Origin of the sequence: Granulicatella sp. 572.rep1_STHE, from assembly GCF_001073445.1 — a bacterium.
GTDB classification, from domain to species: Bacteria; Bacillota; Bacilli; order Lactobacillales; family Aerococcaceae; genus Granulicatella; species Granulicatella adiacens.
This window is the reverse complement of record NZ_JVBO01000008.1, coordinates 57,672-115,342: the sequence shown is the minus strand read 5'-3', so window position 1 is coordinate 115,342 and position 57,671 is coordinate 57,672. Positions and strand designations below refer to the sequence as shown.

The window sequence follows — 57,671 nt, the reverse complement described above, 5'->3', positions numbered from 1 at the left end:
AGCCTTTTTGATTGTTCCATTTCTCTAGACTCTGTTTCAAAACATTATATTGATTTTTAATATATTCTTCTTTTGTTCCGTTGACACTTGTTAGATTCTTGGACTTCGCGTAGTCATAGAAGTTGCCCATAGCCGCTTCAATCGAGGTAGTATATTCATATACCGCTGAATTCCCTGTAATCGTCAGTGTCGGTTTTACGTCCTTGAAGGCATCCGAATAAATGAGTCGGCGTGGAATTTCTTCCTTATCCTGAAAATCTAGGTATCCTAAGCCGCGTTCAAGTGTACTTCTGAAATCGATTTGTTCCCATTTTCCTTCAAGAGGATTAGAAGAAGCAGCTGTTGATGTAGTAGTTGTTGTAGCAGTTTGATTTCCACAGCCGGCAAGCATTAAAAGAGAGCAGCCAGCAATCAATAATGGTTTTAAATATTGTTTAATCATGGTCGCGTCTCCTTTCTATTTCTTTTCTGCACTCGGTACGCGTTTGAAGTTCAGTTCGAAATGAACAGGAAGATTATCCTTCGTCTTCATATCGGCGTAGATTGTCAAGATACCGTCTTTTACTTCATAGTTGTATGTTACTGAATCAAATCTGTGATCTTTATCCGCTGTCGTTAGAGGGAAGGAGTCAAGAATGATGATCCCTTCGTCAAAAGTGACAGTTTTTGCGTTTTCATCAATAGTCCCTGTAGCCTCGTAGCTATAAGTTCCAGTCGATGTATCCATTGATGCTTTATATTTCTTGAAGTTTTTCACGAAATCTACTTGTCCATTAATATAGCGGCTGACAAATGCATCCTCTGTCATTTCTTTTTTATCCCTTGAAATTTCGTAGAATGCTTTTGCAAATTTTTTCGAATCGTAATGATAGCTTAGTTTTGCAGTTGTGCCATCAACGGATAATTTCATCTTGAAGTCTTTAAAAGCTTCAATGAATTTCGCAAAAGTATAGCTTTTCATTCCTCGTGGGAAAAACGCTTTTTGCAATGAATCAAGCTCGTAAACGGATTCCCATTCACCAGCTAAATTATTTGGATCTTTTTGTTCTTGTTGCGATTTTTGTGCGTTATTAGCATTTGAATCTGAAGCTTGGTTCTGTCCACATCCAGCAATCACAAAAACTGTGATAAGAGAGAAGAGCCCAAGAAACAGTTTCTTAGTTTGTCTAATCATCGTTAGACCTCCTTCGAAAAGATAGTTGTATTATGTTTATATCATACTTCTAATATTTTTGTTTTGCAATGCTTTTCACGAAAATTACTACCTTCCCACGTAACTTCACCGATTATTCAAAGTGAGAAGCGCAACCTCTTCTTTAAAAAAAGGGACAAATAGTTGAGATTCTCAAGGCCTTTTATGTGCAAAAAGACTTTTTCATATCTATTAAAATACGAAGGTCCTTTGGGGTATAGTCATGATAGCCGCGAAGAACAAGGAAGATGAATTAGAGCGGGTTAAAGTTTCCAACTTTTACCCGCTCTTTGAAGCTTGCTAGGGTTGAGACCTTAGGCTCAACCCGGTGTAGCAGTTATCATGACTATACTGAACCAAAGGTTCCGAAGTATTTTAATAGAGCTTAAGCTCTTATTTTTTTTGCACAAAAAACCCCTTGAGAAATTCTCAAAGGGCAGTGGAATGACTAATTGCTAGTTGTGTCAGACACTTTTTTGAATTTTGTTGTGATAAGGGTATTTACATTATTTTTGCCGTCGCGTTGCTCGATTGTCAACGTTAAAATATCTCCATCAATAGAGTATTTATAAGTCGTTTCTTTATTGACAGGTCCAATGGACATGATCGCAAGCTGCACAATATTGATAGCTTCTGGGAAGACAATCGTTTGATTTGCTGTATCTAATTTACCATTTTTCAAAACAGAATGAATTGTGTTATTATCTTTATCAAATTCATAAGTTGTATTTGGGTAGTCTTTAGCAGCTCCTTGTAGAGTAGTCGATAATCTAATAAATTGATTTTTAATATATTCGTCTTTCGTTTGAGTTACTTTAGACGCATCTTTTTGTTTTAAGTAATCGTAGAACATTCCAAAACCTTCTGTTAAAGATACAGTGTAGTCGAATTCAACAGATGTACCTGTAATGTTCAACGTTGGTTTCAAATCTTTCAATGCCTCAGGATAGATCAGTTTGATAGCCGAATCATCATTGTTGAAATCTTTATAGGCTAAGCTTTGTTCAAGAGCTGGTCGGAAGTCGATAGCTTGCCATTTTCCTTCAATTGGAACTGGGTCTTTTTGAGTAGTGCTTCCTTTACGTTTGAAGTGCAGTTCATAGTGAACAGGAAGATTATCTTTTTTCGCTTTTCCGTCAATCGTTAAGTAAAGCATGTCATCTTTTAATTCGTAGTGATATGTGTTTTGCGAAGCGCGATTTTCGCCGAATGAGAAGAAGAATGAGTTCGTTACTGAAATTCCTTCATCAAATGTCATTGTTTTGGCATCTTGATCAATAGAACCTGTTGCTTCGTAACTAAATACGCCTGTATCTATATTCATGCTAACTTTGTATTTCTTAAAGTCGCCTGCAAATCCTTCATGAGAGTCATATATGAGTTTTTTGAACTCATCTTCAGTCTTACCTCTAGCGTCTGTTGTGAAAGTGTAGAAAGCTTTAATAAAGTTATCAATGTTATAATCGTATTTAATCGTTGCTGTATTGTTTTCAATCTTCATGTCCATTTTGAAGTCTTGAACAGATTCAAATAAACGAGCAAAGTTGATTGCCTTGAGGGTATAGGCTCCGATTGATTCCGTAAAAGCATCGGGAATATCGACTAATTCCCAATCACCGTCAATCGTTTCTACTTTTGGCGCTTCTGTTTGAGCGGCATTTTGAGAGTTGCTTGGAGAACAAGAAGCCAGTACAAAGACTGAGAATAGAGCAACTAGTGTTAAAAATAATTTCTTATAATGTCTAAACATCTTTAGACCTCCTTAATAGAGTAATTCTAATATAATTAAATTATAACGATTACCATTTTTACTTGCAATGGTTTTCACGAATTTTACAAGCTTGCCCCGTAATTTCACCGATTATTCAAAATGAGAAGAGGAATAGTTTTATTTGACCGGTTCACTAAACGATAGAGACTCTAAAGGACTTTTTAGTGTAAAATTGCTTTCAGCTTCTATAAAAATACGAAGGAGCTTCGGGGTATAGGAATGGGAGTAAGACAGAAGAAACAGTGTTTTTCTGTTTCTTCGTAGTCTTACCCCCGCAAGGACAAATAGGATTGACCAAACTACTTGATAGTGAAGGTCAATCCATTTGTCTACTGCGTCTACATTGTTTAAGTTAACAATATGAAAATTGCAAGCTTGCTAGGGTTGAGACCTAAGGCTCAACCCGGTGTAGCAGTTATCATAACTATTACGACCCAAAGGTTCTATAGTATTTTAATAGTGCACTTAATAAATCAGTTTTGAACTTTCTTAAATTTCAATTCGTAGTAAATATTATAGATTTTGCTAGAATCAGGCTTTTCAAAAGTAATTGTCAAGACATCACCGTCTAATGAGTAGTGATAAGTTGTTTCTAAATACGCTTGTGATGCTTCTGAAAAAATGACGAAATCTGCAATAGCCATTGGATTTGGGAAAGTGATGGTTTTATTATTTGTATCCACCTTTCCGTTTGGTACCACAGTATGGACACTGTAATTTGCCTCATCAATTTCAATTTTAGAATTCAAACTTACCGATAAATCTGTTTTAAGTCGATTAAAGTAGAAGTTGATGTATTTTTCTCTTGAATCTTTATTTTCTGTCTTAGTGGTTTGATAATAATAGTTGTAATCGGCATTATAGGCGTCTGTTAGATGAACCAAAACGTCATAAGTAGCGCTATTCCCTGAAATCGTTAAGGTTGGTTTTAAATCCTTTAACGCATTCACGTAAATTAATTGGAAAGCTTTTTTATTTTTTTTATTCACACGATAGAAGAGCCCCCGTAATAAGGCTTCTCTAGTATTCATCAGTTCCCATTTTCCGTCTAAAGAAACTGTCTGTTTAGAAGTTGGTTCTGTCGTATTGTTTTCTGAACCAGAGACACGTTCGAATTTTAATTCAACATGAGCCGGTAGTTGTGTTTCTTTTTCGGTTCCGTCCATAGAGATAATTAGTAGATTATCTTTTAAATCGTATTTATATGTGACTGGATCATATGCCTCCGTAAATGTCACCGGGAAGTACATAATGAAGTTTAAAGGTTCTTCGAAGTTCAGGGTTTTATCTTTAGAATTGACGGTCCCTGGAGCGTAGAAAGTAAAGGCACCCGTTGCTGTATCAGTTGCGACTTTGTTTGTCTTGTAAGGGTCTGCTAATTCTTTAATTTTTGGAAATAGTTTTTCCTTAAAAGCTTCAAGTGATATATCTTGTTTAGAGATTTTATAATAGTCCTCTGCAAAACGATTTAAGTCAGTAGAGTAGCTAACTTCCACATTTTCGCCATTAACCTTCAAGCGCATGTCTAAGTCGTCAAAAGTCGTTAATAACTTTCCAAATGTATCAACATTCAATTTGTATATAGAATAAACAGACTGCATTGAATTATGAATGTCTGTTAATTTCCATTCGCCCTCAATATCTGTTGTTATTTTCGTTTCTTCTGTTTTAGCAGCTGCCGAACTATCGGAGTTATTTGAGCCTTGAGAGCACCCTGCAATAACGAATACTGAAAAGATTGATAGCAGAGCGAACAAGTATTTCTTGCCAAGTCTACCCATTGTGAACCTCCTAAAAAGAGTCTTGTATATGCCTTTATCATACGTTTATTGCTATAAGTTTGCAACGGTTTTCACGAAAATTACAACCTTGCTTCGTCATCCCATTATTATTTAACAGGTGAAAAGGAAAGTTTTTCAGCACAGATGGAGCAGAATTTGAGATTCTTAAAAAGGATTGTGTAAGGAAGAATTTTTTTAAGTCTATTAAAATACGAAGAACCTTTTGGTAATAAGAATGATAACCGCGACAAACAAGCAATGTGAATTAGAGCGGGTTAAAGTTTTTAACTTTTACCCGCTCTTTGAAGCTTGCTAGGGTTGAGACCTAAGGCTCAACCCGGTGTAGCAGTTATCATAACTATTACGAACCAAAGGTTCTAAAGTATTTTAATAGTGCACTTAATAAATTATTTTTGCACTTTCTTAAATTTCATCGGATAAACCAAACGAATTCCATTTTCTTTAAAGACCTTTTCAGCGTACATCGTAAGAATATCGCCGTTGACCTCATAGTGATACGTAATTGGGACTTCTTTTGAAGAAATATAAAGTGGAAGAATACCAAATAGATTTGGAACATCCGGGAAGACAATCGTTTTTGCGTTTGTGTCTAAAACGCCACCTTCTTGTTTCCCTTTATAGATATAAGTTTCGTCGTTGTAAGTACCAGATAAGTCTTCCGATTTTTTAATATTTTTTTGAGCATTTGCAGCAAGAACTCTAGCAGCTTCAGCCTTGTCCTTAGCGATATCTTTATGTGCTTCAGCAAAGAACTCGAAGTATTTATTCATATCAGCCGTGTACGTAAGAGTCACCTTTGTTCCTTCGATTGTTAACGTAGGAGAGACATCTTCGAAAGCCTCTGTTACTTTCAATCGGGTATATGCGTCCTTGTAAGTATATAAAAATGTACGTTCTATTGTATCTCTAAAGTCGATTGCTTGCCATTCACCTTCAAGAGCGACTGGTTCAGGGGCTTCTGTTGTTGTTTCAGCAGTCGTTTGTCCTGGCTTTTGTTCAGCACATCCTGCAACGAATAGAAGAGTAAGAAGCGACATTGTCCATAGCGAAATTTTTTTCATCATTTTCATCATTCATCACTCCTTCTATTTGTTCTCTTCTGTGTAGTTGAAACGAAGACGCATCACAAGTTTCAAACCTTTATCGTTTTTGCCCTCAGCAGAAAGGGTCATTTGTTTTCCCTCCACTGTATAGTTATACGTCATAGCCTCCAGTGGGTTAGAAGTAGGTCCTAAGATGATTCTACTTAGGAATGTTGGAGTTTCTGGGAAAGTAATCGTGTGATTGTCCGGATTAATAGTTCCTGTTAGCGTATAGTCATAAGCGTAGTTTGCTTCGTCGACTGTGATTTTGGTATGTTGAAGAGTCGCTACATAGGCTTTTAAATCTTCTGTTTTCTTTTGGACATATGTTTTGAAATCAGGTGTCGTAAGGTTTTGTCCTTTATATTGATCTTCGTAAATTCTGAGATAGTCAAAACGATACTTCAATTCAACCGTGTTGTCTTTAATCGTCATCGTCATATTGACATTATCTAAGTCATCCAACATAAGTGCTGCTGCGCGGGATTCGACATTAGTAGCAAGGAATACCTTTTGCAACGTCAATTGTTGTTCTGTCCATTGCCATGTTCCTTGTGGATTCTTTGTAAGATCAACAGGTTCTTTTTGTGGTTGGCATCCAGCAATCAAAAGAAAGCTAAGAAACGCTAAAAATCCTAAAAGTAGTTTCTTTGTTTTATAAAACATGAATTTTCCTCCTAAACGATGTTACTTTTATTTTATCATTATTAAGAATAAATAAAAAGTGAAGGTTTGAACGAGTGAGTGTTTAGAATTTTTGGGAGTTGATTTCTTTAAAACGAAGGACATATTAGGGAAGCCGGTTAGAATAGAAAGGAAAGAAAAAATAAGGTTGGCAAGGATTGCCAACCTTATGTAGATTTTACTCAACTTTATAAAAGAATTCTCTTGGATCACCACTTGAACCTTGTCCTGCCCAAATACGATTGACAGTTTGGTCTGATGGATCTTCTTTTGGAACCATTGTAAATTTTGTTCCAGCAGGTAGGAAGATGATTGAATAGCCACTAGTATTCGTGTTAACAGCAACGGTTAAATATCCTCGGTCCATCTTTGGTTTTCCTAATTTTTCAGTGGTACTCACAAGACCGTTTTTATCGAAGGTTAAGGTTTGACCTTTTCCGTTTTTCCAGATTCCAGCGATACTTGAATAATCACCGTTTTGAATGGCGTCAAGATCCATAGAAGTGGATGTTGATTTGGAAGAAGCAGTGTTTTTCGTTAAAGCATTCCATGTTAAGTTTTGTAAATTGAATTCTTTCGGGTATTTCTTCACATCTTCTAGATTATTTGTTTTAGAGACTTCTTCAAGCTCTTTCCCTTCTTTATTTAATTTAAATAAAATAAATTCTTGATTAATCGGAGTGCTCAATAATAGTGAGCGGTCTTCTCGAAGGGTGAGAGTCGTACGTTCATTTCCAATACCTTCCATTTGATTTGAAACATTGGTTAGTTTTGTAAGCGACCCTCCAGTATTCGAATAAATATCTAGTAAAGTGTATCCATTGCGGCTGTCTTTTAGTGCGATCAGAAGTTCATCCGTTCCGTCTTGATTCAAATCGGAAAAGGCATATGAAATTCCTTTAAACTTTGGTTCAACGTCGCCTTTAGGAACGGCTTGAAGAGCGGAACGATTGATTGTCGTTCCATCTGGTTCTCCTCCTGCTAGGACTTTTGCGTAAGCTTGAAGAACTTCATCAAAAGAGTGCAACGTTAAGCTGGATTCCTTAGGAGCAGTGGTTGTTTGAGAAGCAGTCGTTGTTTCTAGGGTAGTCGTTTCTGAAGTTGTTGTTTCTTTACTAGTATCTGGAGTCGTTTGGCATGCGCCTAAAACGAAAGAACAAGATAATAGAGTGAAAATGAGTTTTCTATTTTTCATAATCGTTCTCCTTAATGAAAGAATAAATCTGTTTTCATTATACAGAAGAAGAGAGTAGAAGTCTAAAAAAATTTAGGAAGAAGATAGGCAAACGGAGCAAAACACACAAAAAGCTCCTTGGAAGAATCCAAAGGAGCTTTCATTTTTATGGAACAAACGATTGAGTTTAACGTCCAAACCAAACGCTCATATCCACTAGACCCAAGCCTTTTACATACTCCGTAGAAGAGTATTGCCATCCCCAGCTTGGTTGGCTGTATGGAAGTTGGTATCTAAGTTGTGGAGTATAAGCCGCCACCCAGTCGACATATTTTAAGATATCCGGATGATTCAAGCGATTTTGTAAGAGATATTGATAACTGTAAATACGTACGTTCGTGTAGCCAGCTTTTGCCATCGTATTTTGATAAGCTTTCCAGATTTTCACCCATGTAGCGGTATCTGTTGGGGCCACTTTAGAACCATTTTCATAACGCCAATCTTCAATATCGTAATAGATTGGGTAGGTCGGTTTGATATTGTATCTTTTGATGAGTTCTAATGTGAGATTAGCATCTTTGACACCATCTTCGTCGTTAGAAGCGTATGTGTAAAGGTAAATGCCGTATGGAACACCTAAACGATTTAGTTCACGAATATTATTGGCGAGATGTTTATCTTCAGCACCTGTATATCCGATACGAACAATCACCGCATCGATGCCATTTTCTTTGATGATGCTTTCCCAGTTGGAGATGTGACCTTGGTGTTCACTCACGTCCATGACTTTCTTTGTATGCTCGTCCCCAAGACGTTGAGAGGCACCATTATAGAAATAACGTTTGCCATTCTTTTCGACCCAGCCGATGTCGACCGCTTTTTTACTGAGGACATTTCCGTTATCGTCAAAGACATATTCATAATGATCGATGATATGTTTTCCTGTTGCCATTTTACCATTATCGAAGACGTAGTACTTGCCATCAATCCATTGTTGACGGGCTACTTTCCCATTAGAGAGGAAGTAGTACCAGTACTGGCCAACTTTCACCCATTTATTTTTTGCGTAGCGACCATCAGATTCAAGATAGTAGGAAGAACCGTATTTTTGGTCGTAAATCATTTGGTTTTTCGCAATTTTTCCATCCGCTTTGAGATAGTAATCGCCAACCCATTCTCTTTGAGCCATTTGGCCGTCGTTTTTGAAGAAGTACCATTCTTGATTTAACTCAAGCCATTTATTACGGACATATAGACCGCCTTCTTGAATGTAGAACCAATTATTATAGCCTTTATCGAAAATCCATTCTTTATCAGCCATCGTACCGTCGTCTTTAACGTAGTAAGAACCAACCCATTTATTCTTATCCATTTCTCCCGCTTTTTGGAAGTGATACCATTTCCCGTTTAGTTGCATCCACTTATCTGCGGCGTATTTCCCGTTTTCTTCAAGATAGTAGGTCGCTTTATAGTTGGAGTCGTAAATGAACTCGGACTTAGCCATATAACCGCCTGACTTCAAGTAGAAGGCGCCTTTCCATTCATTTCGGGCATAAGTACCACCAGGTTTGATATAGAACCAGCTATTGTAGGTTGTATCAAATACCCATTCATCATCGGCCATTTCACCGCTAGCTTTATGATAGTAGTTCCAGTTAAATTCATTGGCGTACATGGTGCCATCTTGATGGAACATATACCATTTTCCATTGATTTGTTTCCAAGCGTTTTGAACGGCTTTCCCGTCTTCTTGGGCGTAGTACCATTTTTGATTGAACGTCACCCAACGATTTGTAACGAGTGCGCCATTATCGCCCATCAGGTAGCCATTTACAAGAGTATTCTTCTGCATTCTACCTGCACGGTCGAAGTAGTACCATTTGCCATCGAATTGTTTCCAAGCATCTTTGAGATATTTTCCAGATTCAGTAACGTAGTAGCGTTCTCCTTGAATTGTCATCCATTGATTCGTTCCCATGACCCCTTCGTGATCAAAGGCGTACCCATCAAAGGTTGTATTTTTAAGCATTTTTCCTTCTTCATCGAAGTAATACCATTTTTGGTCAACCTGCTTCCATTGTCGGGTGATGGGCACCTTATTGATATGGTAATAAGTAACGCCATCTCTTGTTACAAAGCCCGTATAAGTGGACTTTTCAACTTCTTTCGATTGTGTTTCTTCATTAGATACTTCACGTTTTCTACGAGTACGAACCTGTTCGGTAGTCGTGGTTGTTGTTGTCTCTTCTTGTGTAGTAGGGGCGACAGTAGTTACTTCGCTTGTCGTCACTTCTGATGGTTTCTCGTCTGTGGTTGTTTGTGCGAAGACTGCTTGCGTTGATAGCATCATCATTGCACTAGTAATAAACGTCAGTCTTGTATATTTTTTCATTTTTTCCTCCCTTTTTTCATGTGATACCATTTCAATATAACAAATGAGAGTGGAAGGTTCAAATAAACCTAAGCGCTTCCTTGCAATCTTAATAATTAGTTTTTTATCGTTTGTAAAAAGGGAAGTGGAAAACAAAAAGCCTCACCCAATGGATGAGACTTTTGATGAAATTGATACATTATTTAGCAGTTTTGTAGAAGTTTTGAATGCCGCTGACAATTCCAGCAACAAGCTTATCTTGATAAGCACTATCACTGATTTTCTTGCTTTCAGGGCCATCTATATAGCCAAGTTCTAATAACACAGCGGGTTTTGCAGTTTCACGAAGCACAGCAAAACTTGCACCACGGATGCCACGGTCATTAGCCCCTGATTTTTCAATAATCGAAGCGTGGAGATTCTCTGCCAGACGTTTACTTTCACTCATACGAAGGGGATTGTCATGGGCTTCCTTATTAATACGAGGTGGAAGATCTTCATCGGCTTCATAAATATAAGTTTCAACACCGCTGCGACTTTGTCCACGAACACTAGAAGCGTTGAAGTGGATACTAATAAAGAAGTCCGCATCGGTTTTATTCGCCATTTGAGAACGTTCTGTTACGAAGTCGACAAATTCATCTTTATCCCTAGAAGTAAGAACCGTATACCCAAGTCTTTCTAATTCGCTACGTAGTTTACGATAGATTTGCAGATTCAAGTCTTTTTCACGAAGTCCATTATAGACTGCGCCAGGATCTTTCCCGCCGTGCCCTGGATCAAGGAAGATAACATTTTTGTATTGTCCGTAATTCACAGCTTCAGGAACTTCAGCGACCCAAAGACCATCCGCTTGGAAAACATGCTTTTTACCATCGATAGTGAAGAGGTTACGAACATAAGAGCCACCTTCTTGTAAGTAGAACCATCCGCCATAAGAGCCGTCGTAAATCCATTCTTTTTCGGCCATTGAACCGTCTTCTTTTACATAGTAAGCGCCAACCCATTTATTCTTGTCCATTTCACCAGCTTTTTGGAAATGATACCATTTGTTTTGAAGGTGAAGCCAACGATTGCTAGCGTATTTACCACTGTCCTCAAGGTAATAAGTTGCTTTGTAGGAAGGATCATAAATGAATTCAGACTTCGCCATGTATCCACCTGATTTTAAGTAGTAGGCATCTTTCCATTCATTTCGAGCGTAAATACCTCCTGGTTTGATATAGAACCAGCTGTTGTAATACGAATCGAAAATCCATTCATTATCTGCCATTTCACCGCTAGCCTTGTGATAATAATTCCAGTTGAATTCATTCGCATACATCGTGCCATCTGAATGGAACATATACCATTTCCCATCGATTTGCTTCCAAGCGTTGCGAACGGCTTTACCTCCGGAAGTAGTGTAATACCATTTTTGTTGGAGGTAAACCCAGCCATCATTCGCGAGCATTCCTTCATTATCCACCAAATATCCGTCTGGTGTGAGGCCGTTTCTGACCATTTTTCCATCCGCACCAAAGTAGAAGTAACGATTTTCTGCCCATTTCCAAGTGGAAGTAACCGGTTTGTCCTTCTCATGATAGTAAATGTTGCCATCAGCTCTCAAAATACCCGTATAAGGTGGATGTTCCCCTGGTTTGTAGAAATAAATATCATTTTTAGAATCGGTTGGAAGGGAGACGGGAGCCTCCGTAGTATTCTCTGTCGTCGTTTCTTCTTGCTGAGTTGTTGGAAGCTGCGTTGTTTCTTCACTCGTTGTTGGAAGAGTCGTCGTTGTAACTGTGACGGTTTCTGCTAACACCAACTGAGGAAGAAAGAGGGAAAGAGTAGCAGTTAAAAAAGTGAGTTTTGTTGCTTTTTTCATAGGTTCCTCCTGAATCTTTTTTTACGTCATCAGTGTATCAAAAAGGGGGAAGGGGTGCAATGTTTTAACGCTTTATTCATACAAAGTTCAAAAGTAGATTTAGTTGAACAAATAAACAAAAAACCAACTACCGGAGTAGTTGGTTTGAAATTGGATGATTATTCTCTCATTGAACCATCTGCAGTAACATAGTAAGAGCCAATCCATTTGTTTGTATCTAATTCTCCACCACGACGGAAGTGATACCACTTGCCATTGATTTTTTCCCACTTATCAGTGATGTAGAAGCCATTGCCATCAAAGTAATACCAGCTAGAATAGTTCTTGTCGTATACCCATTCGTTCACGGCCATTGATCCGCTCCCTTTGACGTAGTAAGAACCGACCCATTGATTTGTATCTAGTTCTCCGCCACGACGGAAGTGATACCACAAGCCATTAACTTTTTCCCATTTATCACTAACGTAATGACCATTTTCTGCTAAATAGTACCAGCTAGAGTAGTTCTTGTCATAAATCCATTCGTTCTTAGCCATTTCGCCATTCTCTTTAAGATAGTATGCGCCTTGCCATGTATTACGAACCGTTTTACCGTTATGATCGGCATAATACCATTTGCCATCCTTTTCAACCCAGGCATTTTTACGGATGATGCCGTTATCCCCAACAAGGTATCCATAGGCTTCAGGATTTGGGTCTAAATGCCCTTTAGCATTAAAGTACAAATATTCGCCTTCCTTAACGGTTTCCACTAATGAATTATAAACAATTCTTCCATTTTCGTCTGCGTAATAAACATCGTTGCCGACTTTAACGATATCGTTTTGTGCCATGACTCCTGTATCTTGTAGAAGGTAACCGTCAACGATTGCACTTTTTTGCATGATGCCTTCTTCGTTGAAATAGTACCATTTTTCATTAATTTTTCTCCATTGTGAAGTAATTGGAACATTATTCACGTGATAATACGTCACGCCATCTCTAGAAGTAAAACCAGTAAAAGGCTCTTCTTTTGGTTGATATTCTTCCACGACTTCATTCTCGTGGTTGTCTGCATTATTTTCTACAGGAGCTACCGTTGTGGCTTCTGTCGTTTCAGCAGGTGCATTTTCTGCGTAGACCGCTTGAGCAGATAAAAGAAACATTGCTGCAGTCATAAAAGTTAGTTTTGTAATTTTATTCATATTTTCCTCCCTGTTTTTCAAAAATGAACGTTATTACTATAACAAAAATTCGTTTGAAGTTCAAACTATATTAACAAATTTCACGAAAAATTTACTTTTTCCTTCAGCAATAATCGTTCTTTTTTATGCTATAATCGGATTTATGAAAAATAAAGACATTACAAAACAACCAAAACAAAAAATTCTAAAAGGAACCTTAATGACGCTCTTTGCGGGGATTGCCTGGGGGATGAGTGGAGCGAGTGGTCAGTACTTGATGGCGCACGGGATGGGTGTGCTGGCTTTGACAGATTTACGACTGATTATCTCTGGAACACTACTTCTTCTAATGAGTTCTCTCTTCAACCGCGAGCAGCTAAGCGCGTTCTTTAAAGAGAAGAGCAATTACGTCAAAATTGTTATTTTTGCCTTTGTAGGATTATTCTTAAATCAATTTTCGTATTTACAAGCGATCGCCTTGAGTAATGCTGGAACGGCAACGGTCTTGCAGTATCTTTGTCCGGTCATTATTCTCGTGTACATCTGCTTGAAAAATTGTACGGCTCCGACCGCGTCTGAAGTGACTTCTATTGTTCTTGCGATGGCGGGAACCTTCTTGATTGCGACACATGGTCAGTGGAATCAACTTAGCGTCACACCACTAGGGCTATTCTGGGGTATCTTTAGTGCGTTCACCTATGCCATCTATATTATGCTTCCGATTAAACTCATTCAAACCTATGGAAGTCTAACGGTGATTGGAGTAGGGATGGTGATTGCAGGAGTCATTCTTTTCCCGATGAGTGGACTCACGACCCTCCAACTGGAATATAGTGTTGATATTCTGGCTGCGTTAACGGGAATTATCCTTATCGGAACGGTCATTTCTTATACGATGTTCCTAAAAGGGACGAGCTACATCGGTCCGGTGAAAAGTAGTTTGATTGCTGCGGTTGAACCTATTTCTGCCGTCTTCTTTGCCTTTCTCATTATGAACGAGCATTTTTATGCCATTGATTTTGTCGGAATGGCGATGATACTCGGAGCAGTGGTCTTGATTTCAGTACGAGACCTTCTCAAAGAACGCAGGAAAGTGGAACAAGGCATTATTGAATAAGAAAGAATCAAACCGCAATTGGAGCAAATCCAGTTGCGGTTTTTGAATAAAAATTTTTTTCTAATCATGATGATTTCGAATTTATTTCTGGTATAATAATTGAAACTAGGAAAGGAAGTGAGCGAATGAATACGGCAGTGTTAAATTATTATTTCGAGAAATCGGGATTATCGAAAGAATTTATGGAACAAAAAGTCAGTAAACGATTCGGTCAGTTTTTAACGGGAGAGAGAACACCTTCCTTTAACCAATTATCAGAGATGGCGAAACATTTTCGGATTCCTTTAGGAGTGTTACTTAGTGATGAAGTCATCCCTGAGAAGAAAATTGAGATTCCTTTTAGAACGGTAAACTCAGAATTTATTGGAGAACCTTCTAGGGAATTAAGAGACACGATTGAAGAGATGAAGTCAAAGCAAGCATTTCTAAAAGAAGAACGTTTACCGGAACTTGATTTCATTGGAAGCTTTTCGATGGATGATGATGCGATGGTTGTAGCCCAAGCTGTGAGGGAGATATTAGGCTTAAAGAAAAACTACTTCGAAAAAGTCAAAAAAGAAGAAGTGTTTAAGTTCTTGCGTGGAAAAATCAGTCGTGTAGGTGTCTTTGTTTTTACGAATGGGAAATTTCAAGACAATACCCATAGATTACTAGATCCAAAAGAGTTCCGTGGCTTCGTATTGTCGGATAAGAAAGCGCCAATTATTTTTATTAATCAAGCAGATACAAAAAATGCGCAGGTCTTTACGCTAGTCCATGAATTTGTACATCTATTGTTAGGAGAAGAGGAAATCCTTGGTCAAACGCCCCTTGAATCGGAGTATGATGAAGTAGAGGCCTTTGTCAATAAGGTAACAGCAGAAGTACTTGTGCCTGCCGACCTATTGAAGATGAGATATGACGAACATCCTTCAATTGACGCATTAGCATCGATTTTTAAAGTTAGTCGATTTGTGATTACAAGACGATTGTTGGACTTAGGATTTTTATCAAATTCAGACTATCAAATGCACGTGCGTGAATGGGAAAATGAGTGGAAGAATCAAACGAAACCAAAGAGTAAAGGTGGAGATTATAAGAATAACACTCGCTATCGTATCGATAGAAATTTCTTCCAGTATATTGAGAATGCGATTCAATCCGATCGCATTACGTATACAGAAGCTTTTCGTTTATTAGGAGTAGGATATAAAGGTTATCAAATATTAAGGGAGAGATAATAGGGTATGTATCTACTAGACACGAATATTTATATTGCATTTTATGAACGGTATTATCCGCAACGGAACTTTCCAACATTTTGGGGGAAATTAGTTCAAACTTTTCAGCAGGAAGTCGTTGTTCCAAGAGTTGTGATGGAGGAGACTAAAAATAGTGCTTGGTTAAACACTTATATGACAGAGACGTGTGGTTTGAATCCAATTGACCATCGGAAATACTGGATGCAGTGGGCTGAAGTTTTGAATAACGTACGTAATAATCCAGTTTATAAAAATGAAGCATTGGATTCACCAAATGGATGGTCTAAAGAAACGGTGGCAGATGGGTGGTTACTGGCAATTGCTAAAGAAGAAAAATATGTTCTTGTAACAGAAGAAACAAAGAATGTGAATCTATACAAGGGTGGACCGGTAAGAAGTGCAAAAATTCCTGATGTCGCAGAGGATATTGGTGTAGAGTGTATTGACCGCTTGGAATTCTTCAAGCGAATTGAGTTAAGTATTTAATAGTGAGATTCAAAGACTTGTCGATTTCGACAGGTCTTTTTTGTTTAGAAAATAGGATAAAAAAGTTTAAAACTGAGACCGTTCTCATGAAACTTTCATCTTTTTCAAATAAATCGTTTGTGCTATACTATGTACCATCAATTAACAGATGGAGGTCCTTAATTTGTCTTATTCACTCGAAATTTTACCAAGTTTATTACACGGAGCAGTAACGACATTAGAAGTGTTCGCACTCGTGCTTATCTTCTCGATTCCGCTTGGCATTCTCATTGCCTTTGCGATGCAACTCAAATGGAAGCCACTCAACTGGCTCATTCACATCTATATTTGGGTGATGCGCGGGACGCCTCTGTTACTTCAACTTATCTTTATTTATTACGTCTTGCCAAGTGTCGGCATTCGTCTAGACCGACTCCCTGCAGCGCTCATTGCTTTCACGCTCAACTATGCGGCGTACTTTGCGGAGATTTTCCGTGGGGGGATCGATACAATTCCAAAAGGGCAGTATGAAGCGGCGAAAGTGTTGAAATTCACACCAGGAGCGACGATTCGCTATATCGTTCTTCCACAGGTGACGAAGATTGTTTTGCCAAGTGTCTTCAATGAAATCATGAGCCTTGTCAAAGATACGTCCCTTGTATACGCGCTTGGAATCTCAGACCTGATTCTGGCGAGCCGTACCGCAGCTAACCGCGATGCCAGTCTTGTTCCGATGTTTCTAGCAGGAGCGATTTATCTCATCGTTATCGGGATTGTGACGCTTGTGGCCAAACGCATTGAAAAAAAATTTAGTTATTATAAATAGGAGGACAAGCAGATGTTAGAATTACGTAATATAAGTAAACGTTTCGGCGATAAACAAATCTTGTCCGATTTTAACTTAACCATTCATGAAGGAAAAATCTTGGCCATCGTCGGACCTTCAGGAGGCGGGAAAACGACTTTACTTCGTATGTTAGCAGGACTGGAAACCATTGACTCTGGGGAAGTGTTCTATAACGGGGAACCGCTCGCGCTTGATGAACTCACAAAGCGCCAACTGCTTGGATTCGTGTTCCAAGACTTCCAATTGTTCCCACATTTATCAGTGTTAGAAAACTTAACGATTTCTCCGGTGAAAATGAACGGCATACCTCAAAAAGAAGCAAACACGAAGGCACGAGCTCTCTTAGAACGCCTCGGCCTAGCTGGACACGAGGACGCATTCCCGTATTCACTCTCAGGCGGACAAAAACAACGGATCGCCTTGGCACGTGCGATGATGATTGACCCTGAAATTATCGGCTACGACGAACCAACGTCAGCACTCGACCCAGCTCTTCGCCTAGAAGTAGAGAAGTTAATCCTCCAAAACAAAGAACTCGGAATGACTCAAATCGTCGTCACCCACGATTTAAGTTTTGCCGAAAACATCGCGGATGAACTCTTGACGTTCGAACCGAAATAGGAGGCCGCTATGAAGAAACGAAAAGGAATCCTAGGGCTTTTGGCGCTTGTAGGGGTGGCGGTAATGAGCCTGGCGGGATGCACACAACTGGCAAGTAACCCAAAAGTCGATAACTGGGATAAATACCAACAACAAAAGAGCCTCACAGTCGGCTTCGATAATACCTTTGTTCCGATGGGTTTCGAGGAGAAGAATGGCGACTATGCCGGCTTTGATATCGAACTCGCCCAGTACGTATCGAAGAAACTTGGCATCACGGTTCACTTCCAACCGATTGACTGGGACATGAAGGAAACCGAACTTCAAAACGGCACGATAGACGCGATTTGGAATGGGTATTCTGCGACAGACGAACGTCGCGAGAAAGTCGCCTTCACGATTCCCTATATGCAAAATACGCAAATCTTAGTCGTGAAGAAAACGAGTAGCATTCATTCAGTGGAAGATATGGCAGGGAAAGTCCTGGGGGCACAAAACGGATCGTCAGGGATGTTGGATTTTGAAGAACATCCAGAAGTGTTGAAGAACCGTGTGAAAGGCGGGGACGCCGACCAATACCAAAGCGTAAACGAGGCTATTATCGACTTGAAGAATGATCGTATCGACGCCTTGCTGATCGACCGTGTATACGCGGACTACTACCTCACAACAGAAGGGATCGCCGACGAGTACGACACCATTCCTTCAGGATTCGAGAGTGAGTCTTTTGCGGTAGGCGTAAGACCTGCCGATAAGAAGTTACTTGAAGCGCTGAACCGGGCCTTCCAGGAACTTTATCAAGAGGGCATCTTCCAACAAATCAGCCAGAAGTGGTTTGGTGAGGATGTCGCAACGCCGGAAGTAAAAGGGCAAGAATAACCAAATAACAAAAACGATCGCTGGACGGAAGGGGCACCTTCTGGAAGGCGATTTTTTTGCTTTATAAAATGCGCTAAAGTTCACAAATTGAAGATATAACGGTTCTAAAAAGTTCAAATAACCAAAAACAAAATTGATAAAGCGCTCACAAAAAGGTACACTGGAGGTGTAGAAAAGTTCAAAGAAAGGAGAGAAAACCATGGAAAAATTAGAAGGAAAAGTAGCACTCATCACTGGAGCAGCCGTTGGACTCGGAAAGGGAATTGCAACGGTCTATGCTAAATACGGCGCTAAGATGTGCCTGGTCGACTTATTACCAGAAGTCGAAGAAACGGCAAAAGAATTAAGAGAAACCTACGGCGCAGAGATTGTCACTTATGTCGGTGACGTCTCCAACAAAGACCATATGAAAGAAGCAGCCAAGAAGACAAAAGACGCCTTCGGGGAAGTGAATGTAGCTTGTTGCAACGCTGGGGTTTGTCGCTTGGCTCCATTTGAAGAAATGAGCGATGAAATGCGTGACTTCCATATCGATGTGAATATTAAGGGTGTATGGAATACGTGTCAGGCTGTTATTCCTTATATGCTGGAACAAGGCGGTGGTAGTATCGTCATTGCTTCATCCGTCACAGGGGATATCGTAGCCGATGCTGGTGAAGCAGCCTACGCCATGACAAAAGCAGCACTCGTGGGATTGACAAAATGCTTGGCCGTGGAATACGCAGACCGCCATATCCGCGTGAACTGCTCACAACTCGGTTATGCGCGTACACCAATGGTTGAAAAGATGGCCATTGAATCCAACCCAGACAACCCAGAAAGTGCCATCCAAGACATCGCAGTCGGAGTGCCAATGAAACGCTTGGCAGATCCACTCGAAGTCGGCGAACTCTTCGCCTTCCTTGGAAGCGACGAAGCCAGCTACCTCACAGGAAGCCAAATCGTCATCGACGGCGGCAGTACCTTGCCAGAAACCATGAGCATGGGGACGAATTAGCATTATCTATAGTGTAGATAGTAAAAACAGTTGAAGTAAATTACTTCAACTGTTTTTTACTTTAATAAAATAGTAGAGTGTTTAAGCGTTCAAAAACGAGAGGAACTAAGTCACTCTTGGATATTTTGTTTAAATATTTCTTTTGGAAAAATTTCTTTAATCAGAATTCGATTTTCAATTTTTAATTTAGTAAGAAGATTTCTTCCATGATCCTTATTTGAAAAAGTTTGGCCATATTTTTCGATTAGATTAACAACCTTGTTTAACATTTCTTTATGCAGTTCTAATTTTTTATCTTCATCATATGCATCCCAAAAGAAAATCAAATGAGTATTCCCATGATATAAGTCTATTGAATCAAAAATTGACTGAAAATATGGATAATCAGCTTCACCAAGACCGTGTCCATAAAATAGTATGTTTTTGATATCTTTAGAAAGACGAATATTAGAAATAAGGCTGTTTTCTAATATTCGATACGATTTCGAAAATTGAATTGGTGGATTTGTAAAATGAGAGATTAAACTATCATAATTAATTCCGAAAATTATATTTTCACACTCTAAACTACCATGAATATTGCACCAATTGTATGATTGAACCGGTAGAGTGTAATTAAATGAGAGAATATCATTTGATCCATTAAATTTAAAAGTTTCGGTTTGTTTATCCGGAGAATTAGACATTTTATATTTATTTGGATAATAAGCTTTTAGAATATGATTTAATAACTTTTTAGAGCATGTAAAATAATTATTAAATTCAGGTTCAAAATCATTCTGAGAAATAGTTTTAGAAAACATCGTGTTTTTTTCTTCTTCAATTTGTTCGAATAAGAAAACACAAAAATCCTGTTCTAGTTTCTTTAGATGTTTAAATAAATAACTTAAAGCTTGTTCAATAGTCTTAGGGATATCTGTACCTTGTTTTTTTGTTACTACTAATCCCCAATATGTCATCTCTAATGATTCTGGGGTTACTGAATCTTTACTCACGTCATCTCGACGTCGCTTTAAATAATTATTAATATATCCAATATAATCACAATCAGGATCTTTATCCAACCGATGGATAAAATTATCTTTATAAAGTATCTCTATATTTTTTAACTGATTAAAAATTTGTAATTCTATATCTGCCCAACTTTCAGATTCTAATAAATCACGATTTCGTAAACAATCCAAAATATAATACCAAAAATTATCGCTATATTTTTCTTTAGAAATCGTATCAAAAAAATCTTTGTATCTTGACTTTAGTCCGCATGCTAAATCAAAGCCGTTTCCAATAATTAATAGTTGATCCGTTGTCTTTTTAGGTTGCATAATTTCGCCTCTTTATTCATTGCTTCACGAAGATAATATCATGAATTATTCTTATAATAAATAGGGTTTACGAAATAAAACGCTGATTTCCTAAAAAATAATGGATTATTTTGAGAAAAACTTCGTTATAATGTATACGTTATATAATGTATACATTATAATGGTGTTAGGAGGGGATGATATGGGAAGAAAATTTAGAGTTTCGAAAAAAATGCTTCAAAAATTTGAAACGCTGACTTATGAAGAATCAGTAAAACTATATTCGGCTTTAGCATTATTAGAAAAATATGGAGTGACAGAATCTATTCTAGAGATGTGGGGAAGAGGAAAGAATAAGAGTGAGTATCTGTCAATACCTGTCTCAAGAACGTATAAGGAAGGTGGAGAAAATGGGGAAATACCTGAAGATATTATACACTCAATTACAATCGACTTATCCAGAGTTTGAAAGTGATGTACGAAGAGAGATTTCTAAGCAGGATGCAGCAATAAAGATGATTGAATTACGGCTGTCTTCAGGACTAACGCAAACAGAATATGCTGAAAAAACAGGGATCCTACAGGCTCGATTGTCATTTCTTGAAGGTGGAGAGGCAAACCCTCGATTATCAACGTTAATTAAACTAGCTGAGAAGAATGGATGTCAGTTAGGAATTAAATTTAAAAAGAGTTAGGTGATACTCTGAAAGATAGAACTGCAGCAAATTAGCTCATTACGAAAGAAGAATTTGTTGAGATTATTTAAGATACTCATTTTAAAATGGGCAAACTTTACGAAGTAGATGTTACCGACTATTCTAAAGTTGATTATGAGCCAATAATTGAAGAGTTAAAGGAATTGAAATAAATATACACCCCGAGCATTCTGAAATTTAAATGCTTGGGGTGCTTTTTTTGTTCAAAAATAGAACAATATACTTTTTTTCTGCTTTATATAGTCTGATAAAATGATATAATCAAGAATATATACTTGTAAAAGTATCAAAAAGCAAAAAATTGATTTTCAAAATTATCTAAAAAGGAAATTTAAAGAAATCGGAGGAAAAACAGTGATAACATCAGAAGAAATTAAAAGCAGATTATGGGATGGTGCCAACAAGCTACGGGGTTCAATGGATGCAAGTCGTTACAAAGATTATATGCTTGGTTTAATGTTTTATAAGTTTTTAAGTGATAAAACATTGGAAGCGTTTAGAAAAACTGCAGGATTAGGTAAGTTGTCAGAAGCAGAATTAGTTGAAGAGTATATTCAAAATAGAGAAGAATTAGGAAATGAATTAGATAAAATACTTCAGAAGGTTTTGGGATATTTTGTAGCTCCAGAATACTTATATCAAAAATGGATTTATGATATTAATCATGGTGATTTTGAAGTCCAAAATGTAATTGATAGTTTAAATGAATTTGAAAAAACAATCGCAATTAGTGAAGATTCTGATGATTTTAAAGGGCTCTTTTCTAGTTCAACTCTTGATTTAACGGACACAGCTTTAGGAAGTAATCTAAATGAACGAAGTAGAAATATTAAGGCGTTAATCAATCTATTTGCAGACCTTGATATGGTTGCATTGCAAAAAAGTGATGTCCTGGGTGATGCATATGAGTATTTGATTGGGCAGTTTGCAATGGAATCAGGAAAGAAAGCTGGAGAATTCTATACTCCAAGACAAGTTTCTGAAGTAATGGCTCAGATTGTGGCTAAAGATCAGAATCTAACTTCAATTTATGACCCTACAGTTGGTTCCGGCTCTCTCTTGCTTACGGTAAAAAAACACCTGAATAAAGAAAAACAAAAAGATCTCCGTTACTATGGGCAAGAAAAAAATACTGCAACTTATAACTTGACTCGTATGAACTTGCTTTTACATGATGTGAAACCAGGTATGATGAAAATTCGTAACGCAGACACTTTATCTCATGACTGGCCAGAGGATCCAAGTAAACCAAATACTGGAGTACAATTTGATGCAGTCGTTATGAATCCACCGTATTCTCTAAAAGACTGGAATCAAGTAGGATTAAAAGTTAGTGATCCTCGTTTTGAATTGGCTGGTGTATTACCTCCAGATTCAAAAGGTGATTTTGCGTTTCTTTTACATGGTCTTTACCATTTGGATACCAATGGAACAATGGCAATTGTTTTACCGCATGGTGTTCTTTTTAGAGGTGGAACTGAAGGAGAGATTCGTCAAAGACTATTAGAAAAAAATATGATAGACGCAATAATTGGCCTTCCAAGTGGTATGTTTACAAATACTGGAATTCCAGTAGTTGTAATGATTTTGAAGAAAAATCGTACAAATGGAGCCCCAGTTTTGGTGATTAATGCATCTAAAGATTTTATAAAAGTTGGAAAGCAAAATGTATTGCAAGAAAAAGATATTGCAAAAATAGTGGATACGTATGCTTCTAGAGTGGAATTAGAAGGATATAGTCATCTAGCTTCACGTGAAGAGATCTTGACTAATGAATGGAACTTAAATATTCCACGTTATGTTGAATCTAATGATGATGAATTTGTACAAGACGTAGATGCTCATTTATTTGGTGGTATTCCTAAATCAAATATTGATGAATTAACGACATTGAATACTTTAGTACCAGGCATTATGGCGTCTTCATTCGAGAACGTGAGAACTGGTTATGTGAAATTAAATAAGGAGATCAATCAACTGACTCAGGAAGTGATCAACGCACAAAAGATTCTAGATATAAAATCGGAAATGAAGACGACCGTTGAATCTTATGTGACAAAATACTGGAATATTCTTAGAGCTGTCAATTCTAATTCTGATACGAATATTATAATGGACGAGATGCTTTTAGAAGTTAAAAGTATAGTTTCTAAATACAAATTTATTGATAGCTATGCAGCATATCAAGTTGTGGCGGAAATTTGGAAAGAAAATTTAGCTAAGGACTGTGAATTAATAGCGACTAGTGATTTTTATTCTATTGGACGTACTCGTGAACCGAATGTGGTGACAAAAGGCTCAGGTAAAAATAAACGTCAAGAACAAGTTGGATGGAAAGGTATTCTTGTTCCTAATGAATTAATTGCTATTAAGTTATTTAAAGCTGAAAGAGACGCAATTAACCATTTGAATACGCAAATACAAGAAGTCGAGAGCCAACTTTCGGAATTGATTGAAGCATTTAAGGTAGAAGATTCTCCCGAATATGACGTATTGTATGACTTTATTAAAAAGGATGAAGAAGGAGAACCACAGGATAGTTTTGATGGTAAGAAAGTAAAGACAGCAATAAAAAATATTGAAAAAAATACTATTGAATACGAATTATTATATGAAGTAGATAAACTTCTAACTTCGTTGAGTTCAAAGAATAAATCGCTTAAAGCTCAAGAAAAACAACTAAACGATGAAGTAGAGTTGAAGATAGAAAATCTAACAAATGCAGAAATTGATGAACTTGTGTATGAAAAATGGTTTGGTAATTTGATTGAAGCTCTTGTTTCGTTAGTAGAACGACCATTACGTGAGGAACTATCAAAAATTTCAATGCTTGAAAAGCGCTATGAGCAAACGTTGGATGAAATTGATTTAGAAATCGAAAAAGCGGAAAAATTATTTAAGGAACTTGCTAGTGAATTGGTGGTGGTTCGATGAGTAATAAGCATAAATTGATCCCGAAGAGACGATTTAAGGAGTTTGCAAATGCTGACGCTTGGGAACAGCGGAAGTTCTCAGAGATTGCGTTAAGAGAATCGACTGTACAAGAATCTTCAAGAGATTTTCCAAGCGTGGAATATGAGGATGTTATTGTAGAAGCAGGACGATTAAATAAAGATGTTAATCAAAAAGAGGTTGTTAAAAAAGGAATTGTTTTTGATGGTTCACAGGTGCTGTATGGAAAGCTCCGTCCATATCTTCATAATTGGCTAAATCCTGATTTTTCAGGCGTTGCCGTGGGTGATTGGTGGGTGTTAAAACCTATTAAGGTGGATAAATCTTTCTTGTATAGACTCATTCAGACACAGCAGTTTGATGATATTGCTAATCAATCCGCTGGCTCTAAAATGCCAAGAGCAGATTGGAATTTGGTGTCAAATTTAGAGTTCGCGGTACCAGTAGCAGGGGATGAGCAGTCTAAAATCGGCGGGTATTTTTCTAGCTTGGATACTCTCATCACTCTTCATCAGCGTAAATTATATAAATTAAAGATACTTAAGTCAGCATATTTATCAGAGATTATTCCTGTAGAAGGTGAACTAAATCCTAAAAGACGATTTCCTGGATTCGCAGAAGATTGGGAAAAAAAGAAAGTTTCAGACATGTTTAAAGTAACACGTGGACAAGTATTGTCAATGTCTTTAACATCTCGTATACAGGACAAAACTAATAAATATCCTGTATACTCATCACAGACTAAAGATGATGGATTAATGGGATATTATAGTGAGTACCTTTTTGATACAGCCATAACTTGGACAACAGATGGAGCTAATGCTGGTACAGTTAACTATAGAAAAGGTAAATTTTTTAGTACTAATGTAAATGGTGTTTTATTGTCAAATGATGGTTATTGTAATAAAGCTGTGAGTGAGATTTTAAATTTAGTTGCTTATAAGTATGTGTCAAAGGTTGGGAACCCAAAGTTGATGAATAATGTAATGGAAGAAATAATTATATCTGTTCCAAGGGATAAAAACGAGATGAATATTATTTCAGATTTCTTAATAGCTTTTGACGAAAAAATTAGTTTTTTACAGAAAAAAATTAACAAATTAGAGGACTTAAAAAAATCATATCTTAACGAAATGTTTGTATAGAGAGGATTGTAAATAGTGAGTAATGCACCTAAAACTGCGAGTGAAAAGACATATCAAGAAAACTTTGTACGAGAACTCGAAAAATATAGATGGAAAGCTCCCGACTTCCTTGATGGGAATAAACAGAAAGTAACTGTCCAAACGCTGATTGATAACTGGCGTAATGAATTAAATCGTATTAATGCAGATCAACTTGAAGGTGTAGCATTGACAGATAGTGAATTCAATCAAGTGATGTCTAAAGTAAATCAAATTAGTAATTCTTATGAAGCTGCAAAATTATTAGCAATGGAAGAAGGAAAGGGAAAAATTGACGGTATTTACCGTGAGAGTCTTCCAGGTGTAACCCGTAAGCAAATTACTTTAAGTATATTTAAAAAGGCTGCAGTTAGTGGAGGAGATTCGAGTTATCAAGTTGCACGTGAAATCGTGGCACCGAGTGGCAATCGTTTTGATATTGTATTATTAATTAATGGATTACCCTTGATTAATATTGAGCAAAAGCGAACAGATAAAACAATAGCAGAAGCTTTTGGACAGTTGAATCGTTATTATCGAGATGGTGAATATTCAAATAACTTCATGGCATTTTCACAGATGATGATTATCACGACTGAAATTGAAACATGCTACTTTGCAACACCAAAATCGGTTAATGATTTTAATCCTTCATTCATGTTTCATTGGTCTGATAAAAATAATCACCTGATTAATGACTGGAAGAGAGTAATTAGTCTTTTTTTGAGAATTCCCATGGCTCATCAAATGGTAGGTGACTATTTGGTTATTGACGAGGCAAAAGATAAAGAAAACCGTAGACACATGCTCATGAGACCTTATCAAATCTATGCACTACAAGCAATAGAGAGTGCAGCCTTTGGCGCTGATAATGAAGATAAAATTCCTCATGGTGGTTTTGTGTGGCATACCACTGGCTCGGGGAAAACTATTACTAGCTTTAAAACGGCATTATTTCTGTCTACTCGAGCTGGATTTGATAAGGTTATATTCCTTGTCGATCGCCGAGAATTAGATAGCCGTACTGGTGAAAATTTTAAAGCTTATGCTGCATATGAACCAGTAGATGTTGATGATACTAGCTCTACATATCAGTTAAAAAAGAAACTGAAAATGGTTAAAAACGGGATTATAGTTACGACAACGTTTAAGTTGAATAATCTAATTGAAGAATTAAAGAGAAATCAAGATTACAGCCTTTCTGAAAAGAAATTTGTGTTTATCATCGATGAAGCTCACAGGACTACTATGGGACAAATGATGGGTACGATTAAGGACTATTTTAAAAAGAATGGACTTTTCTTTGGATTTACCGGTACTCCTCTTTTTGATGAAAATAAGGTTAAGGGAAAAATTAATGAGAAAAGTGAACTGATTAATACAACTGAAAAGCTCTTTGGACCAGAACTTCATCAATATACAATTGACCAAGCTATTTCAGACAGAAATGTATTAGGGTTCCATATTGATTATATAAACACGGGTGAATTTAAAAGCTATGAAGACTTGAAAGAAAAACTTTTAGAGAAGATATTAAATGATGATCCGAGTTTAGATAAGAAAAAAGTTGAACGACAAATAGCAGCATTATCTGATCTTGAAGTCGAAAAGGAAGCCGTCAAAAATGCCCTTTTAATTTATCAAGATGAAACTCATATTCCGCGCGTAGTACAAGAAATCTTAGATAACTGGGATACCCAATCACAAAATAAAGAGTTTAATGCAATTTTGACTGTAGCTTATAAAAAACGTGTGATAGATTATTACAAAGAATTCAAAAAGCAATTAGCAGAACGTGGGGATGTATTAAATATAGCAATGACATTTAGCTTTGGAAATGAGAATGATCCAGAGAATATTGCGGTCAAAGAAGCTGCAATGATGTTCAAAGATTATAGTGAGTTTACGGGGATTGAGTTTATTGCTGGAGATAAAAAACATGGTGAACAGGCTTATTTTGAGGATGTGGTAGAGCGTGCCACTCGTGGTGGAAGTGGGAGAAATCCAAAAAATATTGATCTTGTGATTGTCGCAGATCAACTGTTAACCGGCTATGATTCTAAGAGGTTGAACACCTTATATGTGGATCGAAAATTAGAATTACAAAGTTTAATACAAGCATATTCAAGAACTAATCGTGTATTTGGTGCAAGTAAAGAATTTGGAACAATTATCAACTTCCAGTATCCAAAAATTACTGAAGAGAGTGTGAATGAAGCCCTAAAATTGTACGGAAGTGGTGGAAAGAGTAGTAAAGTAATTGTTGATCAATATGATATTGCAGTATCTAAGTTGAAAAAATTACTAAGCGAAATGGTATTAACTCTACCAGAACCTTCAGAGTGGGCTTCAATAAAAGATTGTGAAGAGGAAAAACAACTCTTTAAAGAAGCTTTTCTTAAGGCCAGTGAGCAGATGAATATAGTTCAACAGTACTATGAATATCAATGGTCAGATGATGGTTTTGGAATGACGGAACACACTTGGTTAAAGTATATTGGTGCCTATAAGAATTTGTTCTCTAAAGATCCAAAAAATGTAGACCCACCAATTATTCGTACACTCCAAGGAAGAACAAAGTTAGCCAATACACAAGTAATAGATGCTGGTCATATTTTAAATTTAATTGGTAATAAAGTTATTACAACAGGAAAAGTACAGACTGTTGATGCCGAATTTCTGCGTCTTATTTATGAAAAAATTCAACAGTTGAGTGACAATGGAGAAGCAGAGACTGCTGCATTGATTCGTGAATTTGTTGAAAAAGAGCTTATCACTGGTCATATCCCTTCAGACATAGATTTTGATGTAGCGTTTAAGAATTGGAAAAAAGAAAAACTGAAGCTAGAAGTTAAACAATTTTCTGAATTTTGGGGAATTACGAATTCAGAAATATTGATTAAGTCCGTAAATTCTTATTCAGAAAACAAAAATGATAACATTCCCTATATCGATGAAATAATTGAAAGCATTGATATGGATATTGCTCAAAATAAAGAAAATAATAATAGAATTAAACATAGTATCGACTTAGGGAAAAAACTACCTAGCTGGATACAAGAAGTAAGAAGTAAATTTTCTTAAGATTTGGCTCTTTCAGTATCCATTGAAGCTGCTGAATTGTTAGAAATCTTCCAATGGACTGATCCAGAATCTGCTGTCGAGAAAAAACGTGAGGACATTGAGGAAGAATTAGCAGATGTTCTTATCTATTGTTATACTTTAGCCGAAAAGTTAGATATGGATATTGATGAAATTATTGCAAAAAAATTGGTGAAAAATCTGAAGAAATATCCTGTATAGTTATTTGATATGCAAAAAGAAATCCCGCTTGTTTTAGCGGGATTTCTTTTTTTCGTTCGTTTTTATTCATAGAATTATCAAATTTACGTCATTGACAGCGCTTTAAAAAATAAGTACAATGAATACGAAACAAAAGTTTGTATACGTAACATTTGTAAAGGAGGAAATGTTGTCGTGGAAAATGTGAAGTTGCTGGAATGTAAAAACATCTGTAAATCGTTCGGCGATAACCATGTATTAAAGGGCATTAACATTAGTCTTTCTCCTGGAGAAGTTTCCGCCATTATTGGGGGGAACGGTGCGGGTAAGAGTACGCTCATGAAGATTATTATGGGTATCTACAAATCCGACCAAGGAGAGATTATTCTCAATCAGGTGTCACATAAGAACTTAACACCTGCTGTTGCTTTAAATAGTGGGATTTATTTGGTGCCACAGGAACCGATGCTCTTTAAGAATATGTCTGTTTTAGAGAATATTCTAATTGGATTGCCAGGGGATGCAAGCGAACAAAAGGCTAATCTCCTAAAGCTTATTGAAAAATTGAAATGGAGTATTAATCTAGAACGTAGAGCAGATACGCTAACGATTGCGGAACAACAATTGGTTGAAATTCTAAAAGGCTTGATTCGTAATCCAAAAGTTTTAATTTTGGATGAGCCTACAAGTTCGTTGACCTTTAATGAAACAGAAACTTTATTCGAACTCATCGAGAAGCTAAAGACAGAAGGCGTTGGGATTCTCTATATTACGCACCGTCTAACAGAAGTCTTTAAGATTGCTACCGACATTATTATTATGCGCGATGGAAAGATTAGCTTATCTGGAAAGACACAAGAGTTTACCAATGATATGTTGATTCAAGCGTTGTTACCAGATGGAACGAATATGAAAGATTTTAGAAATCATGACGATGGGAGAGTCATTGATCGAACAGTCGAACCGATTTTATCGGTGGAGGACTATTCGGGAAATGGCTTTAAAGGTGTATCTCTAAAAGTATTTCCTGGAGAAATTCTCGGGTTGGCGGGAGTTGTCGGTGCAGGTCGTACAGAACTCGCTGAGACGATTTTCGGGAAAGACGAAGTGCATAGTGGAAAGGTCCTTCTTGGAAAAATCGATATCACTGGGAAATCTACGAGTGAGGTGATTCATCTCGGGCTTAATTATGTACCCGAAGATCGATTCAAACACGGAATTTTTAAGATTAGTGACCTTGGGATGAATATCACGGGCGCTTCTCTTCAGTCGATTGGAAAGTATTTCGTAAATCGAAAACGTGAGAAAGAAATGTACGAATACTTTAAACGCTCCTTCAAGATTAAATCGATGGATGTTAGTGATGAGATTGGTAGCTTATCGGGTGGGAATCAGCAAAAAGTGGTGATTGCAAAAGCTATTGCCTCCATGCCTAAACTACTAATTTTAGATGAACCGACACGAGGAATTGATGCAGGTGCCAGAGGAGATGTGTACAAAATCATTCAAGAGCTCAAAGAAAGAGGGCTTGCGATATTGATGATTTCTTCGGATATGGAAGAAATTGTTCAATTATCTGACCGAGCCGTAACGATGTATCATGGCAGAATTAATGCAGAGTTTGTCGGTGAAGAAATCACTCAAGAAAATCTGATGAGTGCCTCATTCGGTGTTGTAAAAGGAGAGAAAGTCTAATGAAGAATTTACTCAAACAGCGAGAAATCGTCTCAATCATTTTTATTATTGGACTTTTTGTAGTCGTAGGATTATTCAATCCACAGTTCTTGGCTCTTGAGAATATTTTCCAGATTGTTAATAACAGTGCTGTTTATGCGATGGTTGCGCTTGGAATGTGTTTTGTTCTTTTCACAGGCGAAATTGATGTCTCCATTGGAGCAATCGTTGGTTTAACAGCAGCCATTACGGGAAAAATGTTAAATGGGGGAGCTTCTATCTTCTCAGTATTTATAGTAGCGATTATCGTAGGAATGGTGATAGGCATAATAAATGCTCTTGGAATTGTGCTCTTTAAAATTCCTTCGATTATTATGACGCTTGGAATGATGGGGATTATTCGTGGGTTCCAATATATCTATACAAATGGACAATGGTTACAAGATTTTCCAAATGAATTTTTGAATATCTCTCAAGAAACAATTGGAGGAACTTTTGGATACGTATTTGCAAGCGCTTTAGTGATTGCGATTTTACTCTACTTCTTTACGAAGAAAACGATGGTGGGTAAGAGCTTTAAAGCAGTGGGAGACAATATCGATGGGGCAAGACTCATCGGTATTCCGGTAGAGCGCATTAAGTTCCTCAGCTATATCATCTGTGGAAGCTTTGCGGCTATCGGAGGTGTCTTATATGCGAGCCGTATTGGATTTGTTACTCCAACGGATGGAACGGGTTATGAAATGACCGCAATTGCCGCATGTGTGATTGGTGGTATTGCTCTTGAAGGAGGACAAGGCTCTACATTCGGGGCGATTATTGGATCTATTCTGATGACATCCATTAGTAGTATCCTAGTCTTCTTAAACTTCCCTTCAACATTCAACAATACGATTACAGGAGGAATCTTAATTGCAATTGTGGTGATTGGAGCCATTTCCAACCAAAGAACGCAAGAAAATATTCGAAAAGAACGACTCCGCGTAAGAGTAGAACAAGGAGGGGAATAAGATGGAAAAGAGCAAAAAATCAATATTCAGTTCTCTAAAATGGCGCTGGGAGTATTTCTTAGTTCTTCTCTTAATTTTAGAGTTTGTCATTTTCGGAAGTTTGAATCCACGTTTCTTGAATCCATTCATCTTAATGAATTCGATTAATAATTTTATTCCAGTGTGTATCGTTTCTCTATTGGTTACTTACGTCATTATTACAGGAGGAATGGATATTCAAGCTGGGTCCATTATGGGATTGACTTCAATTTGTGTAGGGGTTCTCTGGCAAAAGATGGGGCTTAATATCTGGTTAGCGGTACTTCTTGGACTTCTTGTAGGAGCGCTTTGCGGACTGATTAGTGGAATGTTAATTGCGTATGCAAAAGTTCAGCCGATGGTCATTACACTAGGCGGGTCCTTCCTTTATTCAGGATTGGCTTTGGTTGTTCCCGCACTTGCTGGAGTAGTAGCTTATCAAGGGATTACTAATTTTCCACCTGAATTTCAGGAGATTGCTGCAGGGAATATTGCAGGGATTCCAAATCAGGTCATTATCTTCGCAGTCTTATTAATCCTTTCGTTTATTCTATTACACCTTACAAAATACGGAAGAAAAATCTTCCTCATTGGGGTGAACCGAAATACCGCGGAATACTCTGGAATTAAGACTGCTAGAGTTGTAATGAGTACCTACGTCTTATCTGGGATTGCCGCTTCGATTTCAGGAATTCTACTCACGTCCTATCTTGGTACAGCCAAGCCAGACTTTGGAGCTGATTTGACCTTACCAATTATCACGGCGGTGGTATTAGGGGGAACTTCTATCTATGGTGGTAAAGGGAATGTTATTGGAACAGGGTTAGCGGCCTTAATTATTGGTTTTATGAAATTTGGTTTAACACTTATTGGAGTTAATGCGCAATATCAAGATATTCCAGTTGGAATTCTATTGATTCTATCACTCATTATCAACTTCATGATTCATTCAAAAGTGTTCCAAAAAATAATGAAAAAGAAATAAGGAGGAAAGCAGAGATGAATAGTTCATAGTGTGAGATTCCCCAGTTGCAAAGTTGTCAAAAGAATGAGTTCAAATAAAGGAGAATTAACATGAAATTTAGAAAATTTTTAACGTATGGTGTCCTAGTTGGAGCAACGGCTTTCTTTTTAGGCGCTTGTGGAAACAGTAGTCAAAATTCAAGTTCAACTTCAAATTCAAATTCAAACGCAACAACTCAAACTGCAAACAATGGTGGGAAAGTAGTCTTTATCCCTAAAGTAACAGGGAATTCTTTCTTTGAATCCGGAAACTTAGGCGCTCAAGAAATGGCTAAAAAAGAAGGCTTTACAGTGGATTATAACGGTAATCCTGTAGCTTCAGTAGCCAACCAAGTAACCATTATCAACAATGCGGTTCAAACAGGAGCAGGCTCTATTGCAGTTTCTTCTGTAGACCCAACAGGACTAGATAATGCCCTAAAACAAGCTCAAAAAGCAGGGCTAAAAGTTGTTACATGGGACTCAGACGTTTCTCCAGATGCACGTAGTTTAATGGTATCTCAAGGAACTCCGACTCAATTAGGAGAAATGTTAGTGAAAATGAGCGTGGATGCATTAGAAAAACGTGGAAAGGATCCTAAGAAAGACAAAATTAAATATGCATGGCACTATTCTTCTTCAACCGTACAAGACCAAAACTCTTGGCAAAAAGTGGGTGAAGAATATATTAAGAAAAACTATCCAAACTGGGAAAATGTGAATGAATCAAATTACTACAGTAACCAAGATGCTCAACAAGCTTTAAACGTAGGTCAATCAATCTTATCTGCACATAAAGACATTGATTTAATCATTTGTAATGACTCAACAGCTTTACCAGGACAATTACAAGCGGTTCAAAACGCAAAACTTACGAAGAAGGATATTACTGTAACTGGATTCTCAACTCCTAACTCTATTAAGAAATATGCTAAAGATGACATTATTGAAGAATGGGGTCTATGGGATGTAAAAGTGCAAGGTGCTCTTGCTGTGTATCTTGCAAACTACTTAGCTTCAGGCAACCAAGTAAAAGTTGGTGACAAGATTAATGTTCCTGGAATTGGAGAAGTTGAAGTTCAAAATAACTCTATTTTAGATCCAAACTATAAAGATTCACCAGATAGTGGGGTTGTATTATTGCCAGAAAGAACAATCTTCACGAAGGAAAATATGGATAAATACGATTTCTAGGAGGAAAAATAATGGCAGATTTAGAAGGTTTAAAAGTTTCAAAAGAATATTATATCGATCAACCAGTTAAGACATTAGATCAGTTCTTTGTGAAAGGGGCTCATAATATCGATTACGGAATGAAAAAACATTTAGCAAATATTTTCAATCCTAAGAGCGGGAATACAGTGATGTTTGCTTTTGACCATGGGTATTTCATGGGCTCAACTGCTGGATTGGAACGTCTAGATATCGTGCTTCCAAAAATCTCACCAGAAGTAGATTGCTTGATGGGTACACGTGGAGCGATTCGAACAAGTGTTGATCCAAGTTGGAGAAAATCAACAGCTTTACGAGTGACTTCAGGTTCATCCATGCTGAATGATGATTTAAGTCATGAAATCTTAGCAGTGGATATTGAAGAAGCAATTCGATTAAACGCAGACTGCTTAGCCGTTCAAACTTTTATCGGAGCTGAAGGACAATTATCAAGCTTAGATAATTTATCTAGAGCGGTTAACCTTGGTAATCGTTATGGCATTCCAACGATGGGAGTTGTAGCAGTCGGAAAAGATATGGAAAGAACCGATCGCTTCTTCAAACTAGCAACTCGTATCGTAGCAGAACTTGGTGCGAACCTCGTTAAATCATATTATTGTGATAATTTTGAAGAGGTAGTAGCTGCATGTCCGGTACCTATTGTCGTTGCGGGAGGTAAAAAAATACCTGAGAAAGAAGCATTAGAGTTAGCTTATAAAGCCATTCAAGGAGGAGCAAAAGGTTTGGATATGGGGCGTAACATTTTCCAAAGTATGCATCCAACGGAAATGGCTAAGAGTATTGCAAAAATTGTTCATGAAAAATATACGGACAAAGAAGCATTTGAATACTATACAGATTTAATCAATCGATAATCTGAAAATGTAGGTATGAAAGGGTTAGGGAAGACGAGTGTTATTTCCCTAATTCTTTTGGGTAGTGTATACTTTATTCAGTTAAGATTTTCGTAAAGAGGGTAAATAAAATGGATTTTTCTGAAAAAGATAAACGTTATAAAGATTCATTACTTTATAAGGTTGCATGGCTCTATTATATTGATGGTTTGACTCAAAAAGAGATTGCAGATCGTCTTTCTGTCAGTCGAATTAAAATCATCAAAATGTTAGAAGAGTCACGTCAAAAGAAAATTGTTCGTTTCCACTTTTCGACAGTCTATCGGGATAAAAACAAGATTGAACAACAGTTAATAGAAAAATACAATTTAAAAGATGTCTTTGTTGTGCCATGGAGTAGCAATGAAAACTTAGCGGAAGATTTAGGACAAGCTACGGCCATGTATCTGAATGATTTAATTAAAGATGATGCATTCGTTGGAGTTGGTTATGGTGAAACAATGGGAGCCTTCCTCAGACATTTATCAGGTTTGACGGATAAAAAACTATCTGTCATCTCCATGACTGGTGGAGTAATGCCCTATATCAGACAGATTGGAAATGGAATCATTGATATTAAACACTATTTAATTCCTGCTCCATTAGTTGTAGGTAGTAAAGAATTAACGGAAGCAATTTTGAAAGAAAAATCAGTATCCGATATTGTCGAAATGACGGAGAAAATCAATGTAGTTGTTTCTAGTTTAGGTGGAATGCAAGAACATTCGACCATACTGAAATCAGGTCTTCTCACACCTGAGAAGTTTGAAAGCTTAAAGAGTAAAGGTGCAGTTGGAGATATGCTAATGCACTTTATGGATGAGGATGGCAATCTCGTTGATGATGAGATTGAAGACAGAATCATCAGTACCAAGCTAGATAAACTTAAAAATTATGATTATATCATTGTTGCAGCTGGAGGAGACGCTAAACTTCCAATTATTCATACTGCTATTACACATGGTTTTGTTAATGTATTAATTACGGATGAAAACACAGCAGAGCTTCTATTAGGAGACTGCACATGGAAGAAAGAAGAGAATACTTATTAGCGCTCGATGGAGGCACAGGGAGTTTTAGAGCTATTTTATTCCAAAAAGACGGTGTGCAAAAAGCTATTGAGCAAATTGAATGGAAACATCCTGTATACGATGAATACCCAGGAAGTGTAGGTTTTGATTTTGAAAAAAACTGGGAGATTATCCAGCGCTGTATTCGAAATCTAATAGAAAAAAATAATATTACTCATGAAGATATTAAAGGAATCTCAACAGATTCAATGAGAGAAGGGTTCATTCTTTATGATGAAAATCAAAAGGAATTAATTGGTTTTTCTAACATCGATGCTAGAGCCAAAGAAGAAGTAATTTCATTAAAGAGGGAACATCCTACATTAGAAATGGAAATCTATCTTGAAACGGGCGAAACATTTGCATTGAGTGCAGTTCCACGTTTGCTTTGGGTTCAAAAAAACAAGCCAGATCTTTACCAAAAGGCTAAATATATGAACATGATAAACGATTGGATTGTATTCAAATTAACTGGAAAAATCGTTTCAGAGCCAAGTAATTCTTCTACTAGCGGATTATTTGACCTAGCTAAACGCGAATGGTTACCGGAAGTAGCGAAGAAATGTGGCTTAAAGGATGATATATTCCCACCTGTCTATGAAAGTGGGGTTCCAGTAGGAAATGTAAGTGCTGAAGCTGCTCGTCAAACTGGCCTTTCAGAATCAACGATCGTAGTTTGCGGTGGTGGAGACTCTCAACTAGGTTGTATTGGGGTTGGATCCATTAAACCAAATCAAGCTGCCCTTTTTGGAGGAAGTTTTTGGCAATATGAATTCAATACCGATAAACCTTATGTGGATGACAGAGGTAGAATTCGAGTAAATTGCCATTCGGTTCCTTCTGTGTGGCAACAAGAAGCAATTGCTTGGAGTTCCGGTCTCGTGATGAGATGGTTTAGGGATGCGTTTTTAGACTTAGATGTGGAACTAGCTAAACAATTAGGAACTTCTGTGTATGCGCTTATGGATCAAAAAGCGAAAGAAATTCCTATTGGATGTTATGGAATGCATTCGATTTTTGCGGATGTCATGAACTTTAGAAATTTGAAGCACGCGAGCCCAACATTCACAAACTTTTCAATTGACCCTTTAAAATTTAATAAAGCAACCTTTTATAAGTCCATCATGGAAAATGCTGGTTTGATTACATTAGGTCACTTGAAAATGGTTGAAGAAATCACTGGAAATAAACCAGATGAAATTTTCTTCGCTGGTGGCTCCGCTTATAGTGAGTTATGGTCACAAACAATCGCAGATATTTTAGGGATCAGAGTGATTACTCCAAAAGAAAAAGAAGCGACAGCACTAGGCGCTGCGTTTCTAGCGGGGATTGGTAGTGGCGTTTACGATAATTTGGAAGAAACAACCCAATATGTTCAAATTGACAAAGTTTACGAACCGGATATGGATAATCATCGTAAATATTTAGAGATTTTTAATGATTGGCAAGTGCTTTATAAAGAGTTGCTAAATATTTCAGATAAGGGGTTAACAGATTATATGTGGATTGCCCCAGGTTCTGAATAATAAAGGAGTGATTGTATGTTTGTATTAGATGAAAAAGAGAAAGATTATCGTTTTGGTGATAGTGGGCCAAAGTACTTAATGAAAGGGCCACGTTCCAATTTTGCAGTAGTAAGATTTAATCCGGGACAAGATTTTCCAGCGCATTATCATGAAATTATGGAAGAAAATTTCTATGTTCTTGAAGGGAAAATTGATATTTATGTTGATGATGCAAAAGTCACTTTATCTAAAGGAGAGTTTATTCATATTGAACCAAATGAAGTTCATTATGTAAAAAATCCTTATGATGAACCAATTGTCATGGTATCGACATTGGCACCTTTCCAAGAAGTGGATAAGATTGAAGCACCTGATTTCAAGCCTGAAGATTAAATAGAGCCCCCTGATGAATGATTCACAGGGGGTATTGTAATTATAATTTTTAATTTTTTATAGAAATGAAAGGAGATTTGTATGACATACCCAGACTATATTTATGAACTCTGCCATGTGACATATGACATGTGGAATAAGGGGTGGGATGAATACAATGGTGGTAATGTAAGTTATCGTCTCACAAAAGAGGAAGCCAGTTCGATTGAAGCAGACCTTGAAGGAACCTCGTACACTTATTACACTGAAAATAGAAAAGAAGTGGAAGTGCTTGATGTCCCTGAGCACGTACAAGGAGAATATCTCTTAATCACCGCTTCAGGAAGTCACTTCAGAACATTGTGTTTACAACCTCATGAGGACACTGGAATCATTCAATTGACTCCAAAAGGGTACCGAGTAGTAGCAGGATTCGTGACGGGAAAACGTCCAACCAGTGAAATCTTCATGCATATACTCGCTCATGCTGCGCGTCTAAAAGTGGATTCCAATCACCGTGTTGTGATTCATAATCATGCGACCAATATTGTTATTTACTCATTATTAGATGAAGTAACGAGTGAATCATTAACGCTTGATTTATGGTCCGTATTAACAGAATCTATCGTTGTATTCCACGACGGAATCGCTGTGTTGCCTTGGGAAGTCCCAGGAACTCAGTTAATCGGAGACGATACAGCGCGTGAACTGGAGACTCATCGTCTTGTTGTCTGGGCTAAACATGGGGTTCTTTCAACCGGAAAAGATTACCAAGACTGCTTTGGTCTCATTGAAACAGCCGATAAAGCAGCACATATTGCCTTAGAACTAAAACGTGTCAGCGGAAAGAGCATCCACGAAAACAATGTTCTTTCTAAGGCAGACTTGAAGAAAGTTTGTGATGTTTTAGGAGTAGAAGGCAAATATTTAAATGATTAAGAAACTTCATTTTTTATTAGAAAAGAGATAGACATAGTTCTATCTCTTATTTTTTTATAAAGTCTAGTATAAAATCCGAAATATTCCCATTAATACCTAAATTAAATCTAATTATGGTTGCTATATGTTAATGAAAATATAAAAAATAGAGATAAAAATATAACTAGTTCCACATTAATCTGGAACTAGAACGAATAAAAATAATTGTAGGCATATCATATACTAGAAGTGTGATAAAACGCTTGCAGTAGAAATAAATTGATTAGGGAGTGAACGCATGAATGCAAGACAAATTTTCCTATTAGAATTTTTGCTTAAACAAAATGAGTATCTCTCAGCAAACCAATTATCTGAAAAGTACGGAGTTTCTACGAAAACTGTTTATCAAGATATTGACAAAATAAATTACTTTTTAGAAGAAGGAGCATTGAACAGCAGAATTATTAAAGTTCCAAGAAAAGGAATCAAGTTATCTGCTGATGAAGAAAGAAAAAGGATTCATGCTTTTCTTTTGGAGAATAAATTTGAATCTGGGGCAGAAAATTATTCACCAGAGTATAGAGAATTAGAGATTATTAAAAGGTTATTTATTAATCAAGATAAATTAGATATCTATGAGTTTGCTGAAGAAATGTACGTTACAGAATCAACTGTTCATAGAGATATTGATAAATTAGAGAATAATTTAGGAGAGTTTGATTTGAAAATCCGAATCAAACATGATCGTTTTTATGTAGATGGTGATGAATGGAGTATTAGAAAAGCATTACATTCTTATATAACTCAAAATCCAACAATCCGTAGTGAAGAAGGGTTAGAAGGATTTTTTACAAAAGGCGATGTTGAAAAATGTAGAGAGGCTATTGATAGATTATCTCAAAAGTATCATCACCAATTTTCAGATGATTATTCATGGTTATTACTTACAGAATGTCTAGTTTTTAAAAAGAGAACTGATCAAAAAAATTACTTAACGAAAAGAACAAGTAACTTGATAAATGATCTTAACCACTTAGAAGTTTATTTCTTTTCTGGAGAATTGTTGGAGAACATTATTGATAAGCCTTTTTCAGAAATTTCTCCTTATGAGATTGAAGCAATGGCGTATAGTTTGCTTGCTTACGGGTTTAGTATACAATCAGCTGATTATATTCAAAATATTGAGGAGCAGGTAAATGAATTAATCGAAAAAGTATCTAGTTTACTTAGTCTTGACTTAACTAAAGACAAACATTTGAAATTGATGTTATCAAACCACATTTCAAAAATGATTTTCAGATTACGAAATCAAATTTACATTACGAATCCTGCTATAGAGGAAATAAAAAAACAATATTCTAGTTTGTTTAATGTCATTTGGATCGCTATTCGAGACTTGGGTAAGTACTATGAAATCAATATTCCTAACGAAGAGTTGGCATTTATCGTAATTCATTTTCAATTAGCAATTGAGAAAATACTAAAACCTCTGAATGTCGTTGTTATCTGTCAAAATGGTATCGCAACTTCAGAATTAATCATGAGTAAGCTCCACAAGATTTTTGATGCAGATGCAAAGATTACAAATATTAGTGTACGAGAAATCGATTTTTATGATTTAAGCAATATCGATTTAATTATTTCTACAATTTCGCTTCCAGATATAACGATTCCTGTGATTGAGGTTAGCCCAATTCTTACAAAAGGGGAAATTGAATCTATAAGAAGTTTCTACACTGATCATATGACTGATAATTACACATTAATGCGAACAAGTTTAGATGGTAGAAAGTTTAACATGGAGTCATTACAAACATTAATTAAGACACCTAAATTAATTCATGTATCTGTGAAAAATAAAAAAGAATGTATTGAGAAAATGATTGATGAATGCGACCTGTCTAATCGGAGAATTCAAGGGTTTAAAGAGTCAATTCTTGAAAGAGAAACGTTAGGTAGTACAAGTGTATACACAGGAGTTGCTTTACCTCACTGTGATCCAAGATTTGTTAATCAGTCTGAATTAATATTTATGACATTAGATAAGCCGATTAATTGGGGTAAAAATAATGTTAAATTAATCATCCTTATTGCCGTTGCAGAAAATGATATTCCGATTTTTAAAGATAGTTTAATCGCATTATATTCTGTGATTGAAAATCAAGAATTAATGAATGAATTGGTGTTCATGAATAATGGTGATGAAATTAAGGAAAGACTATTAAAGGAGGTGAGCCAAAATGCTAAATGAGGAAGTCTTTGAAATGAATGTTCCAAACATGAAAACGAAAGAAGAAGCGTTAAGCTATTTGGCTGATAAATTAATCAGTAAAGGAATTGTAAAAGAATCTTATAAACAAGCAATTATTGATAGAGAGCATGTTTTTCCGACAGGATTGCAGTTTGAAGCGTATGGAATTGCTATCCCACATACAGATGTAGAACATGTGAATAAAGAACAAATAGCGTTAATGACATTGAAAGAAGCTGTGTCGTTTTATCAAATGGGAACAAATGATGTTGAAGTTCCAGTGAGAGTAATTTTTATGCTAGCGCTGAAAGAAGCACACAGTCAATTGACGATGCTTCAACAACTGATGGAAGTTTTACAGGATCAAGACATAATGGAAAGAATCTTGAGCATGGATGAAAATACACCTAACTCAGAGATAAAAGAAGTATTAGCATTAAAAAATATTAAATAATTTAGTGGTTTGGTAATAGGAGAGGAGGACAGAAAGTTACTAAATCATCAGTATCAGACTGATATTCTGATTATTTTATACATTAGGAGGAATTTATAATGTTAGAATTATTTCAAAAATTTATTGATTTAGGAGCCATTGTTGTTCTACCAATTTTAATTTTTATTTTTGGTATGGCTCTTGGAACAAAACCTAAAAAAGCCTTTGTATCAGGTATTATTGTTGGGGTTGGTTTTGTAGGATTAAATATGGTAGTCGATTTGCTAGGAGGTAGCTTAGGACCTGCTGCCCAAGCAATGGTTGAACGTTTTGGCTTGAACTTAACAACAATCGACGTTGGTTGGCCAGCTGCTGCAGCAATTTCCTATGGTACATTGTTAGGTTCGCTTGCTATTCCAATTGGTATCGGTATTAACATTTTACTTTTATTCTTAGGGTTAACAAAAACATTGATGGTTGATATGTGGAATTTCTGGCATGCAGCCTTTGTTGCTTCACTAGTTTACGCAGTTACACAAGATTTCACATTGGGTTTATATGCAACTGCTACTTATTTAGTAATGATTTACTTATTAGCAGATCTTATTGCACCAGCAATTAAAAAATTCTATGGGTTCCCTAATATTACATTCCCACACGGAACTTCAGCACCTGGGTTCCTAGTTGCGATTCCTTTAAACTGGTTATTTGATCGTATTCCTGGATTTAACAAAATTGAAGCTAACCCAGAAAGTATCCAAAAGAAATTTGGTGTGTTTGGTGAAAGTACAGTTTTAGGCTTATTAATTGGTATTGCTATGGGACTTTTAGCTGGTTATGATGCAAAAGGAGTTCTTCAATTAGGTGTTAAAATGTCTGCTGTAATGGTTCTTATGCCACGTATGGTGTCTCTATTAATGGAAGGTTTAACGCCAATCTCAGAAGCTGCTAACGAATTCGTTCAAAAACGTTTCCCAGGTCGTGAAGTAAATATTGGTATGGACTCAGCATTGTCAGTAGGACATCCAGCAGTATTATCAAGTTCATTACTTTTAGTACCAATTACAATTTTACTTGCAGTCATCTTGCCTGGAAACCAAACATTACCATTTGGTGACCTTGCAACAATCCCATTCGTAGTCTGCTTAATGGCAGCTGTATTTAAAGGAAATATTGTTCGAACAGTTGTCGGTGGAGCGATTTATATGACAAGTATTTTCTATATTACATCATGGGTTGCGCCTCTTGTTACGCAAGCAGCAAAAGCAGCTAACTTTGATTTAGGTGGAAATACAAGTATTACAGCGCTAGCAGAAGGCGGCTTATGGCCAACTTGGTTATTTGTCTTTGCTGGACAAACAGCTCCATGGGTTATTTTAACGATTGTATTACTAGGCTCATTAGCTGGATTATTCTATATTAACAAAGTGCGTGCTGCAAAATAGGAGTGTATATTATGAAAAAATTATTAGTTATGTGTGGTTCAGGTATCGCAACATCTACTGTGGTAGTTGGTAAAGTAAAACAATGGTTGAAAGATAATGGGTACGAAGATAAAGTCCAAGTATTCCAATCTAAAGTATCAGAAGAAGTAAATAGACTTGATGAATATGACGTAGTTATTTCTACAACAGTAGTTCCTGATTCCGTAAAAGATAAAGTAATTATGGGATTGCCATTACTTACAGGTATGGGAATCGATTCTTTATGGAATGAATTGAAACAAGCATTGGAGGCTTAATCATGAAAGCAAGAATGAGAGATGTTTTGGGAAATGCAAAAAAAGAGCATTATGCAGTTCCAGCAACTAATTTCATCGATTGGAATTCTGCAAAAGCATACAGTGAAATCAGCGAATCTAGAAAATTACCGTTAATTCTTGCTTATGCACAAGTACATTCTCAATATTTAAGTTTAGAAGACGCAGCAGCAATTGGACGTTATTTCCAAGAAGTAACAAATACTCCGGTTGTGTTGCATCTCGATCATGGTCAAGATTTTGAATTCATTAAACGTGCTATTGAACTTGGATTTAATTCAGTCATGATTGATGCTTCATTAGATACATTTGAGGAAAATGTTCGTAAAACGAAAGACGTTGTGGAATACGCACATCAATTTGGTGTAGATGTAGAAGCTGAAATTGGATTTGTTGGAGCAAATGCTGCTTCGAATAATGAAGAGGTGAAATCCATTTATACGAGTGTTGAAGATGCTAAGAAATTTGTTGAAGAAACGAATGTAGATTCATTAGCTGTTTCTATTGGTACTTCTCATGGGTTGTATAAAGGTACTCCAAAATTAAACTTTGAACGGTTAGAAGAGTTGAATGAAGCACTTACTATTCCTTTGGTATTGCATGGCGGGTCAGGTTCTGGAGATGATAACCTAAATCGTTGTGCTACACATGGTATTTCAAAGATTAACATTTATAGTGATTTTATATACTCTGGTGCCAAAGCAGTTGCTGATGGATATGTAGAAAACTATATTGATATTGTGAATTTATCAAGAAAGGGTATGGAAAATACTCTTGAACATTATTACAAAGTATTTGAAACCAAATAAATTAGGAGGAGAAATATGAAAATTGTAAAAAGCAAATTCTTTATCTTCAATCCCAAATCATATTTATTTGGTGATGAATTACTAGAGTTAGCTAAAGAGGCGGACCATTTAGCAGAGGTTTATCCTGAAATTAGTATTTTTGTGACTTGCCCATATGCAGATATTAGTAGAGTTGCGAGTGAAACAAAAAATATTATTGTAACGGCTCAACATTTAGATGGAATTGATTGCGGTAGGGGAATGGGAGCTGTATTACCAGCATCGTTATATAATGCTGGTGCTAGAGCAACGTTCTTAAACCATGCCGAACATCCATTAACAACATCACAAGTAGTGGCGTCCGTAAATAAAGCAAAAGAACTAGGAATGATTACAGTTCTATGTGCGGATTCTATTCAAGAAGCGAGAATGCTTGCAATGTTAGAGCCAACAATTATGCTTTGTGAACCGACAGAGCTTATTGGTACTGGACAAACCAGCGATGATTCTTATATTGTGAAAACGAATGAACAAGTGAAGTCAGTAAATCCTAATATTCTTATGATGCAAGGTGCAGGAATTATGAATGAAAAGGATGTCTATCGGACTATTAAATTAGGCGCAGAAGGTACTGGTTGCACAAGTGGTATCGTAAAAGCTGAAAATCCAAAAGAAATGTTGAGATTAATGGTTGAAGCGATTGATCAAGTGATGAATGAGGGTTAATCATGAGTGTATTTCAAAAAGAGTTTAAAGTTGAAACAAAAGAAAAGGCTGTATCCTATGTGGATATTACGCAAAGTGTAAAAGATACTATTTTAGAAAGTGGTATTCAATCGGGAACTTGTACAGTTGTAACAGCACATACGACATGTTCTATTTTCTTTGAAGAAGATACACATGATCGAGATGAAGACGGAGTGGATTTCTTACAATTAGATTTGAATCGAATCTTAGAAAGTATAGTTCCGCCCCATATAAATGCGCAAAGTTACAATTATCCAGGCGAAGCACACTATAAAGAAGTAGAATCATGGCCTAACCCAGAAGAATGGCTACCAAATGGAGATCGTAGCTACCTTTGGAATGGAGATGCGCATATCAAGGCCACTATTATAGGTGCAAGTGAAACATTAGCAGTAGTGGATGGTCAATTAGGAATTGGTAAAACTGGGTATGTTTATTTTGCCGACTTTGATAAAACACGAGAAAGAACAAGAAAGTATAGAGTCATTGTTTTAGGAGAATAAAGGCATGAAAATAATCATGCAATATATTTTAATTACTAGTTAAGAAAATGAATAAAACGAAAACTAGAATTGCCAAAAACTGGTCGCCATCTATTCATTTTAGGTGCAATAAGATTTTCTTATTGCACCTTTTTTTGAAAAAATCAAAAAAGGTTTTTGTCAACTCGCTTTGTGAAACCTAGAATTTCGAACTAAAATATAATGCTAATTTATATCTATTTTAAGGCGTTTTTGAAGTTCGCATCCAATCTACATATTGTGAAATACGCCAGAAAATATTATAAAAAGAATAAGTTTACGTGTTAACACGTTAAGTTTTACTTGAAACTGGTTTCGTTTAGTGTTAGACTGAACGCGAGAGCGCTACCAAAAGAGAAAAAAGATTTGGTAGTAAAAAGCTTTTATGAACCAATTAAGGAGGAGAACTATGGAAACGAGATATACACACAGTCCAGAGGACATCAGACATTATTCTACGGAGCAATTAAGAAAGGAGTTCTTAGTTGAGAAAGTATTCGAACCAAATCAAGTGAAGTTGACGTACACTCATAACGACCGCATGATTTTTGGTGGGGTAATGCCAGTTGAAGGGAAATTAACTATTGAATTATCAACAGAGTTAGGAGTGGAATACTTCCTTCAAAGACGTGAAATGGGTGTGATCAATATTGGGGGACCTGGTGTCATTGAAATCGATGGTGTTTCAGAAAATATGGTGAAACAAGATGGATACTACATCGGAAAAGAAACAAAAGAAATTGCTTTTTCAAGTGTTTCTGCTGAAAATCCTGCGAAATTCTACGTTGTTTCCGTTCCAGCGCATCATAAATATCCAAACAAAAAATTAAGCATTGAAAAAATTGTTCCACTTTGCATGGGTGAATCTAATACATTAAACCAAAGAAAGATTTATCAATATGTTCATCCAAATCAATGCGAAAGCTGCCAATTACAATTAGGCTATACAGTCCTTGAACCAGGTAGCTCTTGGAATACAATGCCATGTCATACGCATGAACGTCGTATGGAAACATACCTTTATTTTGATATGGAACCTGATACAAGAGTCTTCCACTTCATGGGGACTCCGCAAGAAACAAAACACTTAGTCGTTGGAAACGAAGAAGCATGTATTTCACCAAGTTGGTCGATTCACTCAGGTGTGGGAACCTCTAACTACACATTCATCTGGGGAATGGCTGGAGAAAACATCACCTATACCGATATGGATATGGTTCCAATGCAAGATCTTAAATAGTGAGGAGTAAATAAAATGACAAATGACATGTTTTCATTAAAAGGCAAAGTTGCACTCGTAACAGGTGCAGTATACGGAATCGGGTTTGCGATTGCAGAAGCTTTAGCAAGTGCCGGTGCCACTATCGTATTTAATGATAGAAATGAAAGTGGAGTAGAAAAAGGGTTAGCAAACTATGCGGAAAAAGGCATTAAAGCTTTCGGATATGTTTGTGACGTTACGGATGAACCTGGTGTTCAAGAAATGGTGAAAAAAATCGAAGAAGAAGTAGGCGTTATTGATATCTTAGTCAACAATGCTGGAATCATCAAACGAATTCCAATGCATGAAATGGCGGCTGAAGATTTCCGCCAAGTCATCGATGTGGACTTAAATGCGCCATTTATCGTATCAAAAGCCGTTATTCCTTCAATGATTAAAAAAGGTGGCGGTAAAATCATTAACATCTGTTCAATGATGAGTGAATTAGGACGCGAAACTGTTTCTGCCTATGCAGCAGCTAAAGGCGGATTGAAGATGTTAACACGTAACATTGCATCAGAATATGGATGCTACAATATTCAATGTAATGGAATTGGACCTGGTTATATTGCGACACCGCAAACAGCTCCTCTTCGTGAAATTCAACCGGATGGAGAAAGACATCCATTTGATAAATTTATTATCGCAAAAACACCAGCAGAAAGATGGGGAGAAGCAGAAGATTTGAAAGGTCCGGCCATCTTCCTTGCAAGTAGTGCAAGTGACTTTGTAAATGGTCATATCCTCTATGTGGATGGCGGTATTTTAGCGTACATCGGTAAACAACCTTAATCCTAAACGCCCCTTCCCGTAGAAGGGGTGTTTATTCTGTTTACTTGAGGAAATTATTTTGTTATGATGACTTTAAAATAAAAGGACGGAAGTGTTTATGTGTGTTACCAAAGTATGAAATTATAAAACAAAACATTTTAAAAGAGATTGACGAAGGCAAATTTAAACCTGGCTCTAAAATTTATTCCGAAGGTGATTTGAAAAAGATCTATCAGGTTAGTAATACAACAGTCGTTAAAGCATTAAATGATTTAGTGGCAGAAGGGTACTTGATTCGAAGACAAGGAGAAGGGACCTTCGTTCGTAAAAACATGTTGCATCGAAAAGTTAGTTTCAGTGAAAGACTAACGAAGAAATTCAATCCGCAAAAGAATTCGGAACGAGTAGAGACTTCGATACAAATCTGTGAAGATAAACGCGTTTTAAGTCAAATTGAAGGGAAAGGTCCTTTATATGAAATCGTTCAAAGGGCGATGATTGACGATACTTTATGGAAAATTCAAAAGCGTTTTGTTCAAACGACCTTATTAAGTGAAGAGGCAGTTCGTCATATTACTGATGGTGGAAGTGTCTCTAAAGAGTTGGGTATTGAAAATAACTTAGTAAATATGCCTATGAGCATGACGATTGAATTTAAGACAGTGGATATTCCTGAAACAAACGAGCTCCAAACCAATTCGGTAGTGATTGTAAAGAAAACAATCTTTAACAATACAACCAAAGAAGTGATTGAATACTCGGAAAGCTTTATCCATCCTGATTTTTATGAAGTTAATTTGATTGCTGAATAAAATAAGAATCCTCCTAATGTGGGGGATTCTTATTTTTTTTAATTTTTATTAAATAAACCGTTTACAAATTCTAAAAGGAGTGGTAGAATTCATTTATAGGGTTAACACGTTAAGTTAAAAACGGAAGGATGGTCATGATGAAAAAAGTTTGGTCGAGCTGTTTAGTTTTAGCTTTTGCTTTGGTTTCGTCTCTGGGAGTCTCTCAGGGAAATCCTGTATATGCTGAGGATCATAAGGAAACTCAGGCAGAACAAACAGTCAATCTTGTAAAAAATGGAACGTTTGATGCGACCCTCGATACAGGGGAAAAATGGACTGGAAAATCAGCAGTTGATTGGAATACTCCTTGGATTGCTAAAGGAGAAAAAGGAAAGTATAAAATTCAAACTACAGATGAAGCGAATCTTTTAATGGAAGCTGAATCTGAAATGAGAGCGGTAGTAGGACAAGATATTCCAGTTGAACCGAATCAAAAGTATACTTTTTCAGTGAGAATCAAAACAGAAAAATTAGACTCAAAAATTGGTGCTAGAGTTCGCATTATGTCTTATGACAGCAATAACAAACAGCTTTCACCACTTTGGTATAGCAAGAGTTTAGTCGGAGATAACGATTGGACGACGATTACGGAGGAGTTTGTCGCAGGAAGTGAAGCGACAAAAATCCGAGTGGAGTTATTCTTTGAAACAGGAAAAGGAAAAGTTCAATTTGATGATGTGAGCTTGACCAAAAAAGAGGAGAAGAAAGAGACTCAACCGCAAAAGACAAAAGAAATTGATTTTGATGATTCAGTTACTTTAACGACTGACAAACGATGGGTGCTCGATTCCAAATATACGTACAAGATTAAAGACACTTCTGTTGCTACCATTGAAAACGGAGCAATTGTTCCTAAAAAGGCTGGAAGTACTGAATTAGTTGTAAGCGCTCCAGGAAGTAAGGATAAAGTAGTTCCACTGAAAGTGCTTGAACCAAATGCAACCTATGAAAACTTGTTAAAAAAATGGGATGCCATGATTTCTGGGAATGACTTTTACTCGACAGAGAGTAGTTATATGAAAGAAATCTTTAACATTAATGAAAAAGAAGTAGAAGGGTATCTATCTAGTTTCTTAGCAAATGATGAAAAGAAAATTTGGGATGCAGTTGGGGATTATTCTAAATCAGCCAATTTAACGAAGACGTATAGACGTGTGGAACAAATTGCAAAATCAGTTACGAATAAAAACTCAAAATACTATAACGACGACAAAGTTATTCAAGTAGTCAAACATAGCATGAAATTCATGTATGACCATTACTACAATGAAAATACTGAATCTAAAGGAAATTGGTGGGATTATGAAATTGGAGTTCCTCGTGCCATCAACAATATCCTAACGATTATGAATCGTTATTTCAGTAAAGAAGAAATTGCGAAATACTTAAAACCAGTGAGCAAAATGGTTCCAGATCCATCCAAAATCATGGTCAGCCAAAATCGTGGTAAAACAGCTGTTGGAGGGAACCTATCAGATTTAGGAAAAGTAAAAATCATTGAAGCTCTCCTCCTTGAAGATGACGCGAAATTAGAACGCTCAATTCAAGCCGTAAGTAATGTACTAGCATTAGTTTCTGAAGGAGAAGGGTTCTACTATGATGGTTCTTATGTAGATCATACAAATATTGCTTATACAGGGGCATACGGAAATGTATTAATTGATGGATTTTCTCAATTACTCCCTGTTATTCAAGCAAGTCCTTATAAGATTAGTAATGGCAAATTAAATGTTCTTTATCACTGGATTCATCAAGGATTCTTACCTTTGATTTATAAGGGTGGGTTGATGGATATGACAAGAGGTCGCTCACTTAGCAGAAAAGTACAAAATGATCACTATGCTGCAGTGGAAGTTTTAAGAGGTATTTTAAGAATTGCCGAAGCAAGTGATCAACAAGAAAAAGCGAAACTTCAAGGACTAGTGAAAGATATCGTTTCTTCCGATGATTTCTACGATACCTTTAAATCATTGAAGTCTTTCTACGATGTTCATCTCTTTGAAAGTCTAATGTCTAATCAGATGGTAGAGGCGACTCCAAGAGATACGTATCTCAAACTCTATCAAGCGATGGACAAAGTGGCTTACTACAATAAAGAACGTGAATTTGCTTTCGGAATTAGCATGTATTCGAACAAGATTCAAAACTACGAATTCATGAATAAAGAAAATGCCAAAGGTTGGTATACAAGTGATGGTGCCTCTTATCTCTACAATGATGATTTAAGTCATTATAGTGATGATTATTGGGCAACCGTTGATCCTTATAAACTAGCAGGGATTACTGAAACGAACGAAGCTAGAGCAAAAGGGTCTGGGATGACAACAATGGATCATTCATTTGTTGGAAGTACAGCGCTAGGTAATAAATACGGAACGGTTGCGATGGACTTCCAAAACTGGAATAAAACACTAACTGCCAAAAAATCATGGTTTATTCTAGGCGATCGAATCGTATTCCTCGGTTCGGATATTAAGAACAGTACGGATAATGAAGCTTATACAGTAGTCGATAACCGTAAAGTTCAAAGAGAATCAAGAAATCGCAGTGCTTCGAAGAATGATTATAGTGTGGTTGCAGACGGAAAAGAAGTTCCTGTTTCAGACGCTGATACCAAAATGCAAGTGAAAGATTTACTCTTAAAATCTAAAAATACGCAAATGAATATTGGATATAAATTCCTAGAACCGACAACTGTTAATGTGAAAAAAGAAAACCGTAAAGGAACTTGGAAGGATATTAATGAAGGACAAAGTGATGAAGAAGTAGAAAATAGCTTCATTTCAATTGTTCAACCACATGATGCTACGAATAATAAATATGCGTATGTCCTCTATCCAAATCGTTCAGCTAAAGAATTTGAAGAGGAAAAGAACAACGATGACATTCAAGTTGTAGAAAATTCTGAAAAAACGCAAGCAGTCTTTGATAAGACGAATCAAATTTACGGAGTTGTAAAATATGATGACTCTGAGTTGACGTTAGAAGATGGTCTCGTATTAAAAGAAAAAGGGATTTATACCATTAAGAAAGAGGGCAATAAACTAGATATTGCATTCTTAAATCCAGAAGATCCTTCAGCAGGCCTACCAGCACTCAACACAGACAAATACGAATTACAAAATTCAACAGAACCTACTGTTGAAAACAAGATTAGATATTACTCGTATTTAGTGAAAAAACAAACAGAAGAAGAAACAACTCAGGAACAAACACAAGAGCAAACACAACAAAGTTCAAGTGAATCAACTACTGAAATTAGAAACACAGAAGATTCAAAAGACTCCAATACAACAAAAGAAGAGACTTTACCTGCCACAGGGGCTAAGAATTTTGAAGTGTATACGTTACTTGGAATTTTATTATTAACAATTTCACTTATTTTTTCAAAAAAACGTTTACAAAAATAAAAAAATAGGGTACAATGAACTTAACGAGTTAACGTGTTAAGTTGCCTTATAGAGAGGTGCAAGAATGATTGATAAAAATATCGAACTTTTGAAAGTGTATCAACCGAATGAGGCGGAGGTCTTAACTCCTGCTTTAGTAGATGAAGCGATCAAAGTTTGTTTAGAAAAAATTGATAGTAACTTAGAGCAGTTGGGGGAACAATACCCAACGCCAGCAACATTCGATAATGACTATAAACCGATGGAAAATATCGAATGGACCAATGGTTTTTGGACTGGAATGTTGTGGCTCGCTTATGAATTTACTGGGGAAGAGAAATATAAAGTAGCTGCCGAAAAGAATGTGGATTCCTTCATTGAACGAATTGAACGATTAATCGAAGTTAATCACCACGACTTAGGCTTCCTTTATACTCCTTCTTGTGTCAGCGCTTATAAGCTAACAGGAAATGAGAAAGCAAAAGAAGCAGCCATTAAAGCTGCGGACCAACTCGCTTCAAGATATCAAGAAAAAGGAAACTTCATTCAAGCTTGGGGAGAATTAGGAGCACGTGATAACTACCGCTTAATCGTGGATTGCTTATTAAATATTCCTCTTCTATTCTGGGCAAGTAATGAAACTGGAGATAGCAAATATGAAGAAATGGCCAAAGCTCACTTCAAGACAACGTTGAAAAACGCTATTCGTCAAGATGCTTCTGCTTTCCACACTTTCTACTTTGATCCAGAAACAGGAGAACCTGCATATGGAAAAACAAGACAAGGGTATTCGGATGATTCTGCATGGGCAAGAGGGCAAGCGTGGTTAATTTATGGAATTGCACTTTGCAATGCGTATGCTCCGGCAGAAACTAATGTCGAATATTTCCAAGCCGTAACAAATTACTTCTTAAACCGTGTACCGGAAGACTTTGTATGTTATTGGGACTTAATCTTTGATGATACTTCGGGCCAACCAAGAGATACTTCCGCAGCTGCCATTGCAGTTTGTGGAATCCAACAAATGGCTAAAGAGCTTCCAAATAATGAAGCGATTAAAGAGTATGAAAAATGGGCAGACAGAATTCTATATAACCTAATCACCAAATATACGGATAAAAAAGGATCTACTATCGTTGCCTTATTAAATGAAGGAGTATATTCATGGCATTCAGGGAAGGGGGTTAACGAGGGAAATATTTGGGGTGATTACTTCTATCTAGAAGCGCTTATGCGTAAAAAGAAAGACTGGGAAATGTACTGGTAAAAAAGAAAAGAAAGGAATGAAAACATGGAAAACAAACCAAACATTAAAATGGTCAGAATTGACGAAAGACTTATCCATGGTCAAGGACAATTATGGATTAAGAGTTTAGGAGTTAACTTAGCCATTTGTGCAAATGATGCAGTGTCAACAGATGAATTACAACAAACATTAATGACAACTGTATTGCCAAAAGAAGTGAATGTACGTTTTTGGACGATTCAAAGAACTGCTGAAATTATTTGGAAAGCTGCCCCACACCAAACAATTTTTGTAGTGGTATCCAGTCCAGCGGATGCACTTCGCTTATGTGAACTAGGATTTCCGATGGAATATGTGAATGTAGGTAACATTCATGCAGCTCCTGGAAAGGATAAAGTATCACAATTCATTTATCTAGGAGAAGAAGACAAACAAGCACTTCGAACAATGAAAGAAAAATTCAATGTTCAATTCAATACAAAAACTTCTCCGGTTACAAATGACGGAGCACAAACTTTAGAAAAATTATTAGAAATGATTAGCTGAAAAGAGGGAGAACAATGGAAATTTCATTAATGCAAGGTATTTTGATTGGTCTAGTGACAGCATTCTGTTATTCAGGGATGTTACTAGGAATTTATACAAACAGAGCAATTGTTATGGCGTTTTTTGTAGGGTTAATTTTAGGAGATATTCCTACAGCATTAACATTCGGAGCTTTAGCTGAATTAGCTTATATGGGATTCGGGGTAGGTGCTGGTGGTACAGTTCCACCTAACCCAGTAGGACCTGGTATCGTAGGTACGATTATGGTAATTACATTAAAAGATCAAGGGATTACACCTGAAAATGCATTAGCACTTTCATTCCCATTTGCGGTATTATTCCAATTCGTTACAACATTCTTATACACATTCTTCGCTGGTAATCCAAAAATGGCTGAAAAAGCGATTGAAAATGGTCACTTTGGTAAATTTAAACTAATTGCACACTCAACTTATATCGGTTTAGCTGTTGCTGGTTTCATTATTGGTATCTTATCTGCACTAAGCCGTCCAGCATTAGAAGCATTTGTTAATGCTTTACCTAAATGGTTGATTAGTGGTTTCGGTGTAGCTGGTGGGTTAATTCCTGCAATCGGGTTTGCAATGATTTTATCTGTAATGTTGAAGAAAGAATTAACTCCATACGTAATCCTAGGTTATATCTGCGTGGCTTACTTAGAATTACCAACAATGGCTGTAGCATTAGTTGGTTCAGTATTTGCATTAATTGCTTACTACCAAAATTCTAATAAACAAGAAGTAGTTGTGGAAACAGTTCAAACTAGCGAAGTGGAGGATTTTAGCAATGGAATCTAAACAAAATAAATTAACGAAACGTGATTATTTTAGAACATCATTAAGATCATACATCTTACAAAATGGATTCAATTATAATACTTATCAAGGGGTCAGCTACTTAAACGTTATCTTACCTGGCTTAAAGAAGATTTATAAAGATGATCCAGAAAAATTAAAAGAAACTGCTAAAGCAAACTTGGAGTTCTATAACACAAGTCCACATTTAGTACCGTTTATTTCGAACTTACAATTAGCGATGTACGAAGATGGTCAAAGTATTGATTCTGTACGTAGTATTAAAATGGCTCTTATGGGTCCTTTAGCAGGGATTGGAGATTCTATCGCACAATTCGGTTTAGCGCCATTGTTCTCTACAATCTTTGCAGGTTTAGCTCTAGATGGTCTAGGATTTGCTCCAATGGGATATTGGTTGGCAATGTTATTAAGTATGTTTGCTATCAAAGTATTCATGGGATATCTTGGATATCGTTTAGGGACAAATGCTATTAAAACTTTAAGCGCTCAAATTAGCAAAATCTCTGAAGCAGCCAATATTGTTGGGGTAACTGTTATCTCTGCATTAGCAGCCTCATTTGTAAAAGCTAAAATTGCCATTCAATATGCGACAACTGTAAGTTCTGGTGAAGAACAAATCGTTTCTATCCAAAAAATCTTAGATAAAATGATGCCAAGATTATTACCAGTATTAATTACAGTATTAGTGTTCTATCTATTGAAGAAGAAAAAATGGAACACTTATCAATTATTAATTCTATTATTCGCAATTGGTATCTTAGCTTCTGTTCTAGGAATTTTAGCATAAGGTGATGAGATGTTTAGGAATCTAGAGACATATCAATCTAGATTTTGGTTAAAAGAAGAATTTCTAAAAAAGATAGGGAAAAGTTCAAGTGGGTTTCTGCTTGAACTTTTTTCTAGAGTAGATGCTTTAGTTGACCAGGATTTAGTCTACTATGATCATCAAATGGATATGGAAACGTGTTTTGAAAAATATTCATTTCATGAGTTTAAATGGCACCAAACGCCAAATGGAGATATGGAATGGATCTTCATGTTAAATCGGCAAGGATATCTGGTTGATTTAGCTGTGGCATTTTATCTAACAAAAGAAGAAAAATACTTGAAAAAGTGGAAGGAAATCGTTTTTGATTTTATTTTGGAAAATGAAAAACAGATTTCTCACCCAGAAGCTTCATGGAGAGTGTTGGATGCAGGCATCCGCTTAATGAATTGGGTGAAAAGTTTAACCTATTTTCCTCTATCAGAGTTTAGTGAGGAAGAAAAAAAGCAAATTCAGGAAGCGATGTCCTTGCATGCTAATTATATTTGTACTCATTTACAAGAGAAGCATCTTCTTAGTAACTGGGGAGTTCTTGCCGTCAGTGGTGTTCTTTCGTTCGTATATTTCTTTGATGAACAACCTGAGCTGTATTTGTGGGCTAAAGAAACACTTTTAAAGCAAGCCTCTCTTCAGTTTACAAAAAAGGGACTTCATTGGGAACAAAGTCCACTGTATCATCATCAAGTCGTCATGTGTTTTGCTTATTTATATCAGATTGCTTGTTACATGGGAGATGAGGATCAACACCTTTGGAAGGAAGTTTTGATAGAACCTGTTCGTGCGAGTTATTATTTATCGAATTCTAATCATATGCTTTTAGCGTTAAATGACAGCGATACGGTTGATTTTTCTTGGGTCCATTCCTACTATCATTTGCTCGGGTTTGAGAGTGAATGTCCAGAGTATACAATGGGAGTTTTATATTCAGGGAGAGCGTTTGATAAAAAACACAAAGTAAATTTCGAAGACTGGTTTTATGATGAAGTAGGCGGAATAGCGGTTGTAAAAAGTTCAGATATTTACTTCAGTCTGTTTTGTGGCCTTCATGGAAGCTCACATGGTCATGCATCCCACGGAGCAATCAGTCTAGAAATGGATGGAGTTCATTTTATGACACATCCCGGACGGTATACTTATACGGAATGTGAAAATCGAGTTCAATTTAAATCAGAACGGATGCAAAATACGGTTCTAGTAGAAGGCGGTCAGTATCCTTCTATCGAAAGTTCATGGGGATATCATTGGATTGCTAAACCTTTATCAATGCAGATGAAAAAGGAGGACGAACTCTATTATTTTGAAGCACAATGGAGTATTCCAATGAAAGATAATGAAACTTCTAATAGAGCTTATATTAGTCGAAAAATGATTTTGGATACGCAAGCTAAACTTTTATTGGTGATTGATGAAGAAGAAAGTGGACATGCTTTAGCCCAAAACTTTATCATCCCAACGAAACATTCGAATGATGTGTATTCCAGGTTCTGGACGAATGGAGAGATGGTTACAGAGGCTATCCAATATTCTAAACGATACAATTCGTTGGATGAAGGCATTCAATTAAAAATCAGAAATAAAAAAGATCCCATTTTTACATGTATTGCATTGGAACCTTATTCAGTGGAGAAGGAGAGCATCCCACGCCTAGATTGTCCAGGAGAAGAAAGAGGGACAAAAATAAAATGTAAAACCAAGAGTGGAGAGTTAACGATCTATTATTCTCCAGAAGATATTCATAATGGACTGAAATATCTAAAAGATTCAAATGGAAATATCGTTTATGGGAGAATGGTTGCTGAGAAAAATAATCAGATAAAAAGATTCAGATAAAAAGACTAGACTATGTATACAAACAAAGCCAGATTTATAAAGGAGAGAAAGGACATGTCAAGTGTATTAGATCAATTAAAAGAAAACTATATTTTTGCAGTTATCCGCGGTAAATCATCAGATGATGCGATTGAAATTTCAAAACATTCTGTATTAGGTGGAATTAAAAATATTGAAGTAACTTATACAACACCTGAGGCTTCTAAAGCAATTACTGAATTGAAAGCTCTTTATGCAAAAAAATCAGAAGTTGTCATTGGTGCTGGAACGATTATGACAGTAGAGTTGGCTAAAGAAGCAATTGCTGCTGGTGCGGAATTTTTAGTAAGTCCTCACTATGATGCACATATTCAAAAGGTAGCTCATGAAGCTCATATCGATTATTTCCCAGGATGCGCAACAACAACAGAAATCGTTCAAGCGATGAATGGAGGAGCAAAAATCATTAAATTATTCCCGGGTGGAGTTCTAGGGCCTTCATTCATTAAAGATATTCATGGCCCAATTCCAAATGTAAATTTAATGCCTTCAGGTGGCGTTTCTCTAGCAAATATTAAAGAGTGGAAAGAAAAAGGAGCCGTTGCAGTTGGTGTCGGAAGTGCTCTTAGTGCGAAAGTTGCAACAGAAGGGTATGAAAGTGTAACACGAATTGCCAAAGAATTTGTGAATGCTTTGGCTGATTAAATGGAGGTAATTCATCCTTCTTAAAGAATTCTATTTAAGAAAAGAGGAGACAAGATGAGAGTCATCACTTTAGGTGAAATTTTGTTAAGATTATCGACCGCAGATGATGTACGGTTAAAAAGTACAAAAGAGTTCAGAGCCTGCTATGGTGGAGCTGAAGCAAATGTAGGGATTTCCTTAGCGCACTTTGGCCATGACGTTTCTGTGGCAACGGTTCTACCGCAAGATAATCCTTTAAACGATGCTGTAAGTTCAAGATTACGAATGAATGGAATTGATACGAATCTAGTAGCGACAGAATATGGAAGATTAGGAACTTACTTTTTAGAACAAGGAAATGCAGGACGTGCTTCTCGTGTTACATACGACCGCTTATATTCTAGTATCTCCGTTTTAAATGAACTATGCTGGAATCTAGACGAAATCTTTATTGATACTGATTTGCTTCATATTTCAGGAATTCTACCAGCTCTTTCTAAGAAGTGGCAAGCTTGGGCGATTGAAGTCGTCCGTAAAGCGAAAGAATATGGATGCTATGTGAGTTTTGATATGAACTATCGTAGTAAGTTGTGGAGTTATGAGGAAGCCTATC

General features: G+C 36.6%; 50 protein-coding genes and 1 pseudogene (2 of these 51 cut by a window edge). 40 read left to right on the top strand and 11 right to left on the bottom strand.

The window, feature by feature from the left end; translation table 11 throughout:
• From ADH99_RS00710 to ADH99_RS00665, 10 genes are all read right to left on the bottom strand, one after another.
• Positions 1-442, bottom strand: the 5' portion of a protein-coding gene (locus ADH99_RS00710; RefSeq protein WP_049554388.1) for a hypothetical protein. 278 nt of this gene lie to the left of the window's left edge; 442 of the gene's 720 nt are visible here — the first part of the coding sequence; its start codon is at positions 440-442; the stop codon falls past the left edge of the window.
• A gap of 15 nt (positions 443-457) precedes the next feature.
• The gene (locus ADH99_RS00705) at positions 458-1,174 is read right to left on the bottom strand and encodes a hypothetical protein (RefSeq protein ID WP_049554389.1); all 717 of its coding nucleotides are present in this window, start codon (positions 1,172-1,174) and stop codon (positions 458-460) included.
• 466 nt (positions 1,175-1,640) lie between these two features.
• On the bottom strand, positions 1,641-2,942 hold the full coding sequence (locus ADH99_RS00700; RefSeq protein ID WP_049554390.1) for a hypothetical protein: 1,302 nt from the start codon (positions 2,940-2,942) through the stop codon (positions 1,641-1,643).
• Positions 2,943-3,436: 494 nt separating this feature from the next.
• Positions 3,437-4,744: a hypothetical protein gene (locus ADH99_RS00695; protein ID WP_049554391.1), complete on the bottom strand. Its 1,308-nt coding sequence runs from the start codon at positions 4,742-4,744 to the stop codon at positions 3,437-3,439.
• Between the two features lie 407 nt (positions 4,745-5,151).
• Entirely contained in the window at positions 5,152-5,838 is a 687-nt protein-coding gene (locus tag ADH99_RS00690) for a hypothetical protein (protein ID WP_049554392.1), read from the bottom strand.
• A 12-nt stretch (positions 5,839-5,850) separates the two neighbouring features.
• Positions 5,851-6,513, bottom strand: a complete 663-nt coding sequence (locus ADH99_RS00685) for a hypothetical protein (protein ID WP_049554393.1) — start codon at positions 6,511-6,513, stop codon at positions 5,851-5,853.
• A 196-nt stretch (positions 6,514-6,709) separates the two neighbouring features.
• Complete coding sequence (locus ADH99_RS00680) at positions 6,710-7,726, bottom strand: DUF6287 domain-containing protein (protein WP_049554394.1); 1,017 nt, start codon at positions 7,724-7,726, stop codon at positions 6,710-6,712.
• Positions 7,727-7,892: 166 nt separating this feature from the next.
• Positions 7,893-10,097, bottom strand: coding sequence for a GH25 family lysozyme (locus ADH99_RS00675; RefSeq protein WP_049554395.1), 2,205 nt, complete (start codon positions 10,095-10,097; stop codon positions 7,893-7,895).
• 178 nt (positions 10,098-10,275) lie between these two features.
• Positions 10,276-11,943 carry an N-acetylmuramoyl-L-alanine amidase gene (locus ADH99_RS00670; protein ID WP_049554396.1) on the bottom strand — a complete coding sequence of 556 codons (1,668 nt, stop codon included), beginning with the start codon at positions 11,941-11,943 and terminating at the stop codon, positions 10,276-10,278.
• 158 nt (positions 11,944-12,101) lie between these two features.
• Entirely contained in the window at positions 12,102-13,127 is a 1,026-nt protein-coding gene (locus ADH99_RS00665; protein ID WP_049554397.1) for a hypothetical protein, read from the bottom strand.
• A gap of 142 nt (positions 13,128-13,269) precedes the next feature.
• On the opposite strand from ADH99_RS00665, the gene ADH99_RS00660 reads away from it, so the two are divergent.
• The 7 genes from ADH99_RS00660 to ucpA all read left to right on the top strand — a co-directional run bounded on the left by ADH99_RS00660 (position 13,270) and on the right by ucpA (position 19,252).
• Complete coding sequence (locus tag ADH99_RS00660) at positions 13,270-14,223, top strand: DMT family transporter (protein ID WP_049554398.1); 954 nt, start codon at positions 13,270-13,272, stop codon at positions 14,221-14,223.
• Positions 14,224-14,348: 125 nt separating this feature from the next.
• Complete coding sequence (locus ADH99_RS00655; RefSeq protein ID WP_049554399.1) at positions 14,349-15,443, top strand: ImmA/IrrE family metallo-endopeptidase; 1,095 nt, start codon at positions 14,349-14,351, stop codon at positions 15,441-15,443.
• A 6-nt stretch (positions 15,444-15,449) separates the two neighbouring features.
• Positions 15,450-15,950 (top strand): DUF4411 family protein, encoded by a 501-nt coding sequence (locus ADH99_RS00650; RefSeq protein ID WP_049554400.1) that lies wholly within the window; start codon positions 15,450-15,452, stop codon positions 15,948-15,950.
• A gap of 163 nt (positions 15,951-16,113) precedes the next feature.
• Positions 16,114-16,755 (top strand): amino acid ABC transporter permease, encoded by a 642-nt coding sequence (locus ADH99_RS00645; protein ID WP_049554401.1) that lies wholly within the window; start codon positions 16,114-16,116, stop codon positions 16,753-16,755.
• 12 nt (positions 16,756-16,767) lie between these two features.
• A complete protein-coding gene (locus ADH99_RS00640; RefSeq protein ID WP_049554402.1) occupies positions 16,768-17,397 on the top strand; it encodes an amino acid ABC transporter ATP-binding protein in 630 nt (209 codons plus the stop codon).
• A 9-nt stretch (positions 17,398-17,406) separates the two neighbouring features.
• On the top strand, positions 17,407-18,255 hold the full coding sequence (locus ADH99_RS00635; RefSeq protein WP_049554403.1) for an amino acid ABC transporter substrate-binding protein: 849 nt from the start codon (positions 17,407-17,409) through the stop codon (positions 18,253-18,255).
• A gap of 199 nt (positions 18,256-18,454) precedes the next feature.
• Complete coding sequence (gene ucpA / locus ADH99_RS00630) at positions 18,455-19,252, top strand: SDR family oxidoreductase UcpA (protein ID WP_049554404.1); 798 nt, start codon at positions 18,455-18,457, stop codon at positions 19,250-19,252.
• 110 nt (positions 19,253-19,362) lie between these two features.
• Here ucpA and ADH99_RS10200 read toward each other — a convergent pair whose 3' ends face one another.
• Complete coding sequence (locus ADH99_RS10200) at positions 19,363-20,577, bottom strand: AbiH family protein (RefSeq protein WP_082160217.1); 1,215 nt, start codon at positions 20,575-20,577, stop codon at positions 19,363-19,365.
• A gap of 181 nt (positions 20,578-20,758) precedes the next feature.
• Between ADH99_RS10200 and ADH99_RS00620 the strand changes: the two genes are divergently transcribed.
• The 33 genes and pseudogenes from ADH99_RS00620 to ADH99_RS00460 form a co-directional block, all read left to right on the top strand.
• The gene (locus ADH99_RS00620) at positions 20,759-21,025 is read left to right on the top strand and encodes a hypothetical protein (RefSeq protein ID WP_049554405.1); all 267 of its coding nucleotides are present in this window, start codon (positions 20,759-20,761) and stop codon (positions 21,023-21,025) included.
• Entirely contained in the window at positions 20,967-21,251 is a 285-nt protein-coding gene (locus ADH99_RS10150) for a helix-turn-helix domain-containing protein (RefSeq protein ID WP_065427276.1), read from the top strand. The genes ADH99_RS00620 and ADH99_RS10150 overlap by 59 nt, the downstream gene beginning before the upstream one ends.
• 375 nt (positions 21,252-21,626) lie before the next feature.
• Complete coding sequence (locus ADH99_RS00610) at positions 21,627-24,206, top strand: type I restriction-modification system subunit M (protein ID WP_049554407.1); 2,580 nt, start codon at positions 21,627-21,629, stop codon at positions 24,204-24,206.
• Positions 24,203-25,369 (top strand): restriction endonuclease subunit S, encoded by a 1,167-nt coding sequence (locus ADH99_RS10400; RefSeq protein WP_053091337.1) that lies wholly within the window; start codon positions 24,203-24,205, stop codon positions 25,367-25,369. Before ADH99_RS00610 ends, ADH99_RS10400 begins: the two co-directional genes overlap by 4 nt.
• Before the next feature lie 15 nt (positions 25,370-25,384).
• Positions 25,385-28,471, top strand: a complete 3,087-nt coding sequence (locus ADH99_RS00600; protein WP_049554408.1) for a type I restriction endonuclease subunit R — start codon at positions 25,385-25,387, stop codon at positions 28,469-28,471.
• Positions 28,472-28,690, top strand: a pseudogene (locus ADH99_RS00595) (MazG-like family protein); the annotation flags it as partial. It lies immediately after the preceding gene.
• A gap of 174 nt (positions 28,691-28,864) precedes the next feature.
• Positions 28,865-30,364 (top strand): sugar ABC transporter ATP-binding protein, encoded by a 1,500-nt coding sequence (locus ADH99_RS00590; RefSeq protein ID WP_049554409.1) that lies wholly within the window; start codon positions 28,865-28,867, stop codon positions 30,362-30,364.
• Positions 30,364-31,353, top strand: coding sequence for an ABC transporter permease (locus ADH99_RS00585; protein WP_049554410.1), 990 nt, complete (start codon positions 30,364-30,366; stop codon positions 31,351-31,353). Before ADH99_RS00590 ends, ADH99_RS00585 begins: the two co-directional genes overlap by 1 nt.
• A gap of 1 nt (position 31,354) precedes the next feature.
• The gene (locus ADH99_RS00580; RefSeq protein ID WP_049554411.1) at positions 31,355-32,356 is read left to right on the top strand and encodes an ABC transporter permease; all 1,002 of its coding nucleotides are present in this window, start codon (positions 31,355-31,357) and stop codon (positions 32,354-32,356) included.
• Positions 32,357-32,445: 89 nt separating this feature from the next.
• On the top strand, positions 32,446-33,567 hold the full coding sequence (locus tag ADH99_RS00575; RefSeq protein WP_049554412.1) for a substrate-binding domain-containing protein: 1,122 nt from the start codon (positions 32,446-32,448) through the stop codon (positions 33,565-33,567).
• An 11-nt stretch (positions 33,568-33,578) separates the two neighbouring features.
• Positions 33,579-34,460 carry a 3-hydroxy-5-phosphonooxypentane-2,4-dione thiolase gene (lsrF, locus tag ADH99_RS00570; RefSeq protein ID WP_049554413.1) on the top strand — a complete coding sequence of 294 codons (882 nt, stop codon included), beginning with the start codon at positions 33,579-33,581 and terminating at the stop codon, positions 34,458-34,460.
• 110 nt (positions 34,461-34,570) lie between these two features.
• Complete coding sequence (locus ADH99_RS00565; RefSeq protein WP_049554414.1) at positions 34,571-35,530, top strand: sugar-binding transcriptional regulator; 960 nt, start codon at positions 34,571-34,573, stop codon at positions 35,528-35,530.
• Entirely contained in the window at positions 35,503-37,074 is a 1,572-nt protein-coding gene (lsrK, locus tag ADH99_RS00560) for an autoinducer-2 kinase (protein ID WP_049554415.1), read from the top strand. Before ADH99_RS00565 ends, lsrK begins: the two co-directional genes overlap by 28 nt.
• A 15-nt stretch (positions 37,075-37,089) precedes the next feature.
• Positions 37,090-37,446, top strand: a complete 357-nt coding sequence (locus ADH99_RS00555; protein ID WP_005605801.1) for a cupin domain-containing protein — start codon at positions 37,090-37,092, stop codon at positions 37,444-37,446.
• A gap of 81 nt (positions 37,447-37,527) precedes the next feature.
• Positions 37,528-38,364 carry a rhamnulose-1-phosphate aldolase gene (gene rhaD, locus ADH99_RS00550; protein ID WP_049554416.1) on the top strand — a complete coding sequence of 279 codons (837 nt, stop codon included), beginning with the start codon at positions 37,528-37,530 and terminating at the stop codon, positions 38,362-38,364.
• A 277-nt stretch (positions 38,365-38,641) separates the two neighbouring features.
• Positions 38,642-40,594, top strand: coding sequence for a BglG family transcription antiterminator (locus ADH99_RS00545; RefSeq protein WP_049554417.1), 1,953 nt, complete (start codon positions 38,642-38,644; stop codon positions 40,592-40,594).
• Complete coding sequence (locus ADH99_RS00540; protein ID WP_049554418.1) at positions 40,584-41,048, top strand: PTS sugar transporter subunit IIA; 465 nt, start codon at positions 40,584-40,586, stop codon at positions 41,046-41,048. The genes ADH99_RS00545 and ADH99_RS00540 overlap by 11 nt, the downstream gene beginning before the upstream one ends.
• Positions 41,049-41,146: 98 nt before the next feature.
• The gene (locus ADH99_RS00535) at positions 41,147-42,472 is read left to right on the top strand and encodes a PTS galactitol transporter subunit IIC (RefSeq protein ID WP_049554419.1); all 1,326 of its coding nucleotides are present in this window, start codon (positions 41,147-41,149) and stop codon (positions 42,470-42,472) included.
• An 11-nt stretch (positions 42,473-42,483) separates the two neighbouring features.
• A complete protein-coding gene (locus ADH99_RS00530; RefSeq protein ID WP_005605792.1) occupies positions 42,484-42,768 on the top strand; it encodes a PTS sugar transporter subunit IIB in 285 nt (94 codons plus the stop codon).
• Between the two features lie 2 nt (positions 42,769-42,770).
• The gene (locus tag ADH99_RS00525) at positions 42,771-43,595 is read left to right on the top strand and encodes a class II fructose-bisphosphate aldolase (RefSeq protein ID WP_049554420.1); all 825 of its coding nucleotides are present in this window, start codon (positions 42,771-42,773) and stop codon (positions 43,593-43,595) included.
• A gap of 15 nt (positions 43,596-43,610) precedes the next feature.
• The gene (locus ADH99_RS00520) at positions 43,611-44,300 is read left to right on the top strand and encodes a triose-phosphate isomerase (RefSeq protein WP_049554421.1); all 690 of its coding nucleotides are present in this window, start codon (positions 43,611-43,613) and stop codon (positions 44,298-44,300) included.
• A 2-nt stretch (positions 44,301-44,302) separates the two neighbouring features.
• Positions 44,303-44,824: a YjbQ family protein gene (locus ADH99_RS00515; RefSeq protein WP_049554422.1), complete on the top strand. Its 522-nt coding sequence runs from the start codon at positions 44,303-44,305 to the stop codon at positions 44,822-44,824.
• A 427-nt stretch (positions 44,825-45,251) separates the two neighbouring features.
• A complete protein-coding gene (gene kduI / locus ADH99_RS00510; protein ID WP_049554423.1) occupies positions 45,252-46,082 on the top strand; it encodes a 5-dehydro-4-deoxy-D-glucuronate isomerase in 831 nt (276 codons plus the stop codon).
• 15 nt (positions 46,083-46,097) lie between these two features.
• Positions 46,098-46,895: a gluconate 5-dehydrogenase gene (locus tag ADH99_RS00505; RefSeq protein WP_049554424.1), complete on the top strand. Its 798-nt coding sequence runs from the start codon at positions 46,098-46,100 to the stop codon at positions 46,893-46,895.
• A gap of 101 nt (positions 46,896-46,996) precedes the next feature.
• On the top strand, positions 46,997-47,686 hold the full coding sequence (locus ADH99_RS00500) for a GntR family transcriptional regulator (protein WP_049554425.1): 690 nt from the start codon (positions 46,997-46,999) through the stop codon (positions 47,684-47,686).
• Positions 47,687-47,820: 134 nt separating this feature from the next.
• The gene (locus ADH99_RS00495) at positions 47,821-51,135 is read left to right on the top strand and encodes a polysaccharide lyase family 8 super-sandwich domain-containing protein (RefSeq protein WP_160313158.1); all 3,315 of its coding nucleotides are present in this window, start codon (positions 47,821-47,823) and stop codon (positions 51,133-51,135) included.
• A gap of 64 nt (positions 51,136-51,199) precedes the next feature.
• Entirely contained in the window at positions 51,200-52,381 is a 1,182-nt protein-coding gene (locus tag ADH99_RS00490) for a glycoside hydrolase family 88 protein (RefSeq protein ID WP_049554427.1), read from the top strand.
• 24 nt (positions 52,382-52,405) lie between these two features.
• Positions 52,406-52,906: a PTS system mannose/fructose/N-acetylgalactosamine-transporter subunit IIB gene (locus ADH99_RS00485; protein ID WP_049554428.1), complete on the top strand. Its 501-nt coding sequence runs from the start codon at positions 52,406-52,408 to the stop codon at positions 52,904-52,906.
• 14 nt (positions 52,907-52,920) lie between these two features.
• Entirely contained in the window at positions 52,921-53,721 is an 801-nt protein-coding gene (locus ADH99_RS00480; protein WP_005605771.1) for a PTS mannose/fructose/sorbose/N-acetylgalactosamine transporter subunit IIC, read from the top strand.
• On the top strand, positions 53,711-54,526 hold the full coding sequence (locus ADH99_RS00475; RefSeq protein WP_005605769.1) for a PTS system mannose/fructose/sorbose family transporter subunit IID: 816 nt from the start codon (positions 53,711-53,713) through the stop codon (positions 54,524-54,526). The genes ADH99_RS00480 and ADH99_RS00475 overlap by 11 nt, the downstream gene beginning before the upstream one ends.
• 9 nt (positions 54,527-54,535) lie before the next feature.
• Entirely contained in the window at positions 54,536-56,395 is a 1,860-nt protein-coding gene (locus ADH99_RS00470; protein WP_049554429.1) for a heparinase II/III family protein, read from the top strand.
• A gap of 54 nt (positions 56,396-56,449) precedes the next feature.
• Positions 56,450-57,079 carry a bifunctional 4-hydroxy-2-oxoglutarate aldolase/2-dehydro-3-deoxy-phosphogluconate aldolase gene (locus tag ADH99_RS00465; protein ID WP_053091339.1) on the top strand — a complete coding sequence of 210 codons (630 nt, stop codon included), beginning with the start codon at positions 56,450-56,452 and terminating at the stop codon, positions 57,077-57,079.
• A 54-nt stretch (positions 57,080-57,133) separates the two neighbouring features.
• Positions 57,134-57,671, top strand: partial view of a sugar kinase gene (locus ADH99_RS00460; RefSeq protein ID WP_049554431.1) — the 5' portion only. Its footprint extends 467 nt past the window's final position; only the first 538 of its 1,005 coding nucleotides appear in the window; its start codon is at positions 57,134-57,136; its stop codon lies beyond the right edge, outside the window.

What these genes read in the sequence shown, in the direction of transcription:
- ADH99_RS00635 (WP_049554403.1), top strand. Translation starts at nt 17,407, where the DNA reads ATGAAGAAACGAAAAGGAATCCTAGGGCTTTTGGCGCTTGTAGGGGTG.
- ADH99_RS00640 (WP_049554402.1), top strand. Translation starts at nt 16,768, where the DNA reads ATGTTAGAATTACGTAATATAAGTAAACGTTTCGGCGATAAACAAATC.
- ADH99_RS10150 (WP_065427276.1), top strand. Translation starts at nt 20,967, where the DNA reads ATGGGGAAATACCTGAAGATATTATACACTCAATTACAATCGACTTAT.
- ADH99_RS00695 (WP_049554391.1), bottom strand. Translation starts at nt 4,744, where the DNA reads ATGGGTAGACTTGGCAAGAAATACTTGTTCGCTCTGCTATCAATCTTT.
- ucpA (WP_049554404.1), top strand. Translation starts at nt 18,455, where the DNA reads ATGGAAAAATTAGAAGGAAAAGTAGCACTCATCACTGGAGCAGCCGTT.
- ADH99_RS00680 (WP_049554394.1), bottom strand. Translation starts at nt 7,726, where the DNA reads ATGAAAAATAGAAAACTCATTTTCACTCTATTATCTTGTTCTTTCGTT.
- lsrF (WP_049554413.1), top strand. Translation starts at nt 33,579, where the DNA reads ATGGCAGATTTAGAAGGTTTAAAAGTTTCAAAAGAATATTATATCGAT.
- ADH99_RS00705 (WP_049554389.1), bottom strand. Translation starts at nt 1,174, where the DNA reads ATGATTAGACAAACTAAGAAACTGTTTCTTGGGCTCTTCTCTCTTATC.
- ADH99_RS00700 (WP_049554390.1), bottom strand. Translation starts at nt 2,942, where the DNA reads ATGTTTAGACATTATAAGAAATTATTTTTAACACTAGTTGCTCTATTC.
- ADH99_RS00675 (WP_049554395.1), bottom strand. Translation starts at nt 10,097, where the DNA reads ATGAAAAAATATACAAGACTGACGTTTATTACTAGTGCAATGATGATG.
- ADH99_RS00475 (WP_005605769.1), top strand. Translation starts at nt 53,711, where the DNA reads ATGGAATCTAAACAAAATAAATTAACGAAACGTGATTATTTTAGAACA.
- ADH99_RS00520 (WP_049554421.1), top strand. Translation starts at nt 43,611, where the DNA reads ATGAAAATTGTAAAAAGCAAATTCTTTATCTTCAATCCCAAATCATAT.
- ADH99_RS00530 (WP_005605792.1), top strand. Translation starts at nt 42,484, where the DNA reads ATGAAAAAATTATTAGTTATGTGTGGTTCAGGTATCGCAACATCTACT.
- ADH99_RS00515 (WP_049554422.1), top strand. Translation starts at nt 44,303, where the DNA reads ATGAGTGTATTTCAAAAAGAGTTTAAAGTTGAAACAAAAGAAAAGGCT.
- ADH99_RS00650 (WP_049554400.1), top strand. Translation starts at nt 15,450, where the DNA reads ATGTATCTACTAGACACGAATATTTATATTGCATTTTATGAACGGTAT.
- ADH99_RS00505 (WP_049554424.1), top strand. Translation starts at nt 46,098, where the DNA reads ATGACAAATGACATGTTTTCATTAAAAGGCAAAGTTGCACTCGTAACA.
- ADH99_RS00535 (WP_049554419.1), top strand. Translation starts at nt 41,147, where the DNA reads ATGTTAGAATTATTTCAAAAATTTATTGATTTAGGAGCCATTGTTGTT.
- ADH99_RS00620 (WP_049554405.1), top strand. Translation starts at nt 20,759, where the DNA reads ATGGGAAGAAAATTTAGAGTTTCGAAAAAAATGCTTCAAAAATTTGAA.
- ADH99_RS10400 (WP_053091337.1), top strand. Translation starts at nt 24,203, where the DNA reads ATGAGTAATAAGCATAAATTGATCCCGAAGAGACGATTTAAGGAGTTT.
- kduI (WP_049554423.1), top strand. Translation starts at nt 45,252, where the DNA reads ATGGAAACGAGATATACACACAGTCCAGAGGACATCAGACATTATTCT.
- ADH99_RS00555 (WP_005605801.1), top strand. Translation starts at nt 37,090, where the DNA reads ATGTTTGTATTAGATGAAAAAGAGAAAGATTATCGTTTTGGTGATAGT.
- ADH99_RS00495 (WP_160313158.1), top strand. Translation starts at nt 47,821, where the DNA reads ATGATGAAAAAAGTTTGGTCGAGCTGTTTAGTTTTAGCTTTTGCTTTG.
- rhaD (WP_049554416.1), top strand. Translation starts at nt 37,528, where the DNA reads ATGACATACCCAGACTATATTTATGAACTCTGCCATGTGACATATGAC.
- ADH99_RS00660 (WP_049554398.1), top strand. Translation starts at nt 13,270, where the DNA reads ATGAAAAATAAAGACATTACAAAACAACCAAAACAAAAAATTCTAAAA.
- ADH99_RS00485 (WP_049554428.1), top strand. Translation starts at nt 52,406, where the DNA reads ATGGAAAACAAACCAAACATTAAAATGGTCAGAATTGACGAAAGACTT.
- ADH99_RS10200 (WP_082160217.1), bottom strand. Translation starts at nt 20,577, where the DNA reads ATGCAACCTAAAAAGACAACGGATCAACTATTAATTATTGGAAACGGC.
- ADH99_RS00685 (WP_049554393.1), bottom strand. Translation starts at nt 6,513, where the DNA reads ATGTTTTATAAAACAAAGAAACTACTTTTAGGATTTTTAGCGTTTCTT.
- ADH99_RS00580 (WP_049554411.1), top strand. Translation starts at nt 31,355, where the DNA reads ATGGAAAAGAGCAAAAAATCAATATTCAGTTCTCTAAAATGGCGCTGG.
- ADH99_RS00665 (WP_049554397.1), bottom strand. Translation starts at nt 13,127, where the DNA reads ATGAATAAAATTACAAAACTAACTTTTATGACTGCAGCAATGTTTCTT.
- ADH99_RS00655 (WP_049554399.1), top strand. Translation starts at nt 14,349, where the DNA reads ATGAATACGGCAGTGTTAAATTATTATTTCGAGAAATCGGGATTATCG.
- ADH99_RS00465 (WP_053091339.1), top strand. Translation starts at nt 56,450, where the DNA reads ATGTCAAGTGTATTAGATCAATTAAAAGAAAACTATATTTTTGCAGTT.
- ADH99_RS00565 (WP_049554414.1), top strand. Translation starts at nt 34,571, where the DNA reads ATGGATTTTTCTGAAAAAGATAAACGTTATAAAGATTCATTACTTTAT.
- lsrK (WP_049554415.1), top strand. Translation starts at nt 35,503, where the DNA reads ATGGAAGAAAGAAGAGAATACTTATTAGCGCTCGATGGAGGCACAGGG.
- ADH99_RS00525 (WP_049554420.1), top strand. Translation starts at nt 42,771, where the DNA reads ATGAAAGCAAGAATGAGAGATGTTTTGGGAAATGCAAAAAAAGAGCAT.
- ADH99_RS00480 (WP_005605771.1), top strand. Translation starts at nt 52,921, where the DNA reads ATGGAAATTTCATTAATGCAAGGTATTTTGATTGGTCTAGTGACAGCA.
- ADH99_RS00585 (WP_049554410.1), top strand. Translation starts at nt 30,364, where the DNA reads ATGAAGAATTTACTCAAACAGCGAGAAATCGTCTCAATCATTTTTATT.
- ADH99_RS00540 (WP_049554418.1), top strand. Translation starts at nt 40,584, where the DNA reads ATGCTAAATGAGGAAGTCTTTGAAATGAATGTTCCAAACATGAAAACG.
- ADH99_RS00575 (WP_049554412.1), top strand. Translation starts at nt 32,446, where the DNA reads ATGAAATTTAGAAAATTTTTAACGTATGGTGTCCTAGTTGGAGCAACG.
- ADH99_RS00490 (WP_049554427.1), top strand. Translation starts at nt 51,200, where the DNA reads ATGATTGATAAAAATATCGAACTTTTGAAAGTGTATCAACCGAATGAG.
- ADH99_RS00545 (WP_049554417.1), top strand. Translation starts at nt 38,642, where the DNA reads ATGAATGCAAGACAAATTTTCCTATTAGAATTTTTGCTTAAACAAAAT.
- ADH99_RS00470 (WP_049554429.1), top strand. Translation starts at nt 54,536, where the DNA reads ATGTTTAGGAATCTAGAGACATATCAATCTAGATTTTGGTTAAAAGAA.
- ADH99_RS00670 (WP_049554396.1), bottom strand. Translation starts at nt 11,943, where the DNA reads ATGAAAAAAGCAACAAAACTCACTTTTTTAACTGCTACTCTTTCCCTC.
- ADH99_RS00690 (WP_049554392.1), bottom strand. Translation starts at nt 5,838, where the DNA reads ATGATGAAAATGATGAAAAAAATTTCGCTATGGACAATGTCGCTTCTT.